The 57,671-nt window shown below is 45.4% G+C and carries 49 protein-coding genes (2 of these 49 running past the window's edge); 23 read left to right on the top strand and 26 right to left on the bottom strand.

Annotation, left to right across the window (positions count from 1 at the left end; all coding sequences use genetic code 11):
- The 7 genes from ACZ5ZC_RS05015 to katE2 form a co-directional block, all read left to right on the top strand.
- A protein-coding gene (locus ACZ5ZC_RS05015; protein ID WP_464931452.1) for an oligosaccharide flippase family protein crosses the window boundary here: on the top strand, positions 1 to 1,152 show its 3' portion. It extends 156 nt beyond the left edge of the window; 1,152 of the gene's 1,308 nt are visible here — the last part of the coding sequence; its start codon lies off the left edge, out of view; the stop codon is at positions 1,150 to 1,152.
- A gap of 2 nt (positions 1,153 to 1,154) precedes the next feature.
- Positions 1,155 to 1,553, top strand: a complete 399-nt coding sequence (locus tag ACZ5ZC_RS05010) for a VanZ family protein (RefSeq protein WP_005392476.1) — start codon at positions 1,155 to 1,157, stop codon at positions 1,551 to 1,553.
- A gap of 64 nt (positions 1,554 to 1,617) precedes the next feature.
- Complete coding sequence (gene yqfB, locus ACZ5ZC_RS05005; RefSeq protein WP_005392475.1) at positions 1,618 to 1,938, top strand: N(4)-acetylcytidine aminohydrolase; 321 nt, start codon at positions 1,618 to 1,620, stop codon at positions 1,936 to 1,938.
- Between the two features lie 50 nt (positions 1,939 to 1,988).
- On the top strand, positions 1,989 to 2,588 hold the full coding sequence (locus tag ACZ5ZC_RS05000) for a TetR/AcrR family transcriptional regulator (protein ID WP_054867506.1): 600 nt from the start codon (positions 1,989 to 1,991) through the stop codon (positions 2,586 to 2,588).
- A gap of 149 nt (positions 2,589 to 2,737) precedes the next feature.
- Positions 2,738 to 3,772: an NADP-dependent oxidoreductase gene (locus ACZ5ZC_RS04995; RefSeq protein WP_464931451.1), complete on the top strand. Its 1,035-nt coding sequence runs from the start codon at positions 2,738 to 2,740 to the stop codon at positions 3,770 to 3,772.
- A 15-nt stretch (positions 3,773 to 3,787) separates the two neighbouring features.
- Entirely contained in the window at positions 3,788 to 4,405 is a 618-nt protein-coding gene (locus ACZ5ZC_RS04990) for a glutathione S-transferase family protein (RefSeq protein WP_006742223.1), read from the top strand.
- A gap of 289 nt (positions 4,406 to 4,694) precedes the next feature.
- On the top strand, positions 4,695 to 6,134 hold the full coding sequence (gene katE2, locus ACZ5ZC_RS04985) for a catalase KatE2 (RefSeq protein ID WP_464931450.1): 1,440 nt from the start codon (positions 4,695 to 4,697) through the stop codon (positions 6,132 to 6,134).
- 166 nt (positions 6,135 to 6,300) lie between these two features.
- Here katE2 and ACZ5ZC_RS04980 read toward each other — a convergent pair whose 3' ends face one another.
- Positions 6,301 to 7,179 (bottom strand): NAD(P)-dependent oxidoreductase, encoded by an 879-nt coding sequence (locus ACZ5ZC_RS04980; protein WP_054867504.1) that lies wholly within the window; start codon positions 7,177 to 7,179, stop codon positions 6,301 to 6,303.
- Between the two features lie 180 nt (positions 7,180 to 7,359).
- A complete protein-coding gene (locus ACZ5ZC_RS04975) occupies positions 7,360 to 9,231 on the bottom strand; it encodes a fructose-specific PTS transporter subunit EIIC (protein WP_464931449.1) in 1,872 nt (623 codons plus the stop codon).
- A gap of 267 nt (positions 9,232 to 9,498) precedes the next feature.
- Here ACZ5ZC_RS04975 and ACZ5ZC_RS04970 point away from each other — a divergent pair, with 267 nt between their 5' ends.
- Both ACZ5ZC_RS04970 and ACZ5ZC_RS04965 read left to right on the top strand, forming a co-directional pair.
- The gene (locus tag ACZ5ZC_RS04970; protein ID WP_104970216.1) at positions 9,499 to 9,801 is read left to right on the top strand and encodes a PTS fructose transporter subunit IIB; all 303 of its coding nucleotides are present in this window, start codon (positions 9,499 to 9,501) and stop codon (positions 9,799 to 9,801) included.
- A gap of 8 nt (positions 9,802 to 9,809) precedes the next feature.
- Positions 9,810 to 10,586, top strand: coding sequence for a PTS sugar transporter subunit IIA (locus ACZ5ZC_RS04965; RefSeq protein ID WP_464931448.1), 777 nt, complete (start codon positions 9,810 to 9,812; stop codon positions 10,584 to 10,586).
- Between the two features lie 34 nt (positions 10,587 to 10,620).
- Here ACZ5ZC_RS04965 and ACZ5ZC_RS04960 read toward each other — a convergent pair whose 3' ends face one another.
- A complete protein-coding gene (locus ACZ5ZC_RS04960; RefSeq protein WP_006742228.1) occupies positions 10,621 to 11,463 on the bottom strand; it encodes a helix-turn-helix transcriptional regulator in 843 nt (280 codons plus the stop codon).
- Positions 11,464 to 11,848: 385 nt separating this feature from the next.
- Between ACZ5ZC_RS04960 and ACZ5ZC_RS04955 the strand changes: the two genes are divergently transcribed.
- Both ACZ5ZC_RS04955 and manA read left to right on the top strand, forming a co-directional pair.
- Entirely contained in the window at positions 11,849 to 13,756 is a 1,908-nt protein-coding gene (locus tag ACZ5ZC_RS04955; protein WP_395196088.1) for a PTS fructose transporter subunit IIABC, read from the top strand.
- 78 nt (positions 13,757 to 13,834) lie between these two features.
- Positions 13,835 to 15,067, top strand: a complete 1,233-nt coding sequence (manA, locus tag ACZ5ZC_RS04950) for a mannose-6-phosphate isomerase, class I (protein ID WP_464931447.1) — start codon at positions 13,835 to 13,837, stop codon at positions 15,065 to 15,067.
- A 129-nt stretch (positions 15,068 to 15,196) separates the two neighbouring features.
- Here the strand turns inward: manA and ACZ5ZC_RS04945 are convergent, their stop codons facing one another.
- Genes ACZ5ZC_RS04945 through norV form a run of 3 tightly spaced genes read right to left on the bottom strand, consistent with a single transcriptional unit; the run spans position 15,197 to position 18,240 of the window.
- Positions 15,197 to 15,535 (bottom strand): TehB family protein, encoded by a 339-nt coding sequence (locus tag ACZ5ZC_RS04945; protein ID WP_440873310.1) that lies wholly within the window; start codon positions 15,533 to 15,535, stop codon positions 15,197 to 15,199.
- A 44-nt stretch (positions 15,536 to 15,579) separates the two neighbouring features.
- Positions 15,580 to 16,728: an NADH:flavorubredoxin reductase NorW gene (norW, locus tag ACZ5ZC_RS04940; protein WP_464931446.1), complete on the bottom strand. Its 1,149-nt coding sequence runs from the start codon at positions 16,726 to 16,728 to the stop codon at positions 15,580 to 15,582.
- Between the two features lie 9 nt (positions 16,729 to 16,737).
- Positions 16,738 to 18,240, bottom strand: a complete 1,503-nt coding sequence (gene norV / locus ACZ5ZC_RS04935) for an anaerobic nitric oxide reductase flavorubredoxin (RefSeq protein ID WP_464931445.1) — start codon at positions 18,238 to 18,240, stop codon at positions 16,738 to 16,740.
- A 190-nt stretch (positions 18,241 to 18,430) separates the two neighbouring features.
- On the opposite strand from norV, the gene norR reads away from it, so the two are divergent.
- The 3 genes from norR (at position 18,431) to azu (ending at position 21,516) form a co-directional block, all read left to right on the top strand.
- Positions 18,431 to 19,963 carry a nitric oxide reductase transcriptional regulator NorR gene (norR, locus tag ACZ5ZC_RS04930; protein ID WP_464931444.1) on the top strand — a complete coding sequence of 511 codons (1,533 nt, stop codon included), beginning with the start codon at positions 18,431 to 18,433 and terminating at the stop codon, positions 19,961 to 19,963.
- Positions 19,964 to 20,051: 88 nt separating this feature from the next.
- Entirely contained in the window at positions 20,052 to 20,702 is a 651-nt protein-coding gene (locus tag ACZ5ZC_RS04925; RefSeq protein ID WP_054867498.1) for an HAD family hydrolase, read from the top strand.
- A 361-nt stretch (positions 20,703 to 21,063) separates the two neighbouring features.
- Complete coding sequence (gene azu / locus ACZ5ZC_RS04920; protein ID WP_005392455.1) at positions 21,064 to 21,516, top strand: azurin; 453 nt, start codon at positions 21,064 to 21,066, stop codon at positions 21,514 to 21,516.
- A gap of 67 nt (positions 21,517 to 21,583) precedes the next feature.
- On the opposite strand, the gene ACZ5ZC_RS04915 is transcribed toward azu, so the two are convergent.
- The 6 genes from ACZ5ZC_RS04915 to ACZ5ZC_RS04890 form a co-directional block, all read right to left on the bottom strand.
- Positions 21,584 to 23,629, bottom strand: a complete 2,046-nt coding sequence (locus tag ACZ5ZC_RS04915; RefSeq protein ID WP_268853525.1) for an EAL domain-containing protein — start codon at positions 23,627 to 23,629, stop codon at positions 21,584 to 21,586.
- A gap of 402 nt (positions 23,630 to 24,031) precedes the next feature.
- Positions 24,032 to 24,382, bottom strand: a complete 351-nt coding sequence (locus ACZ5ZC_RS04910; protein WP_025768531.1) for an ethanolamine utilization protein EutQ — start codon at positions 24,380 to 24,382, stop codon at positions 24,032 to 24,034.
- On the bottom strand, positions 24,379 to 25,695 hold the full coding sequence (locus tag ACZ5ZC_RS04905; protein WP_074189840.1) for an NAD(P)/FAD-dependent oxidoreductase: 1,317 nt from the start codon (positions 25,693 to 25,695) through the stop codon (positions 24,379 to 24,381). The genes ACZ5ZC_RS04910 and ACZ5ZC_RS04905 overlap by 4 nt, the downstream gene beginning before the upstream one ends.
- Positions 25,696 to 25,707: 12 nt before the next feature.
- Positions 25,708 to 27,141, bottom strand: a complete 1,434-nt coding sequence (locus ACZ5ZC_RS04900) for an FAD-dependent oxidoreductase (protein ID WP_464931443.1) — start codon at positions 27,139 to 27,141, stop codon at positions 25,708 to 25,710.
- 142 nt (positions 27,142 to 27,283) lie between these two features.
- Positions 27,284 to 28,720 carry an aldehyde dehydrogenase family protein gene (locus ACZ5ZC_RS04895; protein ID WP_054867496.1) on the bottom strand — a complete coding sequence of 479 codons (1,437 nt, stop codon included), beginning with the start codon at positions 28,718 to 28,720 and terminating at the stop codon, positions 27,284 to 27,286.
- A 1-nt stretch (position 28,721) separates the two neighbouring features.
- Positions 28,722 to 29,909: an aromatic ring-hydroxylating oxygenase subunit alpha gene (locus ACZ5ZC_RS04890; protein WP_005392447.1), complete on the bottom strand. Its 1,188-nt coding sequence runs from the start codon at positions 29,907 to 29,909 to the stop codon at positions 28,722 to 28,724.
- A gap of 319 nt (positions 29,910 to 30,228) precedes the next feature.
- Here ACZ5ZC_RS04890 and ACZ5ZC_RS04885 point away from each other — a divergent pair, with 319 nt between their 5' ends.
- Positions 30,229 to 31,965: a BCCT family transporter gene (locus tag ACZ5ZC_RS04885; RefSeq protein ID WP_464931442.1), complete on the top strand. Its 1,737-nt coding sequence runs from the start codon at positions 30,229 to 30,231 to the stop codon at positions 31,963 to 31,965.
- 95 nt (positions 31,966 to 32,060) lie between these two features.
- Here the strand turns inward: ACZ5ZC_RS04885 and ACZ5ZC_RS04880 are convergent, their stop codons facing one another.
- From ACZ5ZC_RS04880 to ACZ5ZC_RS04855, 6 genes are all read right to left on the bottom strand, one after another.
- A complete protein-coding gene (locus ACZ5ZC_RS04880; protein WP_005392445.1) occupies positions 32,061 to 32,987 on the bottom strand; it encodes a LysR substrate-binding domain-containing protein in 927 nt (308 codons plus the stop codon).
- A 248-nt stretch (positions 32,988 to 33,235) separates the two neighbouring features.
- Positions 33,236 to 34,600 (bottom strand): TrkH family potassium uptake protein, encoded by a 1,365-nt coding sequence (locus tag ACZ5ZC_RS04875; RefSeq protein ID WP_145535637.1) that lies wholly within the window; start codon positions 34,598 to 34,600, stop codon positions 33,236 to 33,238.
- A 1-nt stretch (position 34,601) separates the two neighbouring features.
- Entirely contained in the window at positions 34,602 to 35,255 is a 654-nt protein-coding gene (locus tag ACZ5ZC_RS04870) for a potassium channel family protein (protein ID WP_464931441.1), read from the bottom strand.
- A gap of 151 nt (positions 35,256 to 35,406) precedes the next feature.
- Entirely contained in the window at positions 35,407 to 36,105 is a 699-nt protein-coding gene (locus ACZ5ZC_RS04865; RefSeq protein WP_053394728.1) for a response regulator transcription factor, read from the bottom strand.
- A complete protein-coding gene (locus ACZ5ZC_RS04860; protein ID WP_193447391.1) occupies positions 36,102 to 37,136 on the bottom strand; it encodes a sensor histidine kinase in 1,035 nt (344 codons plus the stop codon). The genes ACZ5ZC_RS04865 and ACZ5ZC_RS04860 overlap by 4 nt, the downstream gene beginning before the upstream one ends.
- Before the next feature lie 236 nt (positions 37,137 to 37,372).
- Entirely contained in the window at positions 37,373 to 39,226 is a 1,854-nt protein-coding gene (locus ACZ5ZC_RS04855; protein WP_464931440.1) for an ABC transporter ATP-binding protein, read from the bottom strand.
- Positions 39,227 to 39,371: 145 nt separating this feature from the next.
- Between ACZ5ZC_RS04855 and ACZ5ZC_RS04850 the strand changes: the two genes are divergently transcribed.
- Genes ACZ5ZC_RS04850 through fhuB form a run of 4 tightly spaced genes read left to right on the top strand, consistent with a single transcriptional unit; the run spans position 39,372 to position 45,199 of the window.
- The gene (locus ACZ5ZC_RS04850; RefSeq protein ID WP_464931439.1) at positions 39,372 to 41,477 is read left to right on the top strand and encodes a TonB-dependent siderophore receptor; all 2,106 of its coding nucleotides are present in this window, start codon (positions 39,372 to 39,374) and stop codon (positions 41,475 to 41,477) included.
- A 52-nt stretch (positions 41,478 to 41,529) separates the two neighbouring features.
- On the top strand, positions 41,530 to 42,315 hold the full coding sequence (locus tag ACZ5ZC_RS04845; RefSeq protein WP_054867493.1) for an ABC transporter ATP-binding protein: 786 nt from the start codon (positions 41,530 to 41,532) through the stop codon (positions 42,313 to 42,315).
- Positions 42,306 to 43,235, top strand: coding sequence for an iron-siderophore ABC transporter substrate-binding protein (locus ACZ5ZC_RS04840; RefSeq protein ID WP_464931438.1), 930 nt, complete (start codon positions 42,306 to 42,308; stop codon positions 43,233 to 43,235). Before ACZ5ZC_RS04845 ends, ACZ5ZC_RS04840 begins: the two co-directional genes overlap by 10 nt.
- On the top strand, positions 43,232 to 45,199 hold the full coding sequence (gene fhuB, locus ACZ5ZC_RS04835; protein ID WP_167427708.1) for a Fe(3+)-hydroxamate ABC transporter permease FhuB: 1,968 nt from the start codon (positions 43,232 to 43,234) through the stop codon (positions 45,197 to 45,199). The genes ACZ5ZC_RS04840 and fhuB overlap by 4 nt, the downstream gene beginning before the upstream one ends.
- A 99-nt stretch (positions 45,200 to 45,298) precedes the next feature.
- Here the strand turns inward: fhuB and ACZ5ZC_RS04830 are convergent, their stop codons facing one another.
- The 8 genes from ACZ5ZC_RS04830 to ACZ5ZC_RS04795 form a co-directional block, all read right to left on the bottom strand.
- Positions 45,299 to 46,147: a mechanosensitive ion channel family protein gene (locus ACZ5ZC_RS04830; RefSeq protein ID WP_464931437.1), complete on the bottom strand. Its 849-nt coding sequence runs from the start codon at positions 46,145 to 46,147 to the stop codon at positions 45,299 to 45,301.
- A 96-nt stretch (positions 46,148 to 46,243) separates the two neighbouring features.
- On the bottom strand, positions 46,244 to 47,584 hold the full coding sequence (locus ACZ5ZC_RS04825; RefSeq protein ID WP_047008476.1) for an HlyD family type I secretion periplasmic adaptor subunit: 1,341 nt from the start codon (positions 47,582 to 47,584) through the stop codon (positions 46,244 to 46,246).
- On the bottom strand, positions 47,559 to 49,277 hold the full coding sequence (locus tag ACZ5ZC_RS04820) for a type I secretion system permease/ATPase (RefSeq protein WP_464931436.1): 1,719 nt from the start codon (positions 49,275 to 49,277) through the stop codon (positions 47,559 to 47,561). Before ACZ5ZC_RS04820 ends, ACZ5ZC_RS04825 begins: the two co-directional genes overlap by 26 nt.
- A 152-nt stretch (positions 49,278 to 49,429) precedes the next feature.
- On the bottom strand, positions 49,430 to 50,020 hold the full coding sequence (locus ACZ5ZC_RS04815; protein WP_005392412.1) for a calcium-binding protein: 591 nt from the start codon (positions 50,018 to 50,020) through the stop codon (positions 49,430 to 49,432).
- A gap of 207 nt (positions 50,021 to 50,227) precedes the next feature.
- Positions 50,228 to 50,884 carry a LuxR C-terminal-related transcriptional regulator gene (locus ACZ5ZC_RS04810; RefSeq protein WP_080619247.1) on the bottom strand — a complete coding sequence of 219 codons (657 nt, stop codon included), beginning with the start codon at positions 50,882 to 50,884 and terminating at the stop codon, positions 50,228 to 50,230.
- Positions 50,885 to 51,112: 228 nt separating this feature from the next.
- Positions 51,113 to 51,781, bottom strand: a complete 669-nt coding sequence (locus ACZ5ZC_RS04805) for a LuxR C-terminal-related transcriptional regulator (protein WP_005392407.1) — start codon at positions 51,779 to 51,781, stop codon at positions 51,113 to 51,115.
- 246 nt (positions 51,782 to 52,027) lie between these two features.
- Complete coding sequence (locus tag ACZ5ZC_RS04800) at positions 52,028 to 52,228, bottom strand: restriction endonuclease subunit S domain-containing protein (RefSeq protein ID WP_005392406.1); 201 nt, start codon at positions 52,226 to 52,228, stop codon at positions 52,028 to 52,030.
- A gap of 56 nt (positions 52,229 to 52,284) precedes the next feature.
- The gene (locus tag ACZ5ZC_RS04795; protein WP_464931435.1) at positions 52,285 to 54,201 is read right to left on the bottom strand and encodes a methyl-accepting chemotaxis protein; all 1,917 of its coding nucleotides are present in this window, start codon (positions 54,199 to 54,201) and stop codon (positions 52,285 to 52,287) included.
- A 310-nt stretch (positions 54,202 to 54,511) separates the two neighbouring features.
- Here ACZ5ZC_RS04795 and ACZ5ZC_RS04790 point away from each other — a divergent pair, with 310 nt between their 5' ends.
- The 4 genes in view from ACZ5ZC_RS04790 to ACZ5ZC_RS04775 are tightly spaced (at most 38 nt apart) and all read left to right on the top strand, a layout consistent with a single transcriptional unit that may run on beyond the window.
- Positions 54,512 to 55,468, top strand: a complete 957-nt coding sequence (locus tag ACZ5ZC_RS04790) for an AAA family ATPase (RefSeq protein WP_005392397.1) — start codon at positions 54,512 to 54,514, stop codon at positions 55,466 to 55,468.
- Between the two features lie 14 nt (positions 55,469 to 55,482).
- Entirely contained in the window at positions 55,483 to 56,388 is a 906-nt protein-coding gene (locus ACZ5ZC_RS04785) for a DUF58 domain-containing protein (protein ID WP_464931434.1), read from the top strand.
- Between the two features lie 38 nt (positions 56,389 to 56,426).
- Complete coding sequence (locus ACZ5ZC_RS04780; RefSeq protein ID WP_047008481.1) at positions 56,427 to 56,903, top strand: DUF4381 domain-containing protein; 477 nt, start codon at positions 56,427 to 56,429, stop codon at positions 56,901 to 56,903.
- A protein-coding gene (locus ACZ5ZC_RS04775) for a vWA domain-containing protein (RefSeq protein WP_085344156.1) crosses the window boundary here: on the top strand, positions 56,896 to 57,671 show its 5' portion. 229 nt of this gene lie beyond the right edge of the window; the window shows 776 of its 1,005 coding nt (coding positions 1-776); the start codon lies at positions 56,896 to 56,898; its stop codon lies off the right edge, out of view. Before ACZ5ZC_RS04780 ends, ACZ5ZC_RS04775 begins: the two co-directional genes overlap by 8 nt.

The raw sequence follows: 57,671 nt of genomic DNA, 5'->3' as shown, positions 1-57,671 counted from the left end.
TCCGGTCAATTTTTCTTTTTATTTAACCTAGTCTCACTACTCGCGATCGTTTCTCAGCTAGGTTTTGATGTCTCATTAGTTCGCTACAATGCGATCGCCTTTAATAACAAAGAGACACTTCAACAAAGTCATAACTATAAAACAGCACTTTATCGAAGTATGGCGTTTTGCTTGCTAGCCATTGCCGTTTTGTTGGTAGGATTTAATCTGTTTCCTGAACAGCTAAACCAGACCCAATCGCCAATGCATGCGATTACTTTAGGCTTGTTCTGCATACCGTTTTTAGTGCTTGCACAAACCAACAGTCGTGTGCTTCAAGCATGTAGAAAGGTCGTGTCATCACTGTTCGCTTTACAGCTTGGCGTGAGTATGTTGATGGTCTTTTTTGTCTTTGGCTTGGACTATATCGGTCAGCAAAATATCAACAATCTGATGACCGCACTGCTTCTGGCGAGTATGAGCGTCGCGGTAATATCCAGTGTTAATTGGCTAGGTTCAGGTCATTATCAGACATCGGCTTTCGTACCAAACAAAAAAATGGTCGCTTCTGCCAAGCAAGTCTGGATTGGCAGTATCTTCACGAACGTTCTTCAATGGGGAAGCCTTGTCATTGCGGGCTTTTTTATCTCAACAGCGGAACTCGGTCTATTAGCTGCAGCTCAACGTACATCACTACTGATTGGCTTTGTGCTGATTACCATTAACTTTGTGGTCGCCCCTATGTTTGCCTCTCTCTACAAAGAACGCCAAATGATCAAACTGCAAAGCCTGAGCCGTTTAGCTTGCCGAGCCAACGTTGGTTTGGCCATTGTGCCCGTGATTATTTGCACTCTATTCCCAGAGTTTGTGATGCGGTTTTTTGGTGAAGAGTTTCTTGCTGCTGCGCCACTGTTAGTCGTCCTGTCTTTAGGGCAGTTAGTCAATGTTGCGACTGGCTCTGTAGGATTTTTATTACTCATGAGCGGTCACGAAAGAACCATGAAATACATTACAATTTCCTCCGGCACAATCTCTATCTGCTTGCTCATTGCGCTTTGCCAAACGTTCGGTGTTATTGGTGCAGCATGGGCGATGGCAATTGGCATGGCAATTCAGAATCTAGCAGCGTTGTACTTTGTAAAACGTTACTTAGGCTTCTTTCCAATAGGTTAATTATGGTTTCAATACTGACACGGATAAGTTTTGTTTTCGTTCTGACGCTTACGGCTTCACTCTCTTTGTGGAAAAGCTCTGACTTACACCATGCCACTTACCTGCAAATGGAAACCTACTTAGGTGGATCGAGTACGCTTCACTTTACTTTCAGTTTATTGATCGGCTTTTTATCGGTCTTCACCTTTCCCTCTTTAGTTAGTTCAAGTAAAGCCGACGTCTTTGGCATCCGCCTTTTGCTGCTGCTGTTGGCTATCGTTTCAATGGAAGAAATAAGCCAACTTTTTATTCCAAGTCGCTCATTTAGTTTTGATGATCTCAGTACCAACTGGATAGGCATTATCTCGGGTTACTTTAGTGCCAAGTTGATCCGCGTCCTGCGCACTCGCTCGTTCTCTTGAAATAAGCACCTCAAGGTTATTTGGGTATATAATTACGCCAAACAATCAGACTAACGAGTACATCATGTCATCCCACCCAACCAAGATTACCTTTTTTGAATTCTTAACCCCGTTGATCACATCAGGCAAAAAAACGATTACGATTCGAGATGAATCAGAAAGTCACTACGTTCCAAATACAGAGGTCGAAGTTTTTACCCTAGAGACGGATCGTAAAGTCTGCAACATCAAAATACGCTCTGTAGAACCACTCAACTTTGAAGATATCAATGAGTTTCATGCTGAACAAGAAGCCATCGAACTACCAAAACTCAAGCAGTTAATTCGAGAAATCTACCCAAATACCGACACGCTATTTGTGATTGAGTACGAGCTAATCAAATAACCCACAACAAAAACTAGACGACTGGTCTAATTCATTCTATAGTACGCTTCATGAACGCAAAGACGAACGACACACGCCAACATATTCTCGACGTCGGATACGAGTTAATCGTAAACCGAGGGTTTACGAGTGTTGGCCTTTCAGAGCTTTTAAAAAAGGCCGCGGTGCCGAAAGGCTCGTTTTATCATTACTTCAAATCCAAAGAACAATTTGGTGAAGCGATGATTCAAGACTACTTTACTAAGTATTTTGAGCGTTTAAACGCACGCTTTACCAATACCGATCTGAATGGCTACCAACGCCTAATGAGCTACTTTGAAGAAATGGTCAAAGTAGAAGACGACGTATGTAATGCGAACAAATGTTTGTTGGTCAAGTTAAGTGCGGAAGTCTCCGATCTCTCAGAGCCCATGCGTATAGCGTTACGCCAAGGTGCAGACAAAACCATTCAATCAATGGCGTATTGCATTGACGTAGGCATTCAAGATGGCTCTATCCCAAATGGTGACAGTGCTTTATTGGCAAGGCAGATATACTACCTTTGGAACGGCGCAAGCTTGCTGAACAAACTGTATCAAGATCAGGCAGCATTAACGCAAAGTCTGACCTATACTCAACATCTACTGCAAAACACGCGAACTTGCCCATAGTAGGTAGCGTAAAAGTAAGATGAACACCCTACATGTGTTTCACAGTTGGTAATAACTCCTGTGATAGCACAATACACTTTCCCGCTCTATGAGCGGGATATTTTGAAATCGAAACTAGACGACCGGTCTAATCAATAAGTGAGATAAATATGACTAACGCAACAAATCGCAGAATCGTACTCGCGTCACGTCCCCATGGTGCACCAACAAAAGAAAACTTTCGTCTAGAAGAAGTGGCGAAACCGACTCCTCAAGATGGTGAGATGCTACTGAGAACCGTTTATTTATCTCTCGACCCATACATGCGCGGTCGCATGAGCGATGCCGAGTCATACGCCGATCCTGTTGCGGTTGATGACGTAATGATCGCTGGCACAATTTGTCAGGTAGAAGCATCGAACCACCCAGATTATGAAGCGGGTGAATGGGTTCTTGCATACACTGTTGGCTGGCAAGACTACGCCATCTCAACTGGTGAGATGGTGATTAAACTTGGCAAAGAACCACAAAACCCATCATACGCTCTAGGTGTTGCTGGCATGCCAGGCTTTACCGCGTATATGGGCTTGCTCGATATCGGTCAGCCAAAACCAGGTGAAACCATTGTGGTAGCAGCCGCGACGGGCCCTGTGGGCGCGACTGTTGGTCAAATTGGCAAAATCAAAGGTTGCCGAGTTGTTGGTATTGCAGGCGGAGAAGAAAAGTGCCGTTACGCCAAAGAAGTCCTTGGCTTCGATGAATGTATCGATCACAAAGCTGACGACTTTGCAGAACAGTTGAAAAACGCCTGTGATCAAGGTATCGATGTTTACTTCGAAAACGTAGGTGGCAAAGTATTCGAAGCTGTAATGCCACTTCTGAATACCAGCGCACGTATCCCACTTTGTGGTTTAATTTCTCAATACAACGCAACAGAACTGCCTGAAGGTACCGACCATCTTCCATTATTAATGGGTAAGCTGCTGACTAAACGAATCAAGGTGCAAGGCTTCATCATTTTTGATGACTACGGACATCGTTACGGTGAATTTGCGCAAGATATTAATCAATGGTTGGCAGAAGGAAAGATCCAATACCGTGAACATCTAGTACAAGGACTGGAGAATGCACCAGAAGCATTTATCGGTCTGTTGGAAGGTAAGAACTTCGGCAAGCTTGTAGTACAGATTAACGACCCATTATAAGGAAGGGATAAATAAATGATTAAACTTCACCATCTCAATCAGTCTCGCTCAAAGCGCATCATTTGGTTACTTGAAGAGCTAAATGTGGATTACGAAATCGTGCCTTATGTTCGTGACAAAGTGACCTTCATGGCACCGCCTGAGCTAAAGAGCGTTCATCCGCTCGGTAAATCGCCTCTGCTTGAAGATGATGGCGAGTTCATCATTGAATCAGGCGCGATGACCGAATATTTGATTGAGAAGTACAGTGATGGTGCGTTGGCTCCTGAGCGTGGGACGAAGGCGCACACTGAGTACCTACAATGGATGCACTTTGCTGAAAGTTCAGCAATCTTACCAATGTTGTTAAAAATCTTTATTAGCAAAGAGCCAAACGAAACTCAATTTCTATCAGGCTATGCTGACAAAGAAGCGATGAACGTTCTGGGTTATTTCGAGCAATCGCTAGAAGGCAAAACTTACCTAGTAGAAGAACGTTTAACTGGCGCAGACATCATGATGTCATTTATTGTCGAGCTCGTGCATAAGTTCGGTTTGGCTGGTCACTTCCCGAATATTGAGCGTTATGGAAAACAACTCGCAACGCATCCAGCGTTTGAAAAAGCTGAGCAAATTGAAGTGAAGTACTCCTAATCATTCCGCCCCTTTGATGTTCAATAAAGCGATATCAAGGGGGCGATTTCCGACGTTAGCCTTGTCAACAAAGCGCAATTCATGCAAATGCCAGCGTGCTCTTTTTACCCTTTTCGCCAATACGTTAATAAACCAATCATAAAAATCAGCTAAGAATTTGATTCTAAGTTACTTTTCATCATCGTTACCACCTATTGAATTGATAAGCAGTATCAGTTTTTGCTTCCAGCTTTTCCGTAATAATCTTCTCTTCAGTTGCTAAGGTATTGATCCCTGGAGGGGAAGAAAAATGACAAATAAGAAATTAACCACCGCCGCAGGCTGTCCTGTCGCCCATAATCAAAATGTGATGACTGCAGGTCCTCGTGGTCCCCAACTACTGCAAGACGTTTGGTTCCTTGAAAAACTGGCACACTTTGATCGTGAAGTGATTCCTGAGCGTCGTATGCACGCCAAAGGCTCAGGCGCTTACGGCACCTTTACTGTGACTCATGACATCACAAAATACACTCGCGCGAAGATCTTCTCGGAGATTGGTAAAAAAACCGAACTATTTGCTCGCTTTACCACTGTTGCGGGGGAGCGCGGTGCCGCAGATGCAGAGCGCGACATCCGTGGTTTTGCGCTAAAGTTTTACACCGAAGAAGGCAACTGGGACTTGGTTGGTAACAACACGCCAGTGTTCTTCCTCCGTGATCCACTAAAATTTCCAGATCTAAACCACGCGGTGAAACGCGATCCACGCACCAACATGCGCAGCTCGACAAACAACTGGGATTTTTGGACATCACTACCAGAAGCATTCCACCAAGTTACGATCGTTATGAGTGATCGTGGTATTCCAGCGTCTTACCGTCATATGCACGGCTTCGGTAGCCACACATTCAGCTTTATCAACGCAGAAAACGAACGTTACTGGGTGAAATTCCACTTTAAAACTCAGCAAGGCATCAAAAACCTGACTGACCAAGAAGCAGAAGCGATCGTAGGTAAAGACCGCGAAAGCCATCACCGTGACCTTTACGAAGCGATTGAGCGTCAAGACTTCCCTAAATGGAAGATGTACGTACAGATCATGCCTGAGCTAGAAGCGGATGAAGTGAACTTTAACCCGTTCGATCTAACAAAAGTATGGTCACAAAAAGATTATCCATTGCTCCCTGTAGGCGAGTTTGAACTGAACCGTAACCCAGAAAATTTCTATGCGGAAGTTGAGCAATCCGCGTTTAACCCGGCAGCTATCGTTCCCGGAATTGGCTTCTCGCCAGACAAAATGCTGCAAGGCCGTCTGTTTGCATACGGAGACGCGCAGCGTTACCGCCTAGGTGTAAACCATCACCAAATTCCAGTTAACGCGCCTCGTTGTCCGGTACACAGCTACCACCGCGATGGCGCAATGCGCGTTGATGGCAACTTTGGTTCAACACTAGGTTACGAGCCAAACTACAAACAAGAATGGGCAGAGCAACCAGATTACTCTGAGCCACCTCTACGCATCAACGGCCATGCTGATCATTACGATCACCGTGTAGACGAAGACTACTTCAGCCAAGCAGGTGACCTATTCCGTCTTATGAGCGAAGAACAGCGTCAAACTCTATTCGACAACACCACTCGTGCAATGGATGGTGTGCCAGACTTCATCAAAGAACGTCACGTTAACCACGCCTACCAAGCGGACGAAGCTTACGGCAAAGGCCTTGAGATTGCGCTAGGCTTAAACAAGTAAACGGACACTGCACCAGCAAATGCTGTGATAAGAAGACATAAAAAAGGAGGTGCCCCAAAGCACCTCCTCATTCAAGTTCGTTAATCACACACTAATGTTCAAGGGGAACGATCATGATCAACTTAAATTTCTTCAAGCTCTTTGATACCAAAGAACTGTTTATCTACTACTGATTCTTAGCCACGGCTTTAATCAGAACAGATGTATCCATGCGACCTAAACCATCGCGTTGAAGGTCTCCGTATTGCTCATCCACTTTCTTAGTCAGTGGGAGCTCTAGACCCACTCGCTCTGCTTCTTGCAGACAGAAGCCTAAGTCTTTGCGCATCCAATCAATCGCGAAACCAAAATCAAACTTATCTTGCGCCATTGTCTTGGCGCGGTTTTCCATTTGCCATGACCCTGCAGCACCGTGCTTGAGTGTTTCAACTACTTGTTCAATATCCAAACCGGATTTCTGCGCGAGTAACAACGCTTCGCTCAAGCCTTGAAGCACGCCACCAATACAGATTTGGTTTACCATTTTACAACGTTGACCTTGGCCATTTTCACCCAGAAGGGTCATTTGCTTTGCATATACGTCCATCGCTGGAGACACACGATCAAAAATGTTCTGCTCGCCACCACACATGATGGTTAGTACGCCATTTTCTGCGCCTGCTTGACCACCAGATACCGGAGCATCAATGAAGTGATTGCCATATTTGGTACAAGCATCGGCCAATTCAACGGCTAAATCAGCGGAAGTCGTGGTGTGATCAACCAGTACCGCGCCTGCTTTTAGACCGACTAGAATGCCTTCTTCACCGTATACAACGCTACGCACGTCATCGTCATTACCGACACAAGTAAATACGATATCGCAACCTTCTGCCGCTTCTCGCGGTGTCTCACACGCAATGCCGTTGTATTCTGCAGCCCATTTATCAGCTTTGGCTTTGGTGCGGTTGTATACTTTTGTTTCATATCCCGCTTTGCTCAAATAGCCCGCCATTGGGTAACCCATAACACCCAAACCAATAAATGCTACTCGTTGTTTTTCCATTGCACGCTTCCCTTAGTTCACCTGACTGAAATGTTTTGTAACATGCTACTAAAGAATTGAAAACATTACTCGTAATTTATCCTTCACTCGCGGCACAAATAAAAGCGAACCGCGATGTTGGAGTAAATACCAAAAGCATTCATCAGGGTCATCGAGGAGACATTTCTCAGAAGTTAAATGTTAAGACACTCTACGAGCTTGCAACAAAGCCGTGGCGTTCAACATGGCATCCTTGGTACTGACATCCAAGACTTGGATTTTTCGAAAGCGTTCCGGTTCTTTAATCGCCACATCGTGAGCAAAAATCACAAACTTGGCTTTCTCGATGTCTTTCTCGGTAATTCGGTTGATGACGCCATTTGCGCCTTGGGTTTCGACTTTAATCTTAATGCCGAGTGCACACGCTGCTTTTTCCAATGACTTCGCCGCTAAGAACGTATGTGCCACACCTGATGGACAAGATGTGACCGCCAAAACATCCGCCTCACCTTCGCCTTGAACAGAGCCATATACTTGAGAATGACCAGTGTAACTCTCATCTTCGGTGACGGTTTTCTTTAGTGCAATCACGATCAACGCCGTGGTAACAGAGCCCGCAATCGTGCCGATGATGTACCCAATTTTTCCATCCACAACAGGGAGAACAATCCAACCGCCCCACGGTGCATGGTTCATTACGTGGAACATAAAGCCAATCACGTTACCAACGACGCCACCCGCCACAATAGCGGGTAATACTCGTGCAGGGTCGCCAGCGGCAAAAGGAATCGCACCTTCGCTAATACCGATCATCCCCATAATACCTGCGGCTTTCCCCGCTTCGCGTTCATCTCGCTTGAATTTACTCGGCGCCAAAAACGTGGCTAGTGCCATACCCAATGGCGGCGTACAAATCGCAATACCGACTCCGCCCATCAACCATGGTTGCGTGTTCACTTGGGTTTGAGCAAACAACGTCGCCACTTTGTTAATTGGGCCACCCATATCAAACGCGGTCATTGCCCCAAGCACGGTACCGAGCATCACTTTGCCTGAGCCCGCCATGCCCGTCAGCACCTCGTTCATGGTGGTCATTGCGCTGGCTATCGGAGCACCTATCACCCACATCACCGCGCCGCAAGTAACAAACGTACCGACTAGCGGATAAATAAAAATCGAGCCAAGCGAACTCATGCTGTCTGGTAGCTGAATTTTCTTTAATAGCCAAACGACAAAGCCAGCAAAAAAGCCGACCACAATCGCACCTAAAAAACCCGTATTGTAATGACTGACCGCAATCCAAGATCCAATCATACCCGGTGCAAGGCCCGGCTTGTCGGCAATGGAATAAGCAATGTAACCACCAAGCACGGCAGTAAACAATGTCAGGCCAGCAATCCCCATTTGGGCAATATCGGCCAAAATGCCCTCTTGTGGTACACCACCGTGACCAGAGATCATCACCGACAACGACAACAACACACCGCCCGCAACGATAAACGGGATCATGTGGGATGTGCCAAACAGCAGGTGCTCTTTAATGCGGCCAAGTTTTTGCGCCCAAGGGCTCAGGGGTTCTGATGCAAATTCTAAAGAAGTTGGGAGAAATTCATTGGATTGGGTTTGAATATCAGTCAACATCTCAAGCGCTTCTTCTCGCGATTGAGCCTGTTTGAGCTTTTCAACAAAGCCGTCTTCGATAATTTTGGTGGAAATTTGTGCCAATACTTCAATGTGATGATGATCATCACCATCTGGGGACGCCAGCATGAAAAACACATCGGACAGCTCGCCATCTTCGGCGCCATAATCAATCCCATTACGGCTGATCCCGACCGCAACAGCCGGTTTTGCTACAGCATCACTTTTGGCATGAGGGATAGCAATACCATCATCAAATCCTGTGTTACCGATCTCTTCTCGTTTCCAGATATCTGCCAAGAACTGGCTTTGACTATTGAGCTTGCCGGCGGCCTCTAGCATCTCGACCAGCTCTTTGAGCGCTTCATCTTTGGTTTGAGCTTTTAGATCTAAACATATCGTTTCCAGCTCAATTAGGTTTGTGATGTCCATTGTTTTACCTTCCAATATTCACGCTCGAATATATACCCAAGTGAGTTTGAGATACAGGATCCCCTGGCTCGTATGTGTTCCTACTCATTTTATTTGGGCATAGATTAACCAGTGCCTACCCTTTGATATATAGGACTAAAAGTGCATTAACTGGATTAATGTAACATGAGATTAAAACTGTGATAGAGCTCTTGCGTTAATCCAGCTCAAATCAATTCAATCTGCGGTGGCTGTGCTAATATCCACAAAAAATAAAATGGATAGAACATGAAAATCGTAGCGGTGACAGCATGCCCTACAGGCATCGCTCATACTTATATGGCAGCAGATGCACTAATGAAAGCTGCGCCAAAACATAACGTGCAAATTAAAGTAGAAACGCAAGGTGCGATGGGGATAGAAAATCAGCTCACTCCTCACGATATCGCTCAAGCGGATCGGGTTTTGATCGTGTCGGATATTGAGATAGAACAACTAGGCCGATTCGAAGGGACGCGCAAAATTCAAATCCCCATTGAAGAGGTTTTGCTGAACGTCGACAAAGTATTCCTCGTCCACTGCCGCGACTAAATTTGCAGATGAACGAATACCAAATCACCTTTTTCGTCGATAATGCAAATGCCAGTGCGCACCTTGCTCAGCCACTCAATCGAGTGGCAAAGAAGTTCAAAAGTACCTTACATATCATTAATGTAACGCAAAATCGTGTTGCGGAACTCACCAAGTCCGTGGCGATTTTGCAAGCAGGTCTACAACAAGGTGATTTGTGTCAAATCACAGCGATTGGCATTGACGCAGAGCTGGCCTGCTTCGTCATAAAAGACATGATTGCTGAACACTTTACGGTGGTGGGATCTCATATCAACTATGAGTTTTCTAGCCAACTGGCCGAGCGTTTACCGCAAATTTGCCCACCTTGTGAAATCAAATGGCAGTACGCCAAAGCGCATACCGAGCTCACCAAGTTTGAATGCCTTAAAGGATTAGCTCAGCTGATCCACCCCATTCATCCCGACGAACTGATTCTTGCTTTTATTAAACGCGAAGAACGTTCATCAACTTGCGTGACTCCGGGGATCGCTCTACCGCATGTGATGTTTTCAGGTGTTGACCATATTTCCATTGCCGTTATTGCAAATGACAAGTCGATGGATTGGGCTTCAAAGATGGGTGATGTTCATCTGGCTATAGCACTGGTGATGCCAGAAAAGCCGACCCGAGAACAGATCATTGCGGCTACTAACCTCACACGAAATCTGCTTACCGATCAAATGGCGGAACGCCTACTACTAACAAAAAGCAGCGTCGACTTACAAGCGCTGCTGATGTACGCCATGTCGAGGCTGCTTGCCTAAACTTCTCTATGATTTACGCTCTCTGACTGAAGGCTTAAATCGAACCACGATATTCCGTCGGCGTTCTGCCTGTACGGTTCTTAAATACTCGGCAGAAATAGTTCACGTCTTTAAATCCGCAGCGCACTGACACGTCATTGAGTTTGAAGTTGTATTTCTTGAGCATAAACTTCGCACGATCCACGCGTACCCAAGTAATGTAGTCTGCCAAGGTCATGTGCCCCTGCTGACGGAACAAGCGCGACAAATGGTTCGAGGAAATACTGAATCTCGACGCAATGCTGTCACGCGTGATTGGGCGATGGAAGTTCTCTTGAATGTAGATGCAGATCCCTTGATAGAGATCTTGCACACGGCTATGTGACTGCTGCTCGACTGGCGCATCCAACATCGTCTTCGCGTATTGCAGCAATGCTTGCAGTAAAAGCTCATCCATTGGTTTTTTAGTATTCTCACGAGCCAGTGAGCTCAACGCTTCTAAGATGTTATCTATCGCAAATCCTGAGCGCGTTTGGATGCTATGCTTTTGAATATCGTAAAAGTTTGCCTCACCTTTGCGTTTGCTCACCAAACTCAACCCAAGTTGTCGACGCCCAAACAAAATACTTAACACTGAGCAATCGGTATCCCAGTCTGGTTTATTCCAACAGTTAGGTGGAATAAATATCGCGTCGCCTTTTTTAGCAACGATGTGCGTTACTTTTCGATCATGACTTTCCATTTCATTAATATATTCCCCATCCAGAACTAACTCTAGGCGAGGGAAATTAACTTGATAGCTAAATTCAGGCGGCGTATGAAAATCTCCTGCAAACCAAATATTATGAAATGGCTCTCTTTCATTTAATACAGCTGAAATTAAATCATGAAAAATCATTGTCTCACACTCTATATATGCATCAATGATGCTATTTACTATAGATATACACCGGACTGGACTTTTGTGCTATTGAGCAAAATTACACTTCCATTTTAATGTTACAAAAATCCAGTTGACGCATCAAATCTCCAGTAACAAAAACTCTATCAACAACACTCAATCCCTTTTAAAATGGGAGAAAAGCCACATTTCACTTATCGTTTAGCTTCTTATCCATCATTTCACAGATATGCAGCTAGATTTGTCCAGTGAACGATCTAAATCACAATATAGTGAGTCGGTTACAATCCTCCAGTAAATGCATTTTTTCTTCACTACAGTCTTTTTTTCAGTAATTTAAAAATACCCCTGAAATAAAAATTATATTTATAGGGGTTCTACAATGATCACCAAACTAATAAATGAAGACTTAATTAAGCTTGATCTTAAAGCGTCTTCAAAAGAAGACGTATTTAAAGAACTGGTTGCAGTTCTACACGCCCAAGGTCGTATTTCTGACCAAACACAATTTCTTGCAGATATAAAAGCACGTGAAGAATTAGGAAATACCGGATTTGAAGATGGCGTGGCAATTCCACACGCGAAAAGCGCCGCTGTGATTGAACCGGCGGTTGTGATCGGCGTAAGCAAATCAGGTATCGAGTACGGCGCGGAAGACGGTTTACCTTCAAAGCTGTTCTTCATGATCGCTTCTCCAGACGGTGGCGATAACCACCATATCGAAGTACTTGCAGAACTATCTTCAAAATTGATTGAAGATGGTTTCATCGATGCGTTCTTAGGCGCAACAAACAGCCACGACGCACTGGCACTCCTTCTTGCTAAAGAAGAACCGCAACCAGTGACAGATGCTCCAGCAAACCAAGGTTTCATCATTGGTGTTACTGGTTGTCCTGCGGGCGTTGCGCACACTTACCTAGCAGCAGAAGCGCTAGAGAAAGGTGCAGCGGCGATGGGCTACGAAATCAAGGTTGAAACGAACGGTTCAATCGGTGTGAAAAACAGCCCAACCGCAGAAGAAATCGAGCGTGCAGACGCAATCATCGTGGCATGTGACAAGCAAGTCGACATGAACCGCTTCGCGGGCAAACGCGTGGTTAAAACCAACGTAAAAGCCCCAATCCGCGATGCTCAAGGACTGATTAATGAAGCGTTAAACGCACCGACGTACCAAGCTGAGTCCAATGGCAATACGCAAGCGTCAGTTGCAAACAAAGCTTCTCAAGCCCGTTCTGACTTATATCGCTACTTGATGAACGGCGTATCACACATGATCCCCTTCGTCGTAACGGGGGGTCTGTTGATTGCCCTTGCTCTTGCAGTCGGTGGTCAGCCAAGTGAAGCGGGCATGGCAATTCCTGAAGGCAGCATGTGGAACCAAATCCTCAACGTTGGTGTGGTTGCCTTTACGCTGATGATCCCAATCCTAGCCGGTTACATTGCTTACGCGATTGCTGACCGTCCTGCTCTGGCTCCTGGCTTGATCGGTGGTTGGATTGCAAACAACGGTTCTTTCTACGGCGCAGACGCAGGTACAGGCTTTATCGGTGCCATCATCGCTGGTCTGCTTGTGGGTTACTTCGTGAAGTGGATTACGTCGATTAACTACCACAAATTCATTCAACCTTTGGTGCCAATCATGATTGCGCCAATCACAGGTTCGTTGTTCATCGCAGGTCTATTCATCTTCGTTATCGGCGCGCCAATCGCAAGCCTAATGGACGGTCTGACTGCGCTACTAACGAGCATGAGTACAGGTAACGTCGTTCTACTAGGTATCGTACTTGGAGGTATGGCTGGCTTCGATATGGGTGGTCCATTCAACAAGGTCGCATTCCTATTCTCTGTGGGCATGATTGCGAGCGGTCAAACTCAATTTATGGGTGCGATGGCGTGTGCAATCCCTGTTGCACCTTTAGGCATGGCACTGGCAACGGCGCTTGGTCGTAAGTTCGACCTGTTCGAAGAATCAGAAACCGAAGCGGGTAAAGCCGCAGGCGCAATGGGTCTGGTGGGTATCTCTGAAGGTGCGATTCCGTTCGCAGCGCAAGATCCAATGTCAGTGATTCCTGCAAACGTACTTGGATCAATGGTGGCGGCAGTAATGGCGTTCTCATTCGGCATCACCAACAGCGTTGCTCACGGTGGTCCCGTGGTCGCTCTGCTTGGCGCGATGAACCACCCAGTCCTTGCTCTAATTTGTATGGCAACTGGCGCAACGGTTACCGCAGTAACGTGTGTAACGTTGAAGAAAGTGCGTAAAGCAAAAATGATGCAAGCAGCCGCTTAATCATCCCCTTCCCCCAAATGGCTCCTATGGCTTGGGCAATGTCGCCTAAGCCATGATTTTCTCGCATGGTGACACTCTATGTCTGATTTAACGATGTCCGATACACAAACGATTCAAACTCAAGCTAAGCATCCGATGTTTTTCCTGATGAACAACGTGATTCAAAACTACGCTTGGGGCAGTACTACTTCTGTTAACCAACTGTTTGGCATTGAAAACCCAACGGGCGAACCACAAGCCGAAGTATGGATGGGCGCGCATCCAAACGGTTGCTCAGTGGTGATGGTAAACGGCGAGGAGACCAAACTCTCTTCACTGATTGCTCAAGACATGAACGCCTTTCTGAGTGAAGAAGTCGCAAACCGTTTTGGTGAACTTTCATACCTGTTTAAAGTACTTGCCGCTGAGAAAGCGCTGTCGATTCAGGTTCACCCAAACAAACAACAAGCAGAGCTAGGCTTTGCACTGGAAGAAAAACAAGGCATTCCCCTAACCGCTGCAAACCGTAACTACAAAGATCCAAACCACAAACCAGAATTGGTTTACGCGCTAACCGAATACCAAGCGATGAATGGCTTCCGCCCAACAAGTGAAATCATCAGCTTCTTCTCTGAGCTGGCGATTCCTGAGCTGCAAAGCTTGGTGGATGACCTTATCGACAATCAAACTTCCAAAGGCTTGACGAGCTTCTTCTCCGGTCTATTGTCATTGGAAGGCGAACAGAAAGAGATGGCGTTGACGGTGCTATTGGCACAAGCTCGCATCACCGACTTACCTATATTCAACCTGATCTTGGAGTTAGAAGCGCAATACCCGGGCGACATTGGTTTGTTTGCGCCCTTGCTACTCAACGTCATCACGCTGAAACCAGGCGAAGCGATGTTCTTGGATGCAGAAACGCCACACGCGTACTTGAAAGGGACGGGGCTTGAGATCATGGCGAACTCAGACAACGTGCTACGTGCCGGTTTAACGCCGAAGTATATGGATGTAAAAGAACTCGTTGCATGCACACGCTTCGAAGAAAAGCCATTCGACAACCTACTGCTTGCGCCAATCGAAAACGACGACATGTTGGAATACCCAGTTCCCGTCGACGATTTCAAATTCGCGATTGTAAAGCAGGCCAACCAACGAACACTTTATGTAAGAACCGCAGAAATCCTTTTGCCGCTAGATTCCCCGCTCGTGATTACACACGCAAATGGTGAAACATGTGTAGTAGATAAAGGCCAATCTGTTTTCATTCCGGCTTACGCAAAACAATACACCTTGAATTGCGAAGGTCGCGTTGCACGGGCTTACAGTTAATATCGCTGATTAAGTTCACATGTCGTTACTGCCAATAAGCAAAAAAGAGCAGAGAAACGTCTCTGCTCTTTTACTTAATATGCGCTTTTCCCGATAAATTCACGCAATAATCAAATTGTCTAGAAAGGTTTACTGCTTAGCGTGGAACATCGCTTGTCCACTTTTATCTTTATTCGACCAAAAGTTAATATTGAACTGTGCATCATCGCTCATTTCAATACGATGCCAATACTGTGGCGGGCTTGTCGCGAACTGACCTGCGTTGATCACGACGACCATTTCAGGCTCTGTCTCGAATTCATCTGCAAAACCATAATAGGTGACTTGCCCCTCCATTACGCATAACTGCCCAAACACGCCTTCGGCTGTATTGTGATGAGTTAGAAGAGCTGGAGGCACACTGCCTTTGGTAAAAAATGGCGTCGAACGTTGAACCGTCCAGTCTTTCGGAATACGAAGATGTGACATGGTTATACCCTCTTTGAATATAAAATTGTGCTGCTTGAAGCGAGTTACGATTGCGCGACTTGAGACAGTTCACGCAGTAACGGAAAAGCCTGAGCCACTTGCTCACCCGTCACAACAAACCCTGTCAATATGCTTTGTTCATTTTCAGCTTTTGCCACGATGCCAGATTGAGAAATCTGCACATTCCAATTCGCGACAGCACCGAAGTCCCCGGCAAGCTGAATTGGGTAACTCGGCGTTTTGACTTTTACCATCATTGGCGGCAACTTCAATTGCGCTTCCTGCCCAAGCAACAGCTTACCTAAAACATTAGCGCTCAACACGATTGGCTGAAGGTATGGAAGCATACGCCCTTGTATCTCGGCGCAATCGCCCAGAGCGAATACATTGTTCGCAGAAGTCTGCAGCTTAGCGTCGACAGCAATGCCTTTCCCAACCTCTAATCCACAAGCATTCGCTAATTGAGTGTTTGAACGTAAGCCCGCGGCAGAAATCACTACATCAATCTCGCTCACTTCACCGCTGTTCAAAATCGCTACCAACGAATCGGCGGTACGATTCACCTCAACAACCCCATTTCCCAACGCCAGTTGAATGCCTTGTTGCTTAAGTTGGCTTTCCAGAGGCAACGCAACAAACTCAGGAATAAGATTGGCAAGCAAGCGTTGGTTTGATTCAACCACCGTAACGGCTTTACCGCTGCTCGCAATATCCATTGCAATCTCAACGCCAATCAAACCACCACCGATAACCATTACGCGCTTTGCTTGACTGATTCGCTCTTCTGCGAGCTGATACTCTTGTAACGAATTGAGCGTTAGGACATCGCCAGAAGCATCACCTCGCATTGGAGGAACAAAGGCTTTCGCGCCCGTTGCAAAAATCAGTTTGGAGTACGCATAAACTTGTCCATCTGCTACCACTTGTTGGGCTTGCGTATCCACACTATCAATTTTAGTGTGGGTTAATAACTCGATATGGTGCTCTTGGGCAAACGCTTCTCCCGTTTTTACCACCAGATCCCCCGCGGTCTGTTTTCTACTGAACACATGGCTCAAATCGGGCTTGTTATACTCCGCACCGTCATCAGCGGTGAATACTTGAATTGACACCTGTGCATCCATTCGACGCACAGTTTTAACCAGTTGATACGCAGCAAAGCCACTGCCTATGATTACAATTGGTGCTTGCATCACAGCTCCTTAACCCTTGAACTCAACAAATACATCTTTACCCAAGTGACACTCAGGGCAAAGGAAGTAATCCGGAACGTCTGACCACACGGTGCCTGGTTCAATTCCTTGATTAGGCTCACCCTGAGCAGGGTCATACACCCAGTTACAAACGGTGCAAATCATGCATTGGCAATCTGATGGATGTGCCTCTGAGCTTGGATTAATAAGCTCCCTTTCGACCACTGCTTGCGTTTCTACTTGTACAACGGGCTGCGATTGAACTTGCGGTGCAGACGCAGCCATCATCGGAGCCGCAACAGGACTTGTTAGTGGATGTTTCGCCCACAGTTTCGCGATGCTCTTACCATGTTCACGACACTCACGCATCGCTTTACCATCTGGTCGCCATTTGGTTTTCAGGCTGACTGCCGTTTCAAAACCCGCGTCGGTCAATCTTGCGTGGATACGGTCTACCGCACCACCATTCCAGCCATAACTACCAAAGGCAGCGGCTTTCTTGGCTTTAAAACGAAGACCTGTGATCTCCTCCAGCATGCCAGCAATCTTCGGCATCATGACGTTGTTCATGGTAGACGAGCCAACCAAGATGCCTTTAGAGCGGAACACATTGGCGAGAATTTCATTCTTATCGTGCTTAGACACATTGAAGACTTTAACTGCGACACCCGGGTCAACATCGTGGATACCCTGTGCAATCGCGTCCGCCATCATTCGGGTATTGTTCGACATAGAATCGTAGAAGATGGTAATACGATCTTCTTGGTAGTTATTCGCCCATTCCAAATATTGCTCGATGATTTGAACTGGGTTATCGCGCCATACAATACCGTGTGAAGTTGCAATCATGTCGACAGGTAAGTTGAAGCTCAGTACTTCTTTGATTTTGGCTGTTACCAAGCTGCTGAACGGCGTTAGAATGTTTGAGTAGTAACGCAAACACTGTTCCATCAGCTCATTTTGATCCACTTCATCATTGAATAAGCGTTCATCGCAGTAGTGCTGACCAAATGCGTCGTTACTGAATAACACTGCATCGCCAGTTAGGTATGTCATCATGCTGTCTGGCCAATGCAGCATTGGCGCTTCTACAAATACCAATTGTTTACCGTTACCAATATCGATGCTGTCACCCGTTTTTACCGTTTTAAAGTTCCATTCGGGATGATGGTGATGGCCAACAATCGAATCAATCGCCGCTTCCGTACAGTAAATTGGCGTGTTCGGAATCTTCTCCATCAATGCAGACAATGCGCCCGAGTGATCTTCCTCTGCATGGTTCACGACGATAAAATCGATCGTCTTAAGATCGATTTCCATTTCTAGGTTCTGGATAAATTGCTGGCTGAATCGATGATCGACCGTATCGATCAGTATGGTTTTCTCTTCACGAATTAGATAACTGTTGTAACTGGTGCCTTTTGTCATTTTGTATTCTGTACCATGGAAATCTTGAACTTCCCAATCGCGTTGACCTACCCAGTGGATGTTGTTTTTTACGTGAATTGTCATAATTACTACCTTGAATGACGGGATAAACAAAAATAATTTCTTCTTGTACTGCACTGGGCATGCCAACTTTTAATTGCCATATATTTCAATAATTTAATTAAAATAAAACTTTAAAAACTGTCATTTAGACACAATTGAAAATTGTCATTAAGACACTACAATGGTCATATTGACACAATTGGTATTGGCTATGACTTCTTTAATCGCGCAATGGCTACACATCACGCAAGACCTTAACTCAGCGCTCACTCAACAGGCTCGCTTCGATACCTTATTAACCACGATTCGAGAGGTATTAAAATGTGATGCATCTGCTCTTCTTTTGTATGAAGATCAGCACTTTAAGCCGCTGGCTATCAATGGCTTAGCAAAGGAAGTATTGGGACGCCGTTTTTCTATAAACCAACACCCGAGATTGGAAGCCATTGCACGCGCTGGCGATATCGTACGGTTTCCATCGAATAGCGACTTACCCGATCCCTATGACGGGTTAATTCCGAACCACGACGACAAGCTGCACGTCCATTCATGTATTGGTCTCCCTTTGTTGATCGACGATCAATTGATTGGCGCGATCACTATTGATGCCTTCGATCCGAATCAGTTCGATGGTTTACTCAATCAAGAACTACGCTTTGTAAGTGCGTTAGCCGCGGGTGGCTTGCACACTGCTCTACTACTGGAGCAGTTAGAAACACAAGCAAGCTTGCCACGTGATTCTTACACTGAGAAACGCACGCTAAGCAACGAAATCATTGGCAAATCTGCTGGAATGAAAGCACTTCAAGAGCAAATCGATGCGGTGGCAGATACCGAGCTATCTGTGTTGATAATGGGTGAAACAGGGGTTGGTAAAGAGCTCGTCGCAAACGCAATTCATCATCGCTCTCACCGAGCCAATAATACCTTGGTGTACTTAAACTGTGCCGCGTTACCTGAGTCTGTCGCAGAGAGTGAGCTTTTCGGTCATATCAAAGGTGCTTTTACTGGTGCTATCAGTAATCGGAAAGGTAAGTTCGAACAAGCAGATGGTGGCACACTGTTTTTGGATGAAGTCGGCGAACTGTCGTTAGAACTGCAAGCTAAGTTACTTCGAGCTCTCCAATACGGCGACATCCAACGTGTGGGTGATGACCGCCATATTCGAGTCAATACACGCATTGTGGCGGCAACGAACCGTGTTCTGCATGAAGAAGTAAAAGCTGGCCGTTTCAGAGCAGATTTGTACCACCGTTTGAGTGTATTCCCTCTTCATGTCCCTCCACTTCGTGAACGTGAAGACGATGTCGTGCTACTGGCTGGTTTCTTTGCAGAGCAACTACGCAGCAAGTTGGGGCTGAACAGTGTTCGACTCTCTCCCACTCTAGTTCAAGCACTTAAAGATTACTCTTGGCCGGGCAACGTGCGTGAACTGGAACACGTCATCAAACGAGCGGGCGTGCTTGCCAAAGCTAGAACTCAATCGCTGGATATCGAATTGGTGGAACAAGATTTCGATATCAAAGCGTCGAACAATCAGCCCATCACTGAAGAGCCAGGTATACCTAGCTCTTCATTTGAACTGTCAGACGCTGGTTTAAAGCAAGCCACTGACACCTTCCAAAAAGCCATGATTCTAAAAGCACTAGAGCAGAATCAAGGAAACTGGGCTGCAACAGCACGTCAGTTAGAACTCGATAATGGTAATTTACACCGCTTAGCCAAACGGCTAGGTATAAAGTAAAAAAGGATACGGACGGTTTGAATTCCACAAGAAAATCTATCTCGCTTATGTCAAAATGCCCCATCACAATCGAAAAGTCTGTAATGTAATGAACTACCAAGCTGCTATTTTTGATATGGATGGTTTGCTCCTTGATACTGAGCGCGTCTGTATGCGTATTTTCCAAGAAGCATGTGAAGTCCAAAAACTTCCGTTTTATGAAGATGTTTACCTGTCGATCATTGGTCGCAATGCGGCAGGTATTGAAGCAATTTTCCGCAAAGCCTACGGTGAGAACCTAGACCGCCTGCATCATGAATGGCGTACTCGTTACAATGCTGTCGTCAAACACCAAGCCATCCCAGTGAAAAATGGTGTTGTTGAGCTGCTAGAATGGCTGAAAGCACAAGGCTTACCAATCGCAGTAGCGACTTCTACGGCAAAAGAGGTGGCGAAAATCAAACTGGAATTAGCGGGTTTGAGTAAGTACTTCGACAACCTCACCACAGGCTGCGAGGTAAACCACGGCAAACCCGATCCAGAAATCTATTTGCTGGCAGCGAATCGTCTGGATGTAGAACCAAGCCAATGTTTGGCCTTTGAAGATTCCAATAACGGTGTTCGCGCAGCCGTGGCAGCGAATATGGTTACTTATCAGATTCCGGATTTAGTTGAACCTTGCGAAGAGGTAAAACAATTTGGTCATTCCATCGTGCCGTCATTACATGAAGCGTTAGATGCGTTGAAGCAAAATCGCTAAACGTAAACTGCCGCTCTAACTGTTAAAGCTCAGCAATTTGGCTGAGCTTTTTTATGCTTGAGCCTCTCCTCTCACCTTCTCTAATCTACTTCTAATAAATGCCAAGATACTGCTCCAAAGCTTAATAAGATAGACCTTATCTCTGTACGGGGCGTGTTCCTTTCTTTTTTGATTTACCTCACGCCATCGCATGAAATAGGGCCTATGAGTGATCAAATAGTGGAACTAACCAGTACAACTTTGCAACAAAACGTCAATATACCGCTTGAAGCACGTTTTTCGAGTGAAAATTGGCTGATAATGAGAACTATTGGATGAGATTAATCCAAGTCAGCCCAAAATATAAAATGGAGAGTGTTATATGTCTTTACGTTTATTAGCAGCAACCTTCGCATTAGTAGGAATGAGCTTTGGTGCCCAAGCCAGTGCCGAGTGTGAAGTGTCCCTAGATGCTAACGATATGATGCAGTTTTCTACTAAAACACTGAGCGTTCCAGCCACTTGTAAAGAAGTAAAACTGACGCTAAACCACACAGGTAAAATGCCTGCACAATCAATGGGTCACAACGTCGTTATCGCAGATACCGCTAATCTACAAGCAGTAGGTACGGACGGCATGGCAGCAGGTGCAGAAAACAATTACGTGAAGCCAAATGACGACCGTGTATACGCTCACACAAAAGTGATTGGCGGCGGTGAAAGCACCAGCATTACTTTCAGCACTGAAAAAATGAAAGCTGGCGGCGACTACTCATTCTTCTGCTCGTTCCCTGGTCACTGGGCGATCATGCAGGGTAAATTTGAGTTCAAATAAGAGCTAACTAAGTCAAAACAAGACTCACTATAGGGAAGCCATCGCTTCCCTTTTTATTGCACGTTAGTTAAGCACGTCGAAGGATAATCTCATCCAAAGGTACAGGCCTTGCTAAGTAAAACCCTTGAACTTTATCAACCCCACTTGACCGCACAAAGTCATAGTCAGACTGCGTTTCCACCCCTTCCGCTACGACCTCGCAATTTGCAATATGTCCTAACTTAGCAACCAATCGATACAGTTGACGTCCACGATGATCGTTAGCGTCCAATAGCAGCGATCTGTCTAGCTTAATCTTGTTAAATGGATACTTGAACAAATGAGGAAACGATGCGTAGCCCGTACCAAAATCATCCATTGTGATACGAACTCCCATACTCTGTAGAGCTTTCATGGTGCTAGTTAAAGAAACTTCATTGTCTAATACGGCTTCTTCAGTAATTTCAATTTCAAGCCATTCAGCCGGGATTCCAAAATAGACCAACCTGCCTTGTAAATGCTGAACAAAATCCACTTGTTGAATGGTAGCAACAGAAACATTAATGGCCACTCTTCGCTGCTCAGATAATCCCATTTCCTTCATATCCGACAACACCTTTTCGAGTACTAGTTTATCGAGCAGTGGCATGGCATCTAACCGATGAAAATCTTCAATAAACGTTGGTGAAAGTAAGTTTCCATCTTCATCTTTATATCGAATAAGCGCTTCGTAAGAATACTGTTCCGCATCCTTTGTTGAGTGCTGCTTTTGATAAAACATCACCAACTCGCCTTCACGAAGAATGGAAGTTAAACGTTTCTGCGCGGATGACTTGCTGATACTCGATGTGTTCGCATCTTTCACACTACTGAGTAGTGATTTAAATAGGGATTGTTCTAAACCATTGTAAGTATTACTTACACCAAGCTGCCCCACATATTTGCCTGCATAGGCTAGATAAAAAGGTCGATAAATTAGTACACCAATCGCAATCACCACCAGTTGAAGTATCGCCCCCTGGACCTGATGCCCCATTGCAACATAACCACTCAACAGAGGCGGTGTCATCCAGTTCACAATATTTTCAACAGGCGCAATTAAGCCGGAAGCAATCGCGCAGTAGGTGATGATAAAACTTACCAGCGGTACTAATACAAATGGGACGACCAGAATAGGGTTAAAGATGATAGGCAAGCCAAATAGCAGCACTTCATTGATGTTGAACATCACCAATGGTGCTGCCGCTAATGCCAGTAAAATATGATTGCGCTCTTTAGCGAACAATAACAGACACAGGAGTAAACTGATGCTATTCCCTGACCCGCCCATGGATAAAAATGCGTCGTAAAAACCTTGGCTAATGACGTTAAGCGACGCTTCGCCTGTTTGCCAAGCAGCCATGTTGGCTTCGGTCGCAGCGTATATTTGCTGCTTGATGGCAAACAACATGTTATGACCATTAATGCCCGCCGCTCCTAATAAGCTCAAGATGGATTGATAAAATAATCCTCCTGTGAACGTCAGCGGATCAAAGTTAAGTCCAGCCACTGTTGTAGTAAAAGCATCCATCACCGCTGCGGTGACATGAGATAAGCTAACCGCAAATAAAACGAATACGAAAAAATGTAAGACATCTTTAAAAAGACGAGAAGAGAAGTCCATTGCTTGAGGATCAAGCAGCTCAATTCGGAAACTTTTACAATAAACGTATGACACCGTTGCACTAAAGAGTGCTAATAACGGGTTATTCGGCAACATGTAATTACTAGAAAGGCTGTCATTCTCTATTGAAATTAAATAGAACATGACCAACGAATAAATGATGATAATCGCGCTCGACACGTTCACTTTATGCGATAAATAGTAACCAGCCACAATGCAAAACGCTGTGGGATACAAGTTGATTAAAATATCAGAAAGATGGAACAATAACTGAGAAACCTCTGACACCCCTAGGATTCTAGAAGCGTGACCCAAAAAGATGGCAAGTGCGTTAGATAGCGTCAGCGGTAACAGCAATAAGGCAATAGAAGCGAGATCAGTAAGATAAGATTTAGATCCAAGTCGCCATTTATCTGTAAATACCGTTAGACGATGAAAGGGATCAAATACGCGTTCACGACGAGTGTGCATGGTGAGTTCTTATATTAAGTAATAATCATCGGCTGCGAAATAGGCAGCCGTAAATGCAACGGCCAGACTCAGTAACGTATTATTTGGTGGATAATTTTTAGTGTTTCTATTGGCTAAAACAATAGTTTGAATTGCCAGTCACAGCGCAAAGATGTCGCAAGTGCAATTTAACGATTATATACCCCTTGATCCAATGAGATTATTATCCTTAACGATAAAAGCCATACCAAGCATCTCGATATGGCTATCGTTAAAACTGATGTATATACCCTAATGACTTCAAGAAGGAGGCTTCGGTGACACGCCCTTAACGAGCGAGTTGATTTGGCTCACATACACTGTGAACGATTTTTGATTTAGCACGAGTAGAACTTCAAGTCGTTGTCTCGTCTGTAAAACAAATCATTCAATCCCGTGTAGCTCTTTCCAGTTTCCTGGATGAACCACGTAGCCGAATAGAGCATGCCCACCATAAACCAGCTCGGTTCCTTCCGGGATCCATAGCATCTGACCTGGGTGCACAAAATGTGTCTCACCATTTGCGGTCAGCTCGAAACAGCCTTCAATCACAAAAATAACCTCATCATAAAGCACCGTCCAAGCCACTTGAGCGCCTTCCCATTTAGCAAAGCCTACGCCAATGTTTGGTGAAATTTCAGGGCTTAACGCTCGGGCTACGTACGCCATTCCCGGCGTATCACCACGAACATTAAAATCTAGGTTTTTACTATCGACGAGTTTGACTTGCTTCATAACTCACTCCTGCTTTGCCATTTTGCTAATTGGATACGCGTTTTTACTCCCATACCTAAAAAAGGCTCTGGCGGATTCAAACAAGGCATCCCTGTCACTTGCTGTATGTCATCCAATGATTTAGATGTCGCACCTACGACATAGTCAGCTAACAGCGTTCCAGAAATGGTTCCCCACGCGGCACCAACACCATTGTCACAAGCGCTGGCATAAACACCTTCATCTAATTGACCAAAAAAGTTAGTAAAGTTACGAGAGATGGCATATACCCCACCCCATGTGTGAGTAAATGGTACGTCGGCCAGCTCGGGGTAACGCGCCAAAAAGACTTGACGATGATCGTCTCGGATTTGCTCTCTGACTTTATCGTTCATGCTTGAGCCATATTTCGGCACGTGTTTGTAAGTATTTCGGATCAAAATACGTCGATCGGCGGTCATACGTAACGTCGTTCCCGCATGATCTGCTGGAGTTAAACCCCAATTCAGCTCACCTCCGTATCGTTGCATTTCTGCGTCGGTCAATGGACGCGTCCAGCTTGCAAACGTCATCACTGGCAGTAATCTGTTTTTAAGGTAACCAAACTCACGAGTAAAAATGCTGGTGCCAAGTAACAGTTCAGTGGTTTCAACAGAACCACTATCTCCATGTAATACCCAGTAACCGTTTTCTTTACTGAGTTTGCGGATTGGCGAGTTTTCTAACACCTCGACATTCTCTGGAAGGCTTTCCCCTAGCCCACGCACCAGAGCAGCAGGTTGCATTAAATAACCACCTGGCGTGTAAATTGCGCGGCTGTAGTAATTTGTCCCTAAGACTTTCGCCAGCTCACTGCCATTAACATGGAAGTATGGTTCGCCAAGGTCTTTCATTAGGTGCTCAAAGTGATCGAGATACGCTTCACCGCGCGCCCCTACGGCTCCTTGATATTTGCCCTTTGCTGACCATTGACAAGAAATACTGTGCTTCGACACTAAAGTGTCTAGCTGAGCAATCGCAGAACGGTTGAGCGATAATAACTTTTGTTTGTGCTCAGGATCGGGATGCTCAAGTGAAAACTTATGAGGCAAATCGATCACAAAGCCCGAATTTCTCCCTGACGCCCCTTGGCCGATACGTTGCGCATCAATCAGTATAATTCGTGCGTTAGGCTGAAGCTCAGCTAAACGCCTTGCCATAGCTAGTCCAGCGAAACCGGCGCCTAGCACGGCATAGTCAGCAGTTTGTTTACCTTTTAACGCTGGTTTTTCTGCAATACTTGGCAACGCATGGTACCAACCACATGTTGCATCATCATTGGGTAAATGAATCATCTTCTTTCTCCGTTACGCTGCTGACAGTTTCAATGACAATTGATCTAGCCAAGGACCTCGTAATGACTGTACTTTTCTTCCTAGCAACGCAAAGCCAAGCATCGTTCCCTCAGGAGAATAAAACGCAGCGGTCAATTCATCTGCCTGACTCTCGATGTACCATTGTCCCAGTTCGTTCGGGGCAACCGGGAAAATAGTGAGTGGAAGAATCGGCGTTTTTACAATCACAGGAGTTGGCGTTAACGAGATTGACGCGACATCGCCTAGCAAGCTTTTCGCTACGGAAGGAATCATTTGATTAATCGGCGCAATATACGGCTGCCAACCTTGCTCCGTTTCAACACAGTCGCCTAGCGAGTAAATATTCTCATCACTCGTCTGGCCGAATTGATTCACTTTAATGCCGCGGCCCACTTCGAGGCCTGCTTGCTCAGCCAGCGATACATTGGGCTTGAGCCCAACCGCGCTTAGCACTAGGTCTGCTTCAATCTGCTTGCCACTGTTTAGATGCAAAACCGCGCTTGATTCGGACCTTGGCTCGATTCTGGCGATACTGTCTTGTAGAGCCCATTGCACGCCTCGATCTGCAAGTGCGCTTTGTAATGATTCACCCAACTGTTGCGGGATCAAACGCTCCATTGGCCATTGACCTAACCCGATAACTGTCACTTCATAGCCGCCTTCGATCAGGTCATTCGCGAACTCACAGCCAATTAAGCCATCGCCGAGGATTGCGATGCGCTTTTTGTCTTGCAGCTGAGCTCTGAAACGGCGGTAATCAACTAAGTCGTTCACACTCATAACACAAGAGCGATCACCCTCAATTGGGATTTCAATCGGTGATGCACCTGTTGCCAGTACCAAGCGACTGTAGGCGTATTTACCGATGGAGGTATGTAGCGTTGAATTGGCACGATCGATATGTTCAACGCGGGTATGCGGGTAAACGCGGATATTGAGACGGCTTTCCCACTCCAACGCGCTTTCACTTTGTAGCGCGTCGCCGTCTTTGTTCATGACCAGTGCATTAGACAATGCAGGCTTGCTGTACAGTGCGCCATCATCAGCGGTAAAGACAGTGATCGGAACCGTTTCAGATTGCGCTCTAAGCGCGACTGCCAGTTGGTAGCCACTGTGACCACTGCCGATAATAACGATAGGGTCATTTGAGAATACAGGTTGAGTAACTTCAGATGGAAGTGGTTGAGCCGTACTTGGCTGAACAGCCGAGCCTACTGATACCGAAGACACCGCAGCAACCTCTGCTACTGGCGCATCATCGGTGATTTCGATCATTTCAAAATCGGCCTTGCCCACTAAACAATCTGGGCATAACCAGTCATCTGGCACATCTTCCCATGCGGTTCCCGGTGCAATGCCGTCGGATGGCCAACCTTGTGCTTCATCATAGATTAAGCCGCAAATAATACAGAGCCACTTTTTCATCACTTTTACTCCAACTACCTTGTTCTGAATTCCCGTGTTTACAAACCCCTGTCAGATTTGTAGCGATTTCATCAACCTCGCCCGAGCTTGTGGTCTGAAATCCAAGTCGGTACGAGGTGATGAAAATCGAGTTACACGGTAGCTATACGTCGCCGTCTTGTTGCAAACGAATGGCAATATTGCGTGTCTGGACGTAGCTATATATCGCTTCTTGTCCTTTTTCTCGCCCAAACCCGGACAAGCCCACGCCACCGAATGGTGTTTCGATACCACCAGCAAACCATTCATTGATGAACACTTGTCCACCACGCAGTTGCTGTGCCACACGCAATGTTTGGTTTAGGCTTTCACCAAAGACACCAGCAACCAGGCCAAAATCAGTGCCATTCGCGATATCGATCGCTTCGTGTTCAGTTTCAAACGGTGTAATCACCAGTACAGGGCCAAACACTTCTTCTTGAGCAATACGCATATCTGGTGAGGCTTCAATCACCGTTGGTGCCACAAAGTAACCCGATAAATCAGGTGCGTAGCCACCCGTTAGGATATTCGCGCCGTCGGCTTTTGCTTGTTCTATCATTTCAAGCACGCGTGCTTGTTGATCAGCAGATACCAACGGTGTGATGTCCGGCTGGCTTTCGCCTTGACCAATAGTTAGGCTTTTTGCCATTTCCACTACCGCCGCTTTTACTTCTTCATAACGCTCTTTTTGAATCAGCAAACGAGACATTGCCGAGCACACTTGACCAGCGTTAAAGAAAATACCGACCTGAACGCTTTTCAAAAGTGTTTCAAGGTTCGCATCTTTCAGTGCGATAGCAGCCGATTTACCACCCAGCTCCATCACCGATGGAGTAGCGCGTTGCGCTGAATCTTGCAGGATGCGTTGGCCAGTTGGAACGGAACCCGTAAAGACAATTTGATCGACCTCTTGGTGCTGCACCAAATGACTGCCAACGACTGAGCCTTTGCCACATAGCAAGTTAATCGTGCCTTTTGGGAAGCCCGCTTTTTCAATCGCTTTAATCAACAACGTCATGGCAAGTGGAGAAATCTCTGGCGATTTGATCACCACTGCGTTACCTGCGGCTAATGCAGGTGCCAATGAGCGTGCACAAATAGAGACAGGGAAATTCCACGGCACAATCTGCACTGACACGCCAAACGGCACATATTGAGTGAAGTCGACATAGTCTTTACCCAACGGAATTGACGTGCCTTCCAGCTTGTCGGCCATGCCAGCGTAGTATTCGAAGTAACGTGCCGACTCTAAAAACTCATCTTTGGCATCTTGCAAAGATTTCCCATTTTCACGACAGGCAACTAACCCACCTTCATCAACCATTTCACGAATAGCTGCGGCGGCTTTTAACATCCACTCGGTTCTGACGGCGGGACGAACGTCCGAAAGAAGGCCTTGATTGACCACTCGGCGTGCCGCTGCCATTGCGCGATCGGCATCGGTGATAGTGGCTTCTGCAATCGTCGCATACGTTTCGGCTGTGCCAGGATTCATGACGGTCAGCGCTTGCTCTGAATCGCACCACTCACCATCAATATAATTAAGGTAATGCATCATCTTACTGCTCCAGTGCCGCTTTCACTTGCTTTGCCAACCAGGTTTGGAAGAAATGCGTCGGAACATCCATTTCTGGTGAGAACACGCCACCACTAAAGCCAGGTGAGTAACGACCTTCCTGCATACCTTCGACCGCTCCAATATCTTCGCCGAACACGACTCGCCACGACTCAACGGTAGCGGTACGACACGCAGCAAACTCATCTTTCGTTGCTTCATCACCCACATAGAAAACACGTAGGTGCTCAACACTCTTATTCGCAGTGATTGGTTCAATCATCATTGCAAAGGCATGATCGGCTTGAATACCAAGCAACACGTTTGGAAAGAGTGCAACGTATTCTGCATGACGCAGTTTATCTTCTGGCCAGCTTGGAAATTTAGGTAAGTGTGTTCCTGCTGTATCTGAAAGGTTGTACGCGAGACTACCTTGACCAGCAAAGCGCTCTGCAAACATGATGTTGTAGTGATCCTCTAGGCGAGAATAACTGTTCAAACTCGGATGCACCCAAGGTAAGTGGTAAGCCTCGCAGTAGTTTTCTACGGCAAGCTTCCAGTTACTTTTCACTTCGATCTCTAAGTTGCCACCCATGTTCACGCGGCGAAGAAGCCCTAACCCATCTTCACCTAAGAATTGCTGCCAACGTTGCTCTAGCGGCGCGATATGATCTTCAAAGCTTTCAGCATTGCCCGATAAGTTGACAAATACCATGTCCATCCAAACGGCTGAACGAAGTGGCTTAAGGCCGTGTTTTTCACACTTAAATCGATCATCTTTGTGTTTTGCGATACCACCGATGTGTGGTGTGCCTTTTAGATTGCCGTCAAGATCGTACGTCCATGAATGGTAAGGACAGCGAATCATGCCTTGAACTTCGCCCGCTTCATGCACCAGCTTCATACCTCGGTGGCTACATACGTTGTGGAAGACTTGGACTTCACCTTGACGATTTCTCATCATGAGTAGTGGAAGGTTCATGAAATCAAGTGGCATCACATAACCATTTTTAAGCAGGTCTGATGCAAAACCAATGCATACCCAAGTGTTACCAAACACCTGATCACGCTCAAAAGTAAAATACTCTTCGCTGGTGTAGGCCTGATTCGGCATTCCTGTTGCTTCGCTGATTGGGTTCAGTACATTATCAACAAGTTCAACAGGAATAATGGTTTGGTTGACATTGCTCATATTCTTATCTCCGAGAGTCGAGTTGCATCCAGTGCGTACAACATCGTGTTGTGTTAATGGAGATGATTTTGATTAACAACTCAGCAACAAACAAACGACTTTTTTGCCGGGTTTGGATGAGTTTTTGTCATTCGTGCATTGATCTCAAACAACAAAATAACCTTTTAATTAACAAGGTTCTTCTTGTCATGATTAATACTCATTAACCGATGAGTATTAATCAGTTGAAACACAAAAGCCCTCTCTCTACTCTCTTTCAAAAATTAACAATAACGCAACAAACGATAACGCTAAAACAAAAGCACTGTGAGGGATGCCTATGAGAGCAACATCTGGGATATTGAAAGGACTCAATCCGACTGTGACAATCGCATCAAAGATCGTCGTTATCGGTTTTGTACTTTTCTGCGCCATTCTCGCCAACCAAGCGGGCCAATACTTCGAAACGATTTCCGGCATTTTGCTGCAGAATATGAAGTGGTTTTACATCGGACTTGTTTCACTCGTTGTCGGTTTTCTTCTTTACCTTATGGTTAGTCGATATGGACATATTCGTTTGAGTAAAGATGACGAAAAACCAGAGTTTAGTTATTTGTCTTGGGTATCCATGCTTTTTTCCGGAGGCATGGGGATAGGCTTAATTTTCTGGTCGGTCGCCGAACCGATGTGGCATTACGCTGACAACCCATTTACTCAAGGCCTGACCAATGAAGCCGCAACAACATCAATGAAACTGACATTCTTTCACTGGGGTCTACATCCTTGGTCTGTCTTTATTATTGTTGCACTCGCATTAGCCTACTTTTCCTACCGTAAAGATCTGCCTTTTACCCTACGCTCTATCTTGTACCCTTTGATTGGCGATCGTATTTATGGGCCTATCGGGCACACGGTTGATATCCTAACAGTCGCGGTGACTGCTTTCGGTATCTCTCAAACCTTGGGGATGGGAGTTATCCAAATAAACTCTGGTTTGAATCAAGCCTTTGGTCTAGACATTAGTTTGGGGATTCAACTCTTTATTATCGTTTCCCTTTGTACTTGTGCGGTTGCATCGGTGCTATCTGGTGTAGGGAAAGGTATTCGCCGTTTATCAGAATGGAACATGCTGCTCTCACTCGCACTCGTGCTGGTCGTACTTTACATTGGCCCTACTCGCTATATCTTAAATACGCTACTCGAAAGTACGGGGCTTTATGCACAAAACATTGTCGGTATGAGCTTATGGAGCGATGCACAGAATGACTCTGGCTGGCAAAACTGGTGGACGGCTTATTACTGGCCTTGGTGGATGACTTGGGCACCTTTCGTTGGCATGTTTGTAGCTCGTATCTCTAAAGGGCGCACAATACGTGAGCTTATCGGTGGTGCTCTCATAGTTCCTACGCTGATCACGTTTTTATGGATTTCAGTATTTGGTGGCGCAGCGTTAAAGGTAGAGCAAGACGCTCGTGTTGCTCATCAAGAGCAAGTCACTGCGGCACAAGAAGCCAAACAAACACCACCTGCGGATTTTTCTGGCGGCCCGATTCTTGAAGCGACTAAAGCCGATACGACACGCGCTTTGTTTACGCTATTCGACAATCTAGATACAGGTATGTTTGGTAAACTACTTAGCGTACTTGCGTGTTTATTACTCGGTACTTATTTCATTACCTCTGCTGACTCAGGTACCTTAGTTCTATGTACCCTCGATGCCGCTGGACACAGTGAACCTCCTACGTCTATACGCGTATTGTGGGGAATCATGATCGCTGCCATTGCGGGAGTGCTTCTATATGCAGGAGGGTTAAAAGCAATGCAAACGGCTTCCATTATTGCCGGTTTCCCTATCGCCATTTTTATCGCGGTAATGAGCTTAACGCTGTTCCATAGTATTCGACGCGAACCTAAGCCATGGGCAATGCTTCCTGAGCATGTTCACCCAGAGCAAGAGAAACTTGATGGTCCTGTTGAACCGCTTGTTGAAAGCAAAACGGTAGCTTCTGAACCTATTACTTCAGCATCCTCGCTGAAAGATGATTCGACACTCAATCAAGGACCAGCACTCACTTAGTGCGTCATTTCATCCAATCAATTCAAACAAAGCGGGAACTGATATTCCCGCTTTTTTAACATGACCAAACTCTGTTATTTTCTCTGCTTATTGATTTAGGCTAGGCCTCGGTCACCCACTTCATCTGGCAACTGATGCAAAAGCCATTCTCTAAAACGTTTGACGCTTGCTGGGATTAAACCTCTATTTTTAGGTTCAAGCATAGAAAAATTAGAGGGAGTTGAAAGAACGTGTTCGACTGGCCTAACCAAAGCACCGCTTTGTAAATAGTCGTCCACTAATGAGCCCCAAGCTAACGCGATGCCCTGACCATTAATTGCCGCTTGTAACAGCATTGGATAGTTGTTGATGTTCATGCGATTACGAGGCGAAATATTTGGCAACCCTACACTCGCAAACCACTGCTCCCAATTCACCCAGTCTCTTTGAGACTCTTCCAGATAGAGTAACGTTTTATTGAAGATTTCTTCTGGCTCACTAGGCTGGCCGATTTTCTCTAAATAAAGCGGGCTACACACAGGGAATACTTCTTCTGAAAATAGCGTTGTCACATCCATTTCCGCAGGTGGAGTGCGACAATAAAACAATGCGATATCGCAATCTAATCGGCGTAAGTCCAACACATTATCTGAGGCCAAAATCCTTATATCGATGTCATCATGTTCATTTTGAAATTGAGCGACCTTAGGCAACAACCACAAAGCGGCCATTGCGTTTGTCGTCGCAACCGTGATCTTTTGTTCGCCCTGCCACTTCTTCACTTCACCCGTGATTTGAGCAATATCGAGCAAAGATTGGCTGACGGCTTGATAATATTGAAGACCTGTAGGCGTTAAGTTAATGCTTCGATTGGCTCGCGTGAACATAGCCTTGCCTAAGTATTCTTCTAATTGTCTAATTTGGCGACTGATAGCACCTTGGGTCACGTTTAGCTCATCAGCGGCTAACGTAAAACTCAAGTGCCGCGCCGACGCTTCAAACGCAACGAGGCTATTTAAAGGTGGGAGGGGTTTGATTTTCATGTATCTTCCAGTAAGGCAGTATTGTAATTATTTTTATTCCCGGCAATCTTATGTTGCACGTGGATAATGCCATTCTGGACAACACCTCAAAAACGACAATTTATAAATGATAAAAAATAGAGATGAATCATAAATTGTTGTGAGAGAGGCAACCGTATACAGTTTCGTGGCTACAAAGAGCACAAAAAAGAGGAGCAGTTACTCCTCTTATGCCTAGCCTTTTGGTCATTTTCTCCGAGTTAGCCCATTTACCCTATTGCCAGTTTAGTGCTCGCGTAACGCGCTTTTTTCTTTCTTGGGCTGGCTAAGAAGTACGCTAAAGTAAGAGGCCCTAATCGTCCCATAAACATCATGAAGATGATCACTAACTCACCCGGTTCGGACAAACTGCCCGTTAAGCCTCGCGACAAACCAACCGTACCCAGTGCCGAGACCGCTTCGAACATAATGTCTAACATAGACGCTTTCTCTGTCAGTAACAGCGTGAATATGGCAAACCAAGTCACACCCACCGAGATCAGAGTCAGCGCCAATGCCTTTCTGATGGTCTCTTTGGGAATCTCGCGTTGAAACGCATAGGTTGCTTCATCGCGACGCAAATAGCTGTAAGTTGCCAAGACTAACACCATAAATGTCACAACTTTAATGCCACTTGCCGTGCTCAATGATCCACCGCCAATAAACATCAACACCAGAATGATCGCCGTTGTGGCATCTTCCAACTGATCGATAGCTAAAGTATTGAACCCCGCCGTTCTTGGCGTCACCGCTTGAAACCACGATGCCCACCATTTCCCTGCTTCGCTCAAAGGAGCAAGCGTGTTGGGGTTATCATATTCAATCAGGTAAATGGCGATAAGTGCCACCACGTTAATGATCACCGTGCCTAAGATCATCATTCGACTGTAAACGGTAAGTCGGTGCCAACGGCGATTGCGTTTTAAGTCAATCCAAACCGAGAAGCCTAAACCACCAATAATGAACAAACTGGTAATGGTGAAGTTAACGACCGGGTCGTCCACGTAAGGCATTAAGCTATCGGCACTCAACGCAAAACCTGCATTGTTAAACGCACTGATGGTGTAGAAGAAACCATGGAACAAACTGGTTTTCCAGCCCAGCTCTTCACTCCAATAAACGCTCAAAATGGTAAAACCAATAAGTTCAACGAGCAGAGCGAACATCAATACAGATTTAGCAGTGGCAATGAGTGTCGATGAGTCAGTTTGGTTGAACGCCTCTCTCGCGACGGCTCGCTCCAAAAAGCCAATTTTTCCGCCCAGAGCCAGCAAAGTCACGATGGCAAACGTCATCAAACCTAGGCCACCACATTGAATCAGGAAAGCAATAACCACTTGCCCAAAAGGCGTAAACGCCGTGCCCGTGTCTACCACAACTAATCCCGTCACCGTAATGGCCGATGTCGCAGTAAACAAGCTTTGAATCCAAGTGATGGGCTCTGTGGTGGCAATCGGCAGTTTGAGTAAAACTGTGCCGAGTATGATCAAGCACGCAAAACTGAGGCTAAGTATCAATGGAGGTGCGCCCAACAATTTTTTACCCGCTTTGGGTTTTCGCTCGATTGGGATAATAGAGGGATGCCACAAAACCATGTTACACCAACCTTGGAGCGACGTATTTCAGCTCAGCGCGACTACCGCAAAGCAACAGCGTGTCGAACTCATTAAGCACAAACTCATCATTGATATTGGTGTAGACGGCTTCTTCGCGCTTCACCAAGATAGGCTGAATGTTGTAACTGCCTCGGCTGATCAACTTAGAAAGCGGCGTATCGTGCAGATTGGATTTAACGTGGATTTCCACCACATACAAGCCATGCCCCATTTCTAAATAGTTGTTCACCATCGGATAGTTGAGTGCCTGCGCGACTCTTACGCCCATCTCCTCTTCCGGATGAATAATGCGTTGTACACCAAGCTTAGACACGATGGTGTGGTGCGCTTTGGTGCTAGCTTTGACCCAAATGGATTTCACACCCAGATTTTTAAGCGCCAGCGTACACAACAAACTGGCTTCCATGTCTTCGCCAATCGCCACCAACACCACATCACTGTTCGCTAGCGCTAATTCTCTGAGTGCACCTTCGTCTGTCGCGTCACATATGACCGCTTGCGTTAACTCTTCGACGTATTTTTCGACAATTTTCGGGTCGCTATCCACCCCCGTTACCGTGTGTCCAAGATGAATAAGTTCTAAGCTGGCGGCAACGCCAAATCGCCCTAAACCAATTACTGTAAAGTGAGCCATATCAATCCCTAACTGTGTTTTATGTATAGAAAATGCTAATGCGTTAAGGGCTAGACTGATTTTCCGTCACGGAAAATAGGCAACACGAATCCTGTTCGAGTGCCGATAACCAGCACTAAACCTTGGCATTAACGTTGATTAAATTTGGAATTTAGTGGTGCTTGGACGTCTCAAGCACTAAACGATAACCCAGCCCCGGCTCGGTTTTTAATAGCCGCTGTTCGTCAGCACTATCGTTCAGTTTTTTGCGTAGTTGACTCACTAACACGCGTAAGTAGTGAGTATCTTCGACATGACTTTTTCCCCAAATCACCGCTAGCAAATGAGTTTGCTCAATGAGTTTTCCCGGCTTGAGAATCAACTGTTCAATGAATGAAAACTCTTTCTTGGTGAGTGGAATTTCCCTCTGATCCAACCAAAATTGGTGAGTACTTTTGATGATTTTGACTCGGCCAGCCACCAGCTCATCAGCGATGGATTGCTCATCAACCAAATCTCGAACCAGCACTTTGATGCGCGCGATGAGCTCTTTTACGCCAAAAGGCTTGCTCAAGTAATCATTCGCGCCCGCTTCTAAAAGGCGGATTTTTTCCTCTTCTTGATCGCGAGCTGTCAGCACTAGCACTGGCGTTTTATACGTCTGACGAAGTGTATTGAGAAACTCCGTCCCATCGCCGTCGGGCAAGCCTAAATCAAGCAGAATAACGTGCGGTGAATGCGCTTCGAAACACGCTTTGGCTTCTGCAATGGTACTCGCGCCAATGTAATCAAACCCTTCAGCAGACAGCGAAATTCGAATAAAGGTATGAATGCGAGGCTCATCGTCCACGACTAAAACTTTGTAACTCACGCCTGCTCTGCTCCTTGATTGAGTGGAAGTCGAATGCGGATCAGCGTCCCTTCTGATACTGGCATAGATTGAATCTCTCCTTGGTGTGCGGTGATGATGCCTTTGGCAACCGCGAGTCCCATTCCGGTGCCTGAATCGGCCGATTTGTTGTTCGCGCCGGAATAGAAAAGGCTGAATATTTTTTCCGCATCTTCAGCTTTGATGCCAATCCCCATGTCCCGAACATCAATCACGCACGACGAACCCTGCTTAGAAAGAGAAACCTCAACAGATTCATTCTCTGGCGAAAATCGCATGGCATTATCCAACACATTGAAGATCGCTTGTTCGATAAGCGAACGACTTACTGATAAATAACCAACGGAATCATCCATATTCATGGATACTTTCTCGGTGTAATTCGGCAAACGAGAAACCGCATCCCGCACAATATCCGCAATCAGCTCATCTTTTTTAGTAATTTTTAATGTGCCATGCTGGAGCTTAGTCGCCTGTAAGAGGTTCTCGATATATTGATGCAAGCGGTGGCTTTCTGAAGTCGCACTGTCGAGCAATTCTTTGCGCTCTAAGTCTTTGAGCTTGGGCATGTACTCGTTGAGTGTGGTCAGTGTTCCAATAATGGTTGCTAGCGGCGTGCGTAGGTCATGGGACACCGATAGCAGGATGCTATTTTGCAGCTTGGTTTGTTTTAACTCGCCCTGCTGGCGACGATAAAGATCCGCAAAGGTGCTGGTGATAAATGCCACCACCATAAACACGACTAGATTAAAAATGTCTTCCGGACGAAACATCTGCAAAGAGTAACGAGGCGTCGTGAAAAAGAAGTTGAAGCTCAACGCTTCGATCACCGCCGCCGCATAAGCGAATCGCGAGTTGCATTGAAACGCCACCACCACAACTGCTAACTGCAAAATCAGCAGGACCGCAGCTGTAGAGCCAAACAATTGGTCCAACAGCCATGAGGCCACAACCGCGCCAACAATCACGATGGCAGAAAAGAGAAATGTGTTATCTCGCCAATGAGCAAACATAAAGTACATCAACCAAAATTCGATGCAGAAACTTTAGCAAAAGCCCATTCGGAGTTCGCGTAAAAAAAGCGTAAAAAATGCAAGAACGACAGTGAGTTATAGACATAACCATCATTAAGTTGGCCTAACTTAATGAATAATCACAAGTAAACGTCACCCATTGACGCCTACTAACTCGGTATAAACGGCAGACATAAAAAAGAGGAGCATTTGCTCCTCTTTCGTGTAGCGTCATATTAGATGACTTGCCGTTGAGCATCACCTTGCTCAGACAAAAAGCCGCCGGTTTGATGCTTCCACAACTGAGCGTAAACGCCACCCAGTTGCAGCAGCTCGTAATGCGAGCCTTGCTCAATGATTTTGCCGTCATCCATTACAATCAAACGATCCATCGCGGCAATCGTTGATAAACGGTGAGCAATCGCAATCACTGTTTTTCCTTCCATCAGAACTTCAAGGTTTTCTTGAATTGCCGATTCTACTTCTGAATCAAGTGCAGACGTTGCTTCATCCATGATCAAAATTGGCGCGTTTTTCAGCAGCACGCGAGCAATCGCCACACGTTGACGTTGACCACCAGACAGCTTCACGCCGCGCTCCCCCACTTCAACGTCATAGCCAACGTTACCTTGCTCGTCTCGTAGAGATTGAATGAAATCATGAGCATGTGCTTTCTCAGCAGCTGCGATAACGGCATCCATTGAAGCATCTGGATCACCGTAAAGAATGTTCTCTTTAATTGAACGATGCAGCAAAGAGGTGTCTTGCGTGATCATACCGATATGTTGGCGCAGCGACTCTTGTTCGACTTGAGAAATGTCCTGTCCATCAATACAAATCTTACCGCTATTTACGTCGTAAAAGCGCAGCAACAAGTTGACCAACGTGGATTTACCTGCCCCAGAGCGACCGACAATGCCGACTTTTTCGCCCGGTTTGATAGTCAGATTCAAGTTCTCAAATACTGCCTTCTCATCACTGTAGTTAAAACCTACGTGATCAAAGCAGATCTCACCTTGAGAGATTTGCAAAGGCTTAGCATTTGGTACGTCTTTCACTTCAACATCGTTTGAAATCGTATTAATACCGTCTACTACTGTACCGATGTTTTCAAACAGTGCGCTAACTTCCCACATGATCCACTTCGACATACCTTGTACGCGCAACGCAATACTGATGGCAATCGCAATAGCACCAATTGTTACAGCGTGATCTAGCCATAGATAAACCGAAATGGCACTAATAGACATCAGCAGCAAATAGTTGATGGCATCCACACTAAACAGTAAACAAGTCACCATGCGCATTTGGCGGTAAACCGTCACCAAAAACTGCTTCATGCTGCTTTCTGCGTATTCCAACTCTCGCTGTGAATGAGCGAATAGTTTTACGGTAGAAATGTTGGTGTAAGAATCGACAATGCGCCCAGTCATTACAGAGCGAGCATCCGCTTGCTCTGTCGCTACTTGTTTCATTTTAGGGATAAAGTAGAACTGGATAACCGCGTACATTCCTATCCAAATCACAATAGGCAACATCAGCAAACCATCGGCCTCGCCCATCATCCAAAGCATCGAAAGAAAATAAACGCTGATATAAACCAGTACATCCACCAACTTCATGACCGTTTCTCGTACCGCTAACGCACTTTGCATCACTTTGGTCGCAACTCGGCCTGCAAAGTCACGTTGGAAAAATCCAACCGCTTGTTTTAGCAAGTAACGGTGAATCAACCAACGGATAGACATCGGGTAGTTACCCAATAACGTTTGGTGCATCACCATTGAGTGGACAAAACCGAGAACTGGCATCACAACCGCCACTAAGAACAGCATCATTAGCATGCGATCACCCTGATCTTGCCAGAATGTTGCGCGATCTTGATTAGAGAGAATATCGACGAGCTCGCCCATATAACGCAACAGCGTCACCTCAGTAATGGCAATAAGCGCACTGAACACAGCCATAACAAGTAAAGGGGCTTCAAAGCCACGAGTGTAAAAGCGACAGAAGCCAAAAAGTGTCTTCGGTGGCTTTTCGGTTTCCATCTGGGGAAAGGGTTGGGTCAGTTTTTCAAACCAATTGAACATAACAACGACTTTAAGTACCGCGAATGAATTTGCGAACGTTTTACTATCTTTTGATACAAAAGTCAGTAAAATACCGAAACAAAAGTTCAAATGATAATAATTACAATTAAGCTTAGCATTAATCATAATTGTCGGGAATATATTTATGACAAAGAATAACTTACTGACCATCGCGATCCGTAACGCGTTGGTCTGTGCTTTGGCACCAACAGCAGCAGTGGTTGCATTCACAGCACAAGCTCAAGAAGACGTTGTACAAGATGACATTATTGCAATGGAGACCATTACGGTCACCGCGCAAGCACTTAAAGTAGAAACCCCTGCGGCAGAAACACCACGCAGCGTTTCTATTATCTCTGAAGACGAGCTTCGCGTTCGTGCACCGCAAAAGTTGGACGAAGCATTACGCTACACATCTGGCGTAACCGCTCAGCCTTATGGCGCAGACAACGACACTGATTGGTTCAAAGTTCGTGGATTTGATGCAGCGACTTACCTAAACGGCAACCGCCTATTCCGCGATGGTTACTACACATGGTTGGTCGAACCTTACGGCCTAGAAAGTGTGGAAGTGGTTAAAGGCCCATCAGCTATTCTGTTTGGTGAATCGGCACCAGGCGGTATCGTGAATGCTGTACAGAAAAAACCAACGTTTACGCCTCAAGGCGAAGTAAAAGTCGAAGTAGGCAACAACCAACACCAGTCTGTAGGTTTTGACATTGCTGATGAAGCAAACGACGCTGGCACAATCCGCTACCGTTTGGTTGGCCTGATGACAAGCCAAGATGGCGAACTGGACGGCACTAACAACGAGCGTTTTTATCTAGCGCCAAGTGTCGAGTTCGACATTTCTGACCGTACAATGCTGACCGTTTTGGCTACTTACCTTCGTGATGACGGTGTGCCAACCAACCCATTCTTCCCAGCAGCAGGAACTTTGATTGGTTCTAACTTTGGCAAAATCGATCCTTCGACTAACCTTGGTCAGCCAAACTACGATAAATACGAACGCACGCAGTTCTCTCTAGGTTACTTGCTAGAGCACGACATCAATGACACGTGGTCATTCTCTCAAAACCTCAACTACGGCTCCAATGAGTTGTACTTGCGCAGCTCTTACGCATTCTCAAACAACGATCCTGCAAAAGAAGAATTAGCGCAAGGCATCGTATTCCGTGACGGCAAAAACCAGAGCATCACATTCGACAATAACGCTGTCGGCAACTGGATGACAGACAACGCAGAGCACACGGTGCTTGTCGGTATGGATCTGCAATTCCACAAAACCGATGGCGACGAGCAAGACAACTACGCATTTGGCACCATCAACCCGTGGAACCCAGTTTACGGCAACTTCACCCCGCTTGATCCTGCCAACAACGTGAAACGTGAGATTGAGAAATCTCAAGCAAGTCTCTATTCGCAATACCAATTGAAACTGCATGAACAGTGGATTGGTAACGTGGGTGCTCGTTACGACTGGGTGAAAACAGAAAACTCTGGCAAAGGCGCAGGCGTTGATCAAAACGAATCTCGTGATGATGGTCAGTTGTCTCTCAGCGCGGGTGTAATGTTCCTTGCAAACAATGGCTTGTCACCTTACGCAAACTACTCTCAGTCGTTTGAAGTGATCAGCACCATTGATGCTGCAACCAATGAGCTTTACAAACCGCTGGAAGGCGAGCAAGTAGAAGTGGGTGTGAAGTATGAGCCAAGCTTTATGGATGGCTTTATCAACCTTGCATGGTTCGACATTACGCAAAAGAACGCGTTGGTGACCAACCCATCAACATGGATCGCGACACAAACGGGTGAAGTGACTTCTCAAGGTATTGAGCTTGAAAGCACGGCGCAGCTAACCGACGATCTAAAACTGATGGCAATCTACACCTACACTAAAGCGAAAACAGATGAGAGTTTTGGCCAAGGTAAAAAACAAGCCGCACTTATTCCTGAACACCAAGCTTCAGCATGGGTAGACTACAGCGCCTACAGCCTGATTCCAGGCCTCAATATCGGTACTGGTGTGCGCTACGTAGGTGAGTCAAAAGATAACCCTAAGAGCTCGAACCTAACTGTTCCTTCAGTCACTCTTTGGGATGCGTCAGTCACTTACGACATCACTTCACAGTGGCAAGCACAGCTAAACGTTAACAACATTCTGGATAAAGAGTTTGTTTCAGGTTGCGATTACTGGTGTTACTACGGCCAGTCTCGCTCTGTTATGCTAAACGCAAACTACCGCTGGTAATTGAACTTTCTACTCCCCTCTCTTGAGGGGAGTTTTCTCCTAAGAGTCATCCATGTTTCAACTGTCTAATATTGAGATCGTTCGAGGTGGACGTCAGATCCTCGTCATCGACCAACTTAACATCCCAACGAATGAACTAACTGTCGTTTTGGGCCATAACGGTTCAGGCAAATCGACACTGGTGAACCTGCTTTCTGGTCAAATGTCACCAGATAAAGGCACGGTAACACTAAACGACACTTCCCTTTCGTCACTCAAAACCAAAGAGCTGGCAAAGCAGATCGCCTATTTGCCACAAAAGCTGCCCTCCTCGGCTGGTTTAACGGTAGAAGAGCTAGTGCGCTTGGGCCGCTTTCCGTGGCGTGGCGCACTTGGTCGTTGGAAACCTGAAGACAAACAGATCATCACGCAGGCTATGGAACGAACAGGAGTTACACCTTTTGCTCAAGCTTTGGCGGATGACTTATCGGGCGGCGAGCGCCAACGCGCTTGGGTGTCTATGCTGTTGGCTCAACAATCACCAATTTTGATCCTAGATGAACCGACCTCCGCGCTCGATGTTCACCATCAATTTCAACTGATGGCGCTACTTGCAGAGCTAAATAGAACCGAGAACGTAGGCATTATCGTGATCCTGCACGATTTGAACTTAGCACTGCGCTATGCAACCCACATTGTTGCGCTCAAGAAAGGTCAAATTGCGTTCGAAGGCAACGCCGACATGTTGCTAGATGAGGAGCGCCTTTCTGAGTTGTATGAGTCACCGATTAAGCTCATTGATCATCCAACTCCAGCCAACACATTGGCGAGCCAAAAGGTGGCTGTTGTATGCGCATAATAGCTCGTTTACTTACTGTGGTTACACAATCTGCTTTTCTGTTGGCATTTTTTATGACTAATGCAAATGCAGTCATCACCGTTACCGATGAATATGGTGAGCATAGTTTTGAGCAAGCGCCACAACGCGTTGTTGCCTTAAACTGGGACATCTTAGAACAAGTTTTGGCGCTAAACGTAGAACCAATCGCAGCCCCAAATTTACCAGGCTACCGCCAATGGGTCGTCAATCCAACTGCACCAGAGTCAATTGAAGATATTGGAACCCGAGCAGAGCCCAACTTAGAAAAAATCGCCAGCTTGAAGCCAGATGTCATCCTTGCTGCGTCTCCACAGCAAGACTTGATTCCGTTACTCAAACAAATTGCTCCGGTTATATATTTACCTAATTTTTCTGAAAATGAGGCTGCGGCCGAGACTGCTATTCGTCACTTTCGTACGCTCGGCAAGCTATTCAATAAAGAGGCACTTACTGAACAGAAACTGGCAGAATTAGATGCTTCATTTGCGCAGATGCGCCAGCGAATTCGCCACTATTACTCTGAGCCACTCAGTGTTCTGGTGATGCGTTTTTCAACGCCGAATACGGTGTTTCTTGCAACCGAAAATTCCACCACAGACTACGTGGCCAGAAAGCTGGGATTACACGCTCCAATTAAAGAGGCTCCACGCGCGTGGGGCGTAAAGCAAGATCGGATTAATCGACTTCAAAACCTTCAAAACAGCTACGTTCTCTACGTACAACCTTTCCCAGAAGAACGCAAACTGAAAGATTCGCCACTTTGGCAAGCGATGCCGTTTGTAAAGAAGCAGCGGGTAAATTCAGTCAGAGCAGTGTGGGCGTATGGCGGTGCTATGTCTTTGCAATACACCGCTGAAGCGATTACCGACAGTCTAATAGAGTTGGCACCAAAGCAATGAGAACGAAACATTATATTGGTTATCTGGCGCTGATTACGTTACTTAGCGTCTTTAGTCTACAAATTGACACTAATTTATCACTCTTCGAACAGTGGCAATTATTAACAAAACCAGAGGTAGCGAGCGAATTTCGTGACGTATTTTTTACGCAAGCTCAGCTTCCTAGGTTAAGTATTACCCTGCTTGTTGGTGCCATGCTTGGTCTCACCGGCAGCTTAATGCAGCAATTAACGCAGAACAACCTCACCTCGCCGTTGACTCTTGGCACCTCTTCTGGCGCTTGGCTTGCATTAGTTTTGGTAAATATTTGGTTTGTTGATTGGGTAGCCGACTACTCTGCATTAGCCGCAATGGTAGGCGCCTTAGTGGCGTTTGGCCTGATCGTATCTATTGCCGGTGTGCGTAATATGACGGGTTTACCGCTAGTCGTTTCAGGGATGGTGATTAATATCCTGCTCGGCTCTATTGCCACAGCCATCATTATTTTAAATGCTCAGTTTGCACAGAATATTTTTATGTGGGGAGCGGGCGACCTTTCACAATACAGCTGGGATTGGTTTGAGTGGTTATTGCCTCGCTGCGCTATCGCAATCGTAATTTTGATCGTCGCACCACGCATTCTGACCTTAATGAAACTAGGACAAGAAGGCGCAGCAGCGCGTGGGTTAGCAGTATTACCTGCTTTTGGCACGTTAATGGTGATGGGTATTTGGCTGGTATCTGCCTCAATCACCGCAGTTGGCATTATCAGCTTCATCGGATTACTGACACCCAATATTGCCAGAGCGATGGGGGCAAGAACACCGCGCGACGAATTGATCAGCAGCATGCTTTTGGGCGCAATGCTGTTAATCATCACCGACTCTGCCGCTATCTCACTAAGCTTATGGTTAGAGGAAACCATTCCTAGCGGCGTAGCGGCTGCAGCTATTGGCGCCCCCGCTTTAATTTGGTTTACTCGTAAAAAGCTGACGGCAACCGATCAACTTAACCTTTCAATGAGCCAAGGAAAAACGGCGCTTTCTAAACGCGCGGTATGCAGCATTGCGCTATTCAGTCTGGTTGGGATTCTAGCTTACTCATTCGTTACCCATGGTATAAACGGGATCCAATGGTCCGTGCCAGGGGAGTTCCAATGGCAATTACGCTGGCCGCGAATGCTAACCGCACTTTCTGTCGGTATTGCGCTATCCGTTGCCGGAATCATTTTGCAACGCATTGTTTACAACCCTCTGGCCAGCCCAGATATTCTCGGTGTGTCTTCCGGAGCCACGTTTGCCATTATTACGACAGGAGTCATCGCTGGGTCACTTCTCTCCGCATTTAACTGGGGTATCGCTTTTTTCGGAAGTATGTCCGTATTGATGTTATTGCTGATTATCGGTAAACGAAGCCATTTTAATCCATCTAACTTCGTGTTGTCCGGCATAGCACTAACGGCACTATTAGAAGCCCTTGTTCAATTTTCGCTAGCTCAAGGTTCTGGTGACAGTTACAAAATTTTATTGTGGCTAACTGGTTCAATTTATCGAGTCACAGCCGACACGGCACTGATGCTATGTTTGGCAATAATGGTTCTGCTTACCGCTGTATTCGCGATTTCTCGCTGGCTAACATTAATTTCCATCGGACGACAATTCTCAAATGCACGAGGACTTAACCCCACCGTAGCCAATACGCTAATGCTCACCATCGTTGCTTTATTATGCGCCTTTTCTACCGCTACAGTTGGTCCGATATCTTTTGTTGGCTTGGTCGCTCCCCATATGGCGATGATGTTAGGAGCAAGAAAAGTGAAAGAGCAACTAAGTGTCGGAGCCTTAATTGGTGCAACCCTAATGTTGTGGGCAGATTGGCTGGGACAAATCGCTATTTATCCAAGTCAGGTCGCAGCTGGCACATTGGTCGCTATTTTAGGCAGTACTTACTTTCTGTTTTTAATGCTGAAAAGTAAATTCAGCTAAGTATTCAGGGAATATAGTTAGAGCTGGAAATACCGTTAGAAAAACAAACCCCGCTATGTTTGATAGCGGGGTTTGTTTTAACTGGCGTACGACACTTCTCTATTTTTCACTCACCACAGGAAAGCGCTGCTCATAAAGTTCCATAAAGTCTTTACGAATCAAATGCTCCAAGTGGTTAGCTTTATCGGTCGGGCAGAAAATCATAACATGCAAAATCTGCTCACCATTGATATTACTAGAAATATGCATATGTGGCTCTGCACCGGGAAGATCGACCCCCGCGTGTTTTTCAATCATCGCATTGTAGCGATGCGCAACATCACTGAAGTAGCTACAATGCTCTTCAATCTTGTCGGTCAAGATTGGTAACAGAGGATACAAATTAACGAAGTCTTTCACCACGATAGAAAAATTGTGGTAGACGTAGCGCTTCATAAAATTGAGGTTCTTTACTGGGTAAGTAAAAAACATACTATTGGGTAAGGTCGCGGTTTTTCCGGTGTAGTGATATTGCCCATGGTGCAGGTCGATCTCTTGAATCACCGTCGCCATCATATTGTGCTCGATCACTTCGCCGCACAGTTTACCGACCTCAATCCAGTCACCGACACGAAAAGAACGTGAGCTTGCTCTTTGAATCGAGCCTGTAAAACACAAAATTATCTCTTTGGATGCCACAACAATGGCAACCGCTATCGCCGTGACACTTAGAGCAAACTCGTTTATTTCTGATTGCCATAAAATAAATAAAATCAGTAATGTAATGGCAAAAGTGCCGTTCTTAGTTCTGGACATCCAGCTGCGCTGATCTTCAGAAAGAAAGGCATGGTCACCACGAATCATCGATAAAATGGTACGACGAATTAACCACATAATCACAAAGATCAGTGCGGTAAAAATCAGTTTATGAGTGAGAAGAAAATCGACGACTAACTGCACTTTCTCCATTCCACGGCTCCCTTAGAATTAAAATACGGCCTAGTAACGGGTAACCATAACAAATTATTTTGTCAGTTGTCCGTGTTCACTCAAGTACTTTTGAGATTACTCCTCTCTAAAGGCGCGATTCATGCTTTCAGTGATTGGCTTTATTAAATAACTTAAAGGCGTTCGCGGTTCAGATAAAATAAGCACTTCCGCGTTCATTCCTGAAGTTAAGCGGTGTTTGGCTACATCTTCTTGCGAAATTGCAATTCTAGCGAGGTAAAAATCCTCTTGGTTTTCTTGTGAAAGCTTATCCGCAGAAATCGTTAACACCGTACCGTCTAATGGTGCCAACGTTCTAGCATTCAGAGCGGTCAGACGAACATGCGCCTGCTGACCTGGGTTAACTAAATCGATATCCTGGGGATTCACGCGAGCCTCGACTAACAACTTATCGTCTTGAGGAACCAACTCCAATAGCGTTTCACCCGAACCAATCACACCTTTTTCAGTAAACACCTGCATGTTGACCACACGGCCTGCAATAGGTGCATTGATGGTTGTTCTCGCTACAATATCTTGTGCTGAGCGATACTCTTCACGAATGGCGACGATTTCCTTTTTGGTGTTTCGTAGCTCCTCGACAATCTCATTTAGTCTTTCAAGCTTCAACTCTTCAATTTGCGCTTGGTTTTCATCCAACCTTTTGCTTACTGTGAGTGATTGTCTATCTAACTGACTTAAGGTACTCCGCACTTCCGCCGCAAGACGTTTGAGTTGAAGTAAGGTGGATTTACCCGAAAAGCCTTTTTGAACTAGAGCTTGGTTACTGTCTATTTCTTCGGCGATAAAATTGAGTCTTTCTCTCTCAATTACTTTGGTTTGCTGGAGGTTTTCCAGCTCCAAATTTGCCCCAGAAATACTCTGCTCAATGATGCTCAGCTTACTATCAAAGAATCGCTTTCTCGCTTCAAAGATCTTGTTTTGAACCAGTTGAGCTTCTTGGACGATATCGACGCGAGGAATACTTTCAAGATCATCAGACCATACGATCGTTGGCAATTCATCTAGCTCAGCACTTAGACGGTTTTCCTTCGCTAGAGTATGAATAAACTGACCACTTAATGAATCCAACTTCGCCATAGCTTGTCGCTTAGAGAGTTGAATTAATAATTGACCTTTTTCAACCAAGTCCCCCTCCTGCACGTACAGCTTTTCAATAATGCCGCCTTCTAGATGTTGAATTTCTTGGCGCTTAGTGAGAACAGACAAATCGCCATAAGCAATCGCAGCACTCTCTAATTTCGCTGTCGCAGCCCAGTAGCCTAGACCGCCAAGAAAAACACTTAGCGTCACCACACCAAGTAAAATTGGCTTTCGAAAGCTTAGTTTCGCTTGCGGACTAAAACGATAAACGGTTTCAGACGGATGCTGATTAACGGCTGGCAGTTGATTGCTCATTTCTTACCCTTGGAATATCTGTTCTTTCTTCGCCCATCAAGCGTTTTAATACTTCATCTTTATCACCGTATAATTTGACTCGACCTTCAGCTAAATACAGCAATCTATCCATTTGTCGTAATGTACTCGGATTATGGGCAATGACGATAATCGTTGATCCTTGCGCCTTTAAATGGGCAATCAAACGTTGATATGCAGCCTCTCCTTCACCATCAAGGTTGGCATTAGCTTCATCGAAAATCACAATAGATGGATCGCCATAAACGGCTCTTGCAAGTGCGACTCTCTGCCTTTCTCCTCCAGATAAACCACGGCCATTTTCGCCAATAACGAAATCATAGCCTTTGTTTTTCTTGAGTATTAATTCATGACATCCTGCTAGTTGCGCCGCCTTGATGACTTTAGCGGGGTCTTCCTCTTTGAAGCGCGCGATGTTCTCCCGAATTGTGCCAGGAAACAACTCTACTTCTTGAGCGAGATAACCAAAATGGGCGCCGCGGTCTTCCGATGCCCAAGTAGACACTTCCATACCATCAAGCGTAACCTTACCCGCTAGTGGCTTGATCGTACCTAATAACAACCGAGCAAACGTCGATTTACCAGTACCAGAAGGGCCAATAACTCCGACAGCGACTCCGGGAGGAATAGATAAGTTGATCGATGAGAGTACAGGCTCTGCTGTGCCAGGATGGCGATAAGCAAGTCCAGTAAGTTCATAGTGTCCTTTTGGCTTTGGCAGTGGCATATTCGATTCATCTTGGCGCACGATTGCGTCGATTTCTTTTAGTCGTTTATACGCGCCTTTAGCAGACATAGCACTTCGCCATGTACCAATCGCCTGCTCCATCGGCGAGAGTGCCCGACTCATTAAAATGGAACTCGCAATCATCGCTCCCGCAGTAATCTCATGTTGGATCACTAACCATGCTCCGCCCCCCAGCAAAAAGATCTGTAGTGAACCACGTACAAACTTAGAAAAGTTAGCCATGTAAATGGACTTACCTGCCACTCGCTCTTCGAGCACATTGACTTCATTCACGCGCGACTGCCATTTCTCTAAAAACGCGTTCATCATCCCCATCGCAAGAATTGAATTGGCATTTTGCGTGGCTAGCTCGGCGTTGTTGATATGAGAGATCGCCCTAACTTCACTTTCTTGCATGGTTTTACGCGTCATTAGCTCATTGAGTAGCCCGAGACTAAACAATACGATAGACCCGAGTAACGCGATGTGACCCAATACTGGGTGCAATAAATATACGAACAAAATAAACAGCGGTGTCCAAGGCGCATCCAATAGTGGATAGGGTGCTTGGCTGCTCAAAAAGCTTTTGATGTTCTGAATGTCTCGCAGCGTTTGCGAGGTGTAACTCTTCCCTGTGTGCGATTGGTATTGAATGCTGCGCTTAAGCATAAAAGTGGACAGTTTGGTGTCCATCCAATAACCAAATGATTTACTCATTTGCGCGCGAGCGATATCAATAATCGACATGGTTAGTAACGCGACAATCACGATAATAGTGAGCAAAAGTAGAGTATCGGTTGAATAGGAGGATATCACTCGGTTGTACACTTGAAGCATGTACAAGGGAATCGAGAGGACTAGTATGTTGATAAAAAGGCTAAAAGCGATTAGCAAGCCCGCAAGCGTGCATAGTTTTTGTCTCACTTCTTTGAAAACCGTTTTTTGCACGACTATTTCCGTTTAAATTGAAAATTTAGGCGCTAGCAAAAGCTAGCACCTAACTTAAGACAGCCTCAAATACACTCTAGAATAACCGAGTTAGTTCACCTCAGCGTGACAGAGCCACACAAACTAATCCCATTCTGAGTGATTTAGGTCATTTAGATTGCAAATAAATCCGCACCGTAAGTATTGATGTCAGTTTCGGTAACGCCAATGAGTTTCACGGTTAGATCAGCACCATCGGTAAACACGGCATTACCTACAGCATCATAGCTAAAGCTTAAATCACCGAAGTCTGTGACCGAGTCGCTAATAATGTGCAAAGAATCTTCACCAATGGTGAAATCCACAACTTTTGCTTCGCCATGGCCACCAAACTTATCCGTGAACACAAACTTATCGCCATTGCTGCCGCCAACTAGAACATTATCACCAGAACCAGCTACAAGAATATCTTCACCGACGCCGCCATTTAGTTTGTTGTCACCCAACAAACCCAAAAGCAAATCATTACCTGTACCACCGCCGAGGTAATCGTTTCCTGTACCAGCCCTTAGGATGTCATCACCAGCACCACCAGTTAGGCGATCATCACCGTCGCCGCCGATCACATAATCGTTACCGCCACCGCCAACAAACGAATCATTACCACCAAAACCAATAAACAAGTCATCGCCGCCATCGAAATCAGCAAATTGGTTATTTACACCTGCATCGCCTAGATACGTGTCATTGTCACTTGTGCTCATTTTTATTCCCTCTTGTCTTAATAATTGAATAGACCTTTTATTCTATGTCTGAGTAGATTTGTAACAGACATGAGAAGTCTAATAGTCAACCGAATAGGAATAAGTTTGAATATGGGATGATATTTCAGACTGACATTTTAATAATAAATATAAAACTTAGTACTTTATAGAGTATTTTCTTTTTATTACAGTAAGTTAATACTAGTACTACAGATTTCGCCTAGCCCAACTTGTTGCTTGCGTACGGTTCTTTACTTCTAACTTTCTAAAAATATTGTATAGATGTGATTTAATAGTATGCTCACTGATAAATAAAGAATCAGCAATTTCCATATTTGAGCCTCCTTCTTTCAACATTTTTAAAACTTGAATTTCACGCCGAGTAAGCTCTACCTCGATAGCAGGCTCAATAATGCTATTCGCTTCTTTTCCTCGATAATAATTAACCAGCTGATCCAGTAATCTTCGAGACAGCCAATTATCTCCTTTTATTATTGCTTTTAACCCCTGACACACCTTGTCCATGGAGTCTCCCGGACCGAATATACCCTTTACATGCGGCCATGAGGCGAGTTCTTCTGTGTCTAAGTCATAACCTAAATTAAGCATTATGGTTCCTAGCACTTTATTACTATCTTTTAAATAAACTAAAGTTTCGGATGGAATCTCAACTGAAAAATCAACAAGCAAAAAGTAGCGTTCCGGAATGAGTTCGTGATAACTAGGGTTTTTAGTATCTATGATCGTTATTTTAGTTTCTATATTTTTAGAAAGCATTTCCTTAAAGTTTTCACTCTGTAAACTTTGTTGAGTGAGCATTAGGACTTCAGGCTTTTCCATATACTGTTCCATAATGTTTCTCATACTTTCAGTGACTTAACATTCTTAAATTAGTCGTTAATCGTCCGCACTTAGTGTGATATGTAAGTGCTAGTCCACAGAGTAAAGTTATTTGCTACTTTTTTAAATTCCAAAGTTATTAAAAAGAGAATCAAAAAAAGTGTTTCTCATAAAAGAAACACTTTTAACACATTTAGGTCACAGTAATGATTAAGAATTCACTAAATTAAATAACGCAATATTTCAAGAACATTACACTGTTAACGAGTTATCCGAAATATTTTCTTTCGCCCAAATAAGTGCTTGGACTCTATTTTTTACTTCAATCTTCTTGAAAATATTGTGTAAATGAGTTTTTACCGTATTCTCGCTCACAAATAGTTGTTCGGCAATTTGTTGATTGGAAGCCCCCATAGAGAGAAAGGTAATTATTTGTTGCTCTCGTTTGGTCAAAATAGCGGGAACATTCTTATTTATCGGTTTGCAGTGGCGACGAAGGTGAGTAATGTATTGCTGAGAAAACTTACGGCTGAACCACATATCCCCCTGAAGTACCTTACCAATCCCAACTTGCAGCGTTTTTATATCATCAGAGGTATAAAAAATACCTGCTAGAGTACGCCAAGCAAAAAGATCTTCAGTCGAAATGGATTGATCACAATTAATTAAGATTTCGAGCGTATCTTTCTGTTGCGACTCTTTAAACTCCGAATAACGCCGAAATATTTCATCAGTGATCACGCTGCAATCAACAATAATGGCTGACGCTAAAGGCGAATCTAACGCTCCTTGAATAAGAGAGTCTGGTGTGATTAGAGCAACACTAATACCGAGTTTGGTCTCCAATACATCTTTCAGCAGAGATGACTGCAGACTGCCCTCCGTGATTAAAATGACATTTCTTGTTTTTTGTTGCTCCATCCTGATCGCATTCCCTTGGTCGCTTTTATTGAAATACGCAATAGATTTAGATAGAGCGGTAGTCTTGTCAAGTATGAAAATAACTAGTACTAATTAATAACTCATTGAAGTGTCAATAATTTTTAAGTGGCAAGTATGTAAGGGGTATTAGCATTTTTCAGGCATTAAAAAGGGAGCATACACTCCCTTTTTGTATTTGAGTTGGTGATTTTGTCGCGCCCGTTAGAGCCGAAACCTCACCCTAGCTTAGTGAACTGGAACAGAGTTTTTTTGGTTAAATTTACCAAAGTGTTGCTCTAACACTTCTGGCGTCAACTTACCTTCTGCTTCCAGCTTTTTTAGCTCAGCGACGATCGCTTTTTGCTCTTCTAGCGACGGCAGTTTTACTTCTGGCTCCTGAGCGGCTTCCTGAGAAATCTGCTCTAGTTCTTTTTCGAAGTCATTCATAGTACTTACCTAAATTTAGTTAGTGAACTTTTAAACTTCGGCTATTCTATCCAACTCTATAGCTTGAAGCTACCAACCATCTTGTCCAGACGTGAAGAGAGCGCTTGAAGATCACGACTTGCATCCGCCAGCTCTTCTGCCGTTGCCGTTGTCATTTCATTGATCGCGTTGATTTCTTCAATGTTTTGGTTAATGGTATGCACCACAGTGGATTGCTCTTCCGTCGCCGTCGCAACTTGCGTATTACGATCAGAGATGTCTGTAATTCGCTCAGAAATATTGACTAACACTTCCACGGCTTCATCGGTTGAAGCAACCCCTTCAATAGTGACCGCTTTACCCGCTTTCATCGCACTTACTGCGTCTTGTGCGTCACTTTGAAGTTGGTTGATCATCCGTTGGATCTCTTCTGTTGAATCAGCCGTGCGTGACGCTAGGTTTCTGACCTCGTCAGCAACCACCGCAAAACCACGACCTTGCTCTCCAGCACGTGCAGCCTCAATCGCGGCGTTCAACGCAAGCAAGTTGGTTTGTTCTGATATGTCACGAATTACGCCCAGAATCGAGCCAATATCTTTAGTTGTCGATGCCAGCTGCGTGACGACAATATTGGTCGTTTCTACGTCATCAGCTAGGCGGCTAATCACCTCTTTGGCTTTCATAACCACTTCACGACCCGTTTGAGTATTATCAGAAGCCTGATTTGCCGTATCGGCAGCAGTAGCCGCGTTCGATGCAATTTCGCTGATGGTCGCACCCATCTGGTTAATCGCCGCAACAACTTGAATGGTTTGATCACGTTGCTCTTGGCTGTTGTCATGTGTGGATGTTGCTTTCGTCGAAACACTTTCTGCCGCTTGACTTAATGAGCCGCTAGTTAAAGCAACTTCTTTCATTGTGGCGTGGATCTTCTCAATAAATCCGTTGAAGCCTTTTGAAAGCTGAGCAATTTCATCATTACCCTGAATTTCAATGCGCTGCGCCAAGTCGCCTTCACCTTGCCCAAGATCGGTAAAACGATCAGCAATCAGTCGAATTGGTTTAGTAATACTATTTGCCAACCATACGCCCATAAGGATGAATACAACGGCAACAATGATGGTCGTAAACAGCATTTTTTGCGCAGTAGCATTTAGGTCCGCGAAGACTTCATCGACAGGAACTACACCAATGACAAACCAGTTCATTGAAGGAACATACAAACTGGAAACAAACGTGTCCTGCCCTTCAAAGTCCACATTAATCAAATTGAAGCTGTTTTTATTCAGCAGTGCACTCGCATTACTACCAAATAGCTTGGTGATAGAAGTTTGGTTTTTACCTTGTTGACGATGTATTTGAATCTCACCCTGTTCGTTAGTGAGGAACACATAACCCGTATCTTCAATTTTAAACCCATTGAGCAGCGCAACCATGTCGTCCATCGACTTTGAAAGACCTGACATTGATGTGCCATTTAAGTCTTGGTAGTTGGCAAACATTTTTACTTCGCCGTTTGCCTCTTGGAAAACGCTCACTGACGTTTCTTGACCAGAAGACGTAAAGCCAAAGAACCAAGCATCTTGAGTTCGATTAAGCTGACGCAAGAACCCGTTTTGATTCCAGTAATATGCCGTTTGACGATTGGCTACCGACGCATCATTAAGTCCGTACTGGGATTTAACGTTATTGAGCTGCTGAACTAACTGAACTTCTACCGACGGGTCGCGGTCTGTATTAGATAGGGCTTCGACAATAAACTCGTTTGTTGCGAGCTGTTTTGCGGCTTGTTGCATCTCTACAACTTCGCGGTCAATTTCTGTATTGATTTGCTGCAGCATCGCAGGTAGTTCGATATCAATAAGACGGTGGCTCAACACATCTCTTGCATGACGCTGAGCCATAACACCAACGATAATTGTTGATGCTAAAACAGCAAACGTAATACCAAGTACAACCTTCTGTTTGATGCTCAAGGAATGAAGTTTCAACATATTCGGACCTTTTAAAAGAATCACTTGTTATTGGCCCCATAAGGGGAATCTGGTGCATATCTCATGACACGCACATCACAGAAACTTTATCGGCTCACATATACAAAACTAGAGGCATTTCTCACTATATTATGAAAAATAAATGTAACGCTCTGTCAGATAAGAACTTTCAGTGATAGCAAGTACTTGCAATTCTCTGCAGAGTCCCAATATTGAAAAGATAAATTGCGAAAGCGCATTGGAACTTTTTCCATCTGGAAAATGACCAATACTCAACACAAAAATCAAATGGATATCGAGAGTCCAAAGCATGCATAAATCTAACTTCGAAACTCTTCAGCAATACCTAGAGTCGCAGATCATTGGTCAGCAAGATCTAGTCAAACAACTGCTTGTTGCCCTTTTGGCAGATGGACATATTTTGGTTGAGGGCCCTCCTGGGCTGGCAAAAACCCGTGCAGTAAAATCACTCTCAGATTGTGTTGAAGGCGACTTCCACCGAATTCAGTTTACCCCTGACTTGCTGCCAGCCGATTTAACCGGCACCGATATCTTCCGCCCCGAAACCGGAGAGTTCACTTTCCAATCTGGTCCTATCTTCAATTCTCTTATCCTTGCGGATGAGATAAACCGTGCACCGGCCAAAGTACAAGCGGCGATGCTTGAAGCAATGGCAGAGAAACAAGTCACAGCAGGTCGCCATACTTACCCGTTGCCAGAGTTGTTTTTGGTCATGGCGACTCAAAACCCGATTGAACAAGAAGGGACTTATCCACTACCTGAAGCACAGCTAGATCGCTTTTTATTACATTTAGAAGTGGAATACCCAGATGCGGAGCATGAGCTATCTATCTTGCGTATTAACCGCGGTGAAGCAAAAGGCGAAACTACCGTCGAGCGCCCAATGTTAAGCCAACAAGATATATTCACTGCGCGTAAAGAAGTGTTGGATATTCATATGGCCGAAACGATAGAGCAGTACATCGTCCGTTTAGTTATGGCAACACGTCGAGCCAGCGAATATGACACTGAGCTGGATAAGTGGTTGTCAATGGGCGTTAGTCCACGTGCCACCATCGCTCTGGATCGTTGTGCCCGTGCGCACGCTTGGCTTGCAGGTCGTGATTTTGTGTCCCCAGAAGATGTTCAAACCATGGCTTATCCGGTTTTGCGCCACCGTTTATTACTGAGTTACCACGCTCAAGCGGAAGGCATTACGGCAAACCAAGTCATTGATAAGCTGCTAAACCTCGTTGGCAGTGCATAAGACGAGGGAGTGATATGTCCACAACGCATCCATTGCCACCTCATGCGAATGGGGTGACATTAACCCTTGAAGAGCTGCTGCAATACCGCACTCAATCTGTACGTTGGTTGCCACCAGCACAAAGTATCTGGTCGCAAATGAGCGGTAACCATACCAGCCGCCAAAAAGGGCGAGGCATGGATTTTATGGAAGTACGCCAATACCAACCTGGCGATGATATCCGCAGTATTGATTGGCGGGTAACTGCTCGTACAGGGAAAGCGCACACAAAGTTATTTGCAGAAGACAAAGAGCAAGCTGTGATTCTTTACCTTGACCTGAGTTCTAGCCTGCATTTTGGGTCTAAGTATATGCTGAAGTCGGTTCAATTGGCCCACTTTGCCAGCGTGTTGATTTGGCTCACTTTGGCTAAAAAGGATCGCATCGGTGCGGTGATTGACGATGGACATCAATGTTTTGAGTTTCGCCCTTCCTCTCTACAAAAACAGGGGCTGCGGATTCTTAATGCTATCGTCGATACACATAACGCGCAGGTGGCTCGTACACTGCCGTATACTCAGGTGTTAGAAACACTTCATACACTGACACCTAAGGGCAGCGAACTGATTATGCTCAGCGACTTTGCCCACATAAGCGCGGCAGAGTTGACGCAGTTACGTCGACTAAAACAGCACAACAGTGTGAGGGCTATCCAGTTTTATGATCCTTTAGAAAGAGGTGAAACAAACTTTAGAGGTCAAGTAAAAGCCTCGGATGGACAACGTAGTCAATGGTTCAACTTTGGCTCCAAGGGCCAAAGAAAGGAACTCGAAACACACTTTACTCAACACCAAGAAACCATTAAACAGCAATGCCATTCGATGGCGATTCCATTTAACACGCTATCAAGTGGTTGGCCCTTGATTTCACAATTAAGCTAACAAACTGTACAAGCAGCATTTATTAAGCAGTAATAATAATGACAACAAACAACCAAAGCCTAGACCTTGAACCTCTGATTTTACCAAACGCTCCGGATTGGTTTCCGCTCGCTTGGGGATGGTGGGCAGTGCTTGCGGCCACCGTACTTTTCGTTTTCAGCATTTATCTTTATACGAAATGGCGTAAAAAACGCCTACGCGCGCAAAAGGCAGCCTTAAAACTTTTAACTCAATCTGTCACACCTCATACCCCTTCCTCTGCTCTAGAAATATTGCGTCAGGCGGCATTGAGTTACTTTCCGCGTGAAGAAATCGCGCCATTAACAGGAATCGCTTGGTATGAATTTCTCGATAGCCATACCAAAGAAACTCGATTCGTAGACAAACAACATCAGTGGCAAGAAGCGCTGTATCAGAAATCCTCTCAAGAAAATCATCAAAGCTTGGTCGATGATTGTGTCTTTTGGATAACTCACGCTTTGCCACCAAAGAAAAAGGCAAATAACCGTGACTGAGCAAACACTCATAACCGATCTTGCCCAATGGCTAAACATTGAATTTGTCTGGTGGTGGGCACTATTTTTGCTGCCTGTCCCCTGGCTGGTATACAAGCTCCTGCCACAAGAATCTCAACAAGCCGAGATCAAATTGGCGTACTTACCAACTAATGAGAATGGCAGCAAGCCTAGGCAAGCCCTGCAAAAATCACTATCAATGGCGATCTGGGTTCTTCTTATCATTGCTTGTGCGCGTCCAGTTTGGTTTGGTGATCCAGTTGAGTTCCAACCCAAATATCGGGACTTGATGTTAGTCGTCGACCTATCTGGCTCGATGCAGCAAGAAGACATGGAGCTCAACGGCGAATACATCGACCGCCTCACCGCTGTCAAAAAAGTTCTATCGGATTTCGTGGCAAAAAGAAAAGGTGACCGTCTCGGGGTTGTTTTGTTTGGCGATCACGCGTATTTGCAAACGCCACTCACTGCAGACCGTAAAACCGTCATGCAGCAGATTAATCAAACCGTCATCGGCTTGGTTGGTCAACGAACCGCCATTGGTGATGGCATTGGTCTAGGCACGAAAACTTTTGTAGACAGTGATGCTCCGCAACGAGTCATGATTTTGCTTAGTGACGGCAGCAATACTGCCGGTGTGCTCGAACCGCTCGAAGCAGCGGAAATCGCAAAAAAATACAATGCGACCATTTACACCGTAGGCGTAGGTGCTGGTGAAATGATGGTGAAAGAGTTTTTCATGACTCGCAAGGTTAACACCGCAGCCGA

The organism is Vibrio sp. JCM 18905 (genome assembly GCF_055393305.1).
Note: the sequence above shows the minus strand (reverse complement) of the source record. Positions and strands in the feature narration are given on the sequence as shown.

Coding starts and splice junctions, on each gene's coding strand:
- ACZ5ZC_RS05010 (WP_005392476.1), top strand. CDS start 1,155: ATGGTTTCAATACTGACACGGATAAGTTTTGTTTTCGTTCTGACGCTT.
- yqfB (WP_005392475.1), top strand. CDS start 1,618: ATGTCATCCCACCCAACCAAGATTACCTTTTTTGAATTCTTAACCCCG.
- ACZ5ZC_RS05000 (WP_054867506.1), top strand. CDS start 1,989: ATGAACGCAAAGACGAACGACACACGCCAACATATTCTCGACGTCGGA.
- ACZ5ZC_RS04995 (WP_464931451.1), top strand. CDS start 2,738: ATGACTAACGCAACAAATCGCAGAATCGTACTCGCGTCACGTCCCCAT.
- ACZ5ZC_RS04990 (WP_006742223.1), top strand. CDS start 3,788: ATGATTAAACTTCACCATCTCAATCAGTCTCGCTCAAAGCGCATCATT.
- katE2 (WP_464931450.1), top strand. CDS start 4,695: ATGACAAATAAGAAATTAACCACCGCCGCAGGCTGTCCTGTCGCCCAT.
- ACZ5ZC_RS04980 (WP_054867504.1), bottom strand. CDS start 7,179: ATGGAAAAACAACGAGTAGCATTTATTGGTTTGGGTGTTATGGGTTAC.
- ACZ5ZC_RS04975 (WP_464931449.1), bottom strand. CDS start 9,231: ATGGACATCACAAACCTAATTGAGCTGGAAACGATATGTTTAGATCTA.
- ACZ5ZC_RS04970 (WP_104970216.1), top strand. CDS start 9,499: ATGAAAATCGTAGCGGTGACAGCATGCCCTACAGGCATCGCTCATACT.
- ACZ5ZC_RS04965 (WP_464931448.1), top strand. CDS start 9,810: ATGAACGAATACCAAATCACCTTTTTCGTCGATAATGCAAATGCCAGT.
- ACZ5ZC_RS04960 (WP_006742228.1), bottom strand. CDS start 11,463: ATGATTTTTCATGATTTAATTTCAGCTGTATTAAATGAAAGAGAGCCA.
- ACZ5ZC_RS04955 (WP_395196088.1), top strand. CDS start 11,849: ATGATCACCAAACTAATAAATGAAGACTTAATTAAGCTTGATCTTAAA.
- manA (WP_464931447.1), top strand. CDS start 13,835: ATGTCTGATTTAACGATGTCCGATACACAAACGATTCAAACTCAAGCT.
- ACZ5ZC_RS04945 (WP_440873310.1), bottom strand. CDS start 15,535: ATGTCACATCTTCGTATTCCGAAAGACTGGACGGTTCAACGTTCGACG.
- norW (WP_464931446.1), bottom strand. CDS start 16,728: ATGCAAGCACCAATTGTAATCATAGGCAGTGGCTTTGCTGCGTATCAA.
- norV (WP_464931445.1), bottom strand. CDS start 18,240: ATGACAATTCACGTAAAAAACAACATCCACTGGGTAGGTCAACGCGAT.
- norR (WP_464931444.1), top strand. CDS start 18,431: ATGACTTCTTTAATCGCGCAATGGCTACACATCACGCAAGACCTTAAC.
- ACZ5ZC_RS04925 (WP_054867498.1), top strand. CDS start 20,052: ATGAACTACCAAGCTGCTATTTTTGATATGGATGGTTTGCTCCTTGAT.
- azu (WP_005392455.1), top strand. CDS start 21,064: ATGTCTTTACGTTTATTAGCAGCAACCTTCGCATTAGTAGGAATGAGC.
- ACZ5ZC_RS04915 (WP_268853525.1), bottom strand. CDS start 23,629: ATGCACACTCGTCGTGAACGCGTATTTGATCCCTTTCATCGTCTAACG.
- ACZ5ZC_RS04910 (WP_025768531.1), bottom strand. CDS start 24,382: ATGAAGCAAGTCAAACTCGTCGATAGTAAAAACCTAGATTTTAATGTT.
- ACZ5ZC_RS04905 (WP_074189840.1), bottom strand. CDS start 25,695: ATGATTCATTTACCCAATGATGATGCAACATGTGGTTGGTACCATGCG.
- ACZ5ZC_RS04900 (WP_464931443.1), bottom strand. CDS start 27,141: ATGAAAAAGTGGCTCTGTATTATTTGCGGCTTAATCTATGATGAAGCA.
- ACZ5ZC_RS04895 (WP_054867496.1), bottom strand. CDS start 28,720: ATGATGCATTACCTTAATTATATTGATGGTGAGTGGTGCGATTCAGAG.
- ACZ5ZC_RS04890 (WP_005392447.1), bottom strand. CDS start 29,909: ATGAGCAATGTCAACCAAACCATTATTCCTGTTGAACTTGTTGATAAT.
- ACZ5ZC_RS04885 (WP_464931442.1), top strand. CDS start 30,229: ATGAGAGCAACATCTGGGATATTGAAAGGACTCAATCCGACTGTGACA.
- ACZ5ZC_RS04880 (WP_005392445.1), bottom strand. CDS start 32,987: ATGAAAATCAAACCCCTCCCACCTTTAAATAGCCTCGTTGCGTTTGAA.
- ACZ5ZC_RS04875 (WP_145535637.1), bottom strand. CDS start 34,600: ATGGTTTTGTGGCATCCCTCTATTATCCCAATCGAGCGAAAACCCAAA.
- ACZ5ZC_RS04870 (WP_464931441.1), bottom strand. CDS start 35,255: ATGGCTCACTTTACAGTAATTGGTTTAGGGCGATTTGGCGTTGCCGCC.
- ACZ5ZC_RS04860 (WP_193447391.1), bottom strand. CDS start 37,136: ATGTTTGCTCATTGGCGAGATAACACATTTCTCTTTTCTGCCATCGTG.
- ACZ5ZC_RS04855 (WP_464931440.1), bottom strand. CDS start 39,226: ATGTTCAATTGGTTTGAAAAACTGACCCAACCCTTTCCCCAGATGGAA.
- ACZ5ZC_RS04850 (WP_464931439.1), top strand. CDS start 39,372: ATGACAAAGAATAACTTACTGACCATCGCGATCCGTAACGCGTTGGTC.
- ACZ5ZC_RS04845 (WP_054867493.1), top strand. CDS start 41,530: ATGTTTCAACTGTCTAATATTGAGATCGTTCGAGGTGGACGTCAGATC.
- ACZ5ZC_RS04840 (WP_464931438.1), top strand. CDS start 42,306: ATGCGCATAATAGCTCGTTTACTTACTGTGGTTACACAATCTGCTTTT.
- fhuB (WP_167427708.1), top strand. CDS start 43,232: ATGAGAACGAAACATTATATTGGTTATCTGGCGCTGATTACGTTACTT.
- ACZ5ZC_RS04830 (WP_464931437.1), bottom strand. CDS start 46,147: ATGGAGAAAGTGCAGTTAGTCGTCGATTTTCTTCTCACTCATAAACTG.
- ACZ5ZC_RS04825 (WP_047008476.1), bottom strand. CDS start 47,584: ATGAGCAATCAACTGCCAGCCGTTAATCAGCATCCGTCTGAAACCGTT.
- ACZ5ZC_RS04815 (WP_005392412.1), bottom strand. CDS start 50,020: ATGAGCACAAGTGACAATGACACGTATCTAGGCGATGCAGGTGTAAAT.
- ACZ5ZC_RS04810 (WP_080619247.1), bottom strand. CDS start 50,884: ATGAGAAACATTATGGAACAGTATATGGAAAAGCCTGAAGTCCTAATG.
- ACZ5ZC_RS04805 (WP_005392407.1), bottom strand. CDS start 51,781: ATGGAGCAACAAAAAACAAGAAATGTCATTTTAATCACGGAGGGCAGT.
- ACZ5ZC_RS04800 (WP_005392406.1), bottom strand. CDS start 52,228: ATGAATGACTTCGAAAAAGAACTAGAGCAGATTTCTCAGGAAGCCGCT.
- ACZ5ZC_RS04795 (WP_464931435.1), bottom strand. CDS start 54,201: ATGTTGAAACTTCATTCCTTGAGCATCAAACAGAAGGTTGTACTTGGT.
- ACZ5ZC_RS04790 (WP_005392397.1), top strand. CDS start 54,512: ATGCATAAATCTAACTTCGAAACTCTTCAGCAATACCTAGAGTCGCAG.
- ACZ5ZC_RS04785 (WP_464931434.1), top strand. CDS start 55,483: ATGTCCACAACGCATCCATTGCCACCTCATGCGAATGGGGTGACATTA.
- ACZ5ZC_RS04780 (WP_047008481.1), top strand. CDS start 56,427: ATGACAACAAACAACCAAAGCCTAGACCTTGAACCTCTGATTTTACCA.